Source organism: Saprospiraceae bacterium (assembly GCA_016716185.1).
GTDB lineage: Bacteria > Bacteroidota > Bacteroidia > Chitinophagales > Saprospiraceae > Vicinibacter.
In genome coordinates, this window is the sequence record JADJWV010000001.1 from 403,698 (window position 1) to 461,368 (window position 57,671).

A 57,671-nucleotide genomic window follows, 5' to 3' on the forward strand; every position below is an offset into this window, starting at 1 on the left:
CAAATATGCTTTTACTCGTAGAGGAGGTAGGAGAATTATCGCGATGGATCGCAAGAAAATATGGAGAACAATCCTTTAAGGAAGCGGAAGACGAAAAAAATGTCGATAATCATATTGAAGATGAAATGGCGGATGTTTTTTTTGTATTCTGCTGTCTGGCCAACCAAATGAACATAGATATCGACCGTATATTTGAAAGAAATCTCGATAAAAAAACAAATCGGGACAGCGACAGGCATCATTCAAATAAAAAACTTAAATCAGAACGCGATTGATCAAAAGAACTACACAGATTCTGGCTTTTTCCTTTCTGATCATTTGTTTGTTTTCGGCTGTATTTGCTTATGTGCTGATTTCAGATAAAACCAGACATGCAAACAATCAGATTCCCGATTGTGCATTATGGGAACCCATGCAGAAAGCCTGTATTCGATGCGATCTGGTTTTTGAACAAAAGGAAAACTGGATCAGCAGATATTTTACCGGATTGAATTCGACTTATAAATGCCAGCTATCAAACTCCGAAAACAACATCCAGGAAAATTGCTTTTATTATTTATTTGGTGCAGACAAATTTGGTCGCGATGTGTTCAGCCGGGTAGTTCTGGGTCTCCGGTATACGCTGCTTATCTCACTAAGTGCCGTACTCTTGTCATTAATCATTGGTTTGGTTCTAGGAGGCCTTGCAGGATATTTTGGTGGAAAAACCGACCAGATCATCAGCGTTTTTGTAAATGTTTTCTGGTCGTTACCAACGATACTTCTCGCATTTGCAGTGATTCTGAGTTTTGGAAGGAACATGTTTTCGATTTTTATAGCCATCAGTCTTACCATGTGGGGCGATGTAGCAAGATTGGTGCGGGGCCTGGTTCTTAAACACAAGGAATACCTGTACGTTCAGGCTGCCAAAACCCTGGGATACTCGAGAATAAAAATCATCTTCAAAGAAATTATTCCTAATCTTATGGGACCGGTCTGGGTCAATGCCGCAGGGAATTTTGCCCTGGCTGTCTTGCTGGAATCAGGACTTTCATTCTTAGGATTTGGCTTGCAGCCACCGGTGCCAACTTTGGGGAACATTTTACAAGAACAGTATGTATACGCGATTTCGGGAAAGCCTATGTTAGCGTTGATTCCTTCTATTATTGTAGTTTTGCTCATATTATCTTTTCAGGTTTTTACAAATTATTTAAGAGACCGTAACGACCTGAAAAAGAAGCATTGATTCAAAATGACCAGGGAACACGATTTACTTGTAAAAAAAGAAAATGAACTTAGTTTAAAGCAGCTTCAAATTACGTCGTTGCTCAACATTACTCAGGCGATCAATGGGAACCTGCCGCAGGAAGAATTGTTTGAGATGTATAAAAAATTCCTGACCTGGGAACTCAGTATTGAACGTCTGGTATTATTTTCAAAAGACGATAAAAACTGGATACCGGTGGTGAGTCACAATCTCGATCCTCAAACCCCGGTAGATGAGCTTCCCGGTCACTTTATCAAATACAGCAGACTGCACACGGTAAAAAATACGGATCCGGAGGCCATGCGTTTTTTTGAATTTATCATTCCGGTTTATCATAAATCAGACCCGATTGCTTACTCTCTGATCAGCGGGATTAAAAACGGAGATGACATTTATGCGAATATTCAATTCATCACGTCCATAACGAACATTGTGGCGGTTGCCATTGAAAACAAACGACTGGTCCGAAAACAAATTATCCAGGAAACAGAATGGGAGATGGCCAAAGAAGTAACGCAAATGCTCATCCCGGATCAAATGCCCGAAGGAAAAGAGTTTTCACTGGCCAATATTTACAAACCACACTACAAAGTGGGAGGAGACTACATCGATTATTTATGGTTCTCCGAGCACCAGCTTTGTTTTTGCATAGCAGATGTTTCAGGCAAAGGAATTGCTGCAGCCATGATCATGGCCAATTTTCAGGCATTGGTCCAGAATTTAGGTCAGCAATACAAAGATCTGGAAACACTCGTACTGGCGTTAAATCAGGCAGTATTGAGGATAACCAAAGGCGAAAAATACCTCACCTTTTTTATAGGAGAGGCCGATTTTAAACAAAAACGGCTTTATTATGTGAACGCAGGTCACATTCCACCTGTTTTGTATCAAAAAGGGGAGATTATTGAACTGAAAGCAAGCACAACGATAATAGGCCATTTTGATCCATTGCCCGATATAAAAGAATCTTATGTTCCGTTGGAGCCCGGTACCATACTCGTAGCCTATACGGATGGATTGACCGATGTAAAAAACCAGTCTGGCGTAAACTTTTCAATGAATAAACTAAAACAGTTTATATTAGACCATAAATCCGACAAGCCCGGAAAGCTTTGTCAGGACCTGATGGACGAGATTGTATTACATGGAGAAAATACAGAAATGCCAGACGATATAGCGATCATGACCTTTAAATACGAAGCACCATGAAAAAGAAACTCATAGCCGTGCTTTTGGCCATTTTTGCAGGAGCCTTTGGCGTGCATAAGTTTTATCTGCGGCAACCCGAAATGGGTATAGCCTACATCGCCCTTTATATCTGGTTAGGTCGTTTTTTCGGATTTCCTTTTTCTGCGATACTGGCCTGGTACGATGCCTACAAATTGATGATGATGGATGAGCAGGAATTCGACAGGAAATACAATAGTTATTATTTCAGGGATCGCTACGGAAGACGGAGAGACATTCCTAAAGAAAGGCCGTTTCAAAAAAGAGGAAAATATATTTTAATCGATGACGATCAGCCCAAAACGGAAAAGCAGCCATCAAATTATTTTAAAAACAAACGGAATAAGAAAATAGCAGAAACACATAAACAGGCAGGCATTCGAAAATTCAAAGCATACGACGCTAAAGGAGCGATAGAAGAATTTACCAAAGCACTAGAGAATAACCCCACAGATATTTCTACCCATTTTAACATTGCTTGTGCATATTCTGTAGAGGAAAAAGGAATGGAAGCGTTCCAACACCTCGAGCAAGCCGTATCACTTGGGTATCAGGACACCTATCATATTTTAAACAACGAAGCCCTGGCTTATATCCGTGTTTTTCCAGCATTCGAAATGTTCCAAATGAATGGATTCAAATTAAACCCACAGATCATTTCATCCATCAAAGAAACAGAAGAAAAACAAAGCAAGGAAAAATTTGACCTGTATCGTAAAGTGCCGGTCTTATTAAAAACAGAAGCGCAATGAAACCATTGGAAGAAATAGAAATTCAGAAACCGGTTTTGCATCCGGGAGACCTCGTTTCTAAAGCAAGACTATTGTTTAAGGAAGGCCAGTGTATGGAATTGCCGGTCGTTGATAACGGAAAATGTCTTGGCACATTTCACGAACTTGTACTTCACAACTATGAAGAAGATGTCATTTTGAATCCAATGGATTTTAAAAATGCGTCAATCGCATCAGCAGGAGACGAAATTCCGGTGCTGTGGAGAAAATTTATGGAGAACCAGTGTTCGACTTTAATTTACCAGGATGCAGAAGGAAAATTTCTGGGGTACATCACCGTTTGGGATGTTGTAAAAATTTACAAACAGGTTTTAGGAATTGGCGAATCGAACTGCTTGTTGGTTTTGAAATTGCGGAAAATGGATTATCGTCTTTCAAAACTGGCAACGATGGCAGAAGAAGCCGAATGTTACATTATCCACAGCTTTATTGTACAAGCAAGCGATCGGGAAGTAATTTATTTAAATCTCGATTTGGAAGGAGCAAATCCGGAAGGATTTATACAAACGCTGGAGCGCCATGAAATCGAAGTGGAACGATTTCTGTGCAGAACGGAAAAAGAAGATGTGTTGCAGGAGCGTTATGATATGCTTATGAGCTATCTGAATGTTTAAGACTTATTTTATTTCAAAATCGTTATTCTTTTCAATTGTATTCTCCTTGGTAAGCTTGTTGGCGAAAACACAAGCCGATAGTTTACTTCATCTTAAAGATATTCAGTTCAAAGACCTCGAAAAAACAAAAGCATGGTATTTGTTGCGCGAGATCCGTTATGAAACCGGAGATACCATGCGTTTAAAAGAGCTGGAAAGAATTATACTCAATATAGAAGCGGATCTTCGAAGGACAAACTTGTTTACTAAAATCAACATCATACCGGTATTGGATTTTTCCGAAAAAAACTATGTCAGTTTTATCGTAGAAGTGCATGAAAACTGGTTTATCTATCCGAGTCTCATCGCTGAACTTGCAGACCGAAATTTTAATGTGTGGTGGAATGAATACAACGGTTCTTTAAAGCGCATCAATCTGGGATTGGCCATTCAGCATATTAATCTCAGCGGAACCAACGACGACCTCCAGCTTAAATACCAATTTGGTTATACCAACCGATTTGTATTGCGCTATTTCAGGCCGGCCTTAGGCGCCTCATCGAAATGGGGATTTGGTTCGGCATATTATTATACCGAATTCAAAGAGACCCCTGTGCTCACTACGGGCAACAAACAAACCTTTATCAAAGACGGCTCGACACCCCTGTTTATTCGAAGAGAAGTTTCCGGGAGTGTCTTATTCAAATTCAATAAATTCTGGAATTTCGATCTGGCTATAGGCCACCACCACAATTCATTCCATTCCGAATTTTCTGCATCTTATCCCGATTTCTTTTTAGGCGGTGCCAACAGGCAGATCTTTACTCAATTTACCCTGACTACAATTTTTTCGAACCTGGACCACAAGCTAAGGCCCGCAAGAGGTTTCCAGTTTTCAACTTCTTTAAGACAAACGGGAATTCCGGGTTGGCAGACGTATGGATTTACCAGCCTGAACGCTGGTGTTAAAGCAGCCAGAAAACTGGGTAAACAATTTTACATTGAAACTGCCATTTCAGGGAAATGGGGAATCAACAGAGGCAAACGGCCGTACAATTTGTACAAGGGTTTGGGTTATTCTGACACGAACATTTCCGGATATGAACTTTACGTTATTGATGGCCTGGATTATTTTTATATGAATAATCAGATACGATCTCAACTCCTGAGCTTTAAATGGGATTTGTTCAGGATATTTAAAAGTGAACCCAAGTTGCGCCTGAAAACCGATATCGACATCAGTCTGCAAGGCAACATGGCTTATGTAAATGATCCTTTTTTCTATGAAGAAAATGATTTGGTCAACACAATGTTGTACAGCACCGGAATTGGGCTTAATTTTACTGTCAATGACCTGGTGGAATTCAATGTTTATTACAGCATCAGCCACCTGGGCGAAAAAGGACTGTATTTTCATACACGAAGAGCATTTTGATGAATGTATTTATTTATTGTCAACACCTTAGAAAAGAAGACATCGCCCATGTCAAGGCTTTGATTGCGCAGTTAAAAGATCAAAAACTTGATTTTTCATTTAATGAGGGCTACCCGGAGCAGGCGGGCATAGGCAATGTTCAAACCTGGAAAAATTCTGAGGACCTGCAATCAAAAAAACCGGATTTTTTAATAAGTCTGGGCGGAGATGGAACCATATTAAAAGCACTGACCTATGTGAGAAATTCAGGGATACCCATTTTGGGAATCAACCTTGGAAGACTTGGATTTTTGGCAAGCACTGAAAAAAAACTGATCGCAGATGTAGTTCATTATCTTGCCAATGGAATGTATGAAATCGATTACAGGAGCTTGATCCGTCTCGAATCAAGCCATGCCCTGTTTGGAGAAACGCCTTTTGCTTTAAACGATTTCACATTGTTAAAAAGAGATAATTCATCCATGATCACCATCCACACCTACATCAATGGTGATTATTTAAATTCCTATTACGCGGATGGATTGATTGTTGCAACGCCAACGGGGTCTACAGGGTATTCATTGTCCTGCGGAGGACCGATACTTTTTCCACAATCGCAAAATCTCATCATCACGCCGGTGGCGCCACACAATCTGAATGTAAGGCCTGTCGTGATCCCCGATGATGTGGTGCTGAGTTTTGAAGTTGAAGGAAGAGCAGAGAATTTTTTGTGCACGCTGGATTCAAGATACGAAGTCATCACAGCAGAGCACCAGCTCGCCATCAAAAAAGAATCCTTTGATATCGGTTTGATCAGATTGCATCCCTCGGGTTTTCTAAAAACATTAAGGGAAAAATTAAACTGGGGAATCGATAAAAGAAATTGAGATCATGCAAATACGCATTTATTGGAATGGAAAGGCTTATGTTGCAGACCTTCAATCCGGAATAGATATTTCTATTCCATTTAAGGAAGGTTACAATCAGGTGAATTGTTTTTATGCACCTTTTTTCAATTCGCAGGCAGTGAAAAGTGGCGATTTTATCGGAAGCGTTTCACAAGGTGGGCCCGTTAATTTTTTCAATACATTTATCAATATTCATGGCGGGGGAACACACACAGAGTGTTGCGGACATATTACCACAGAACGCGAACATGTAAATGGGGTGTGCAGGGATTTTTTTGGAATGGCATGTTTAATTTCAGTTTATCCTACCCAAATGGAGGATGGCGATCGCGTAATTACCAAAAAAAGTTTGCAGGCATTGATGGAAGAAACGATATCGACCGATTTTATAATCATCAGGACCCTGCCCAATGACCATGTTAAAACGAGCAGACATTATTCAGGAACCAATCCACCCTATGTGGAGGCTGAGGCCATGAGCTGGCTCGTAGAAAAAGCTTACCATCATTTGTTGATAGACTTGCCTTCGGTCGATAAAGAAATGGATGGAGGCTTGCTGGCCTGTCACCACATTTTCTGGAAAGGAGACCGTAAAAAAAATTGCACGATCACAGAACTGGTATACATACCCGATCAGGTAAAAGATGGTTATTATTTCCTCAACCTTCAAGTAGCACCGATTGAATCGGATGCATCTCCATCCAGACCTGTATTATACAGCATTCATCCGGAATAAAAAATTGCGAGATGAAGAAAACAGAAGTTTTGTATTCGAAGTATAAAAAGTTGCCACGCAATGCCTATCATGAATTCTGTTACTTCTACAAAACGAACAAGTCAACCATTGAGCAAATGGAATTTGGAGAATACATCGAAATCAGATATGACTACATACGCGCATTGTTTTATACAGACGAATACCCAAGTTTGCACAAGGAAGCCGACCGTTATCTGGTGGAAATTTTGAACGATCAGCATTTTGACGAGCAAAGCAGAGGGTTTTATATCAATACGATCTTGCTCAAAGCCAAAGCATTTCTCAACCATAACCAGCCGGCAAAAGCCATTGGTGCATATAAGGAACTGGTGAAACTGGCTCCCCACAATCGCATATTTAAAAGAACATTGTTTGGATTGTGTTATCAAAGACATTACCTGCAGGGAAAAAAAGCACTGGCTGTAGTTATCCTGATGGTGTTGGTATCCTTGTTTTGCAATGCCTTGCTGATCTTTTTTGTGCAACCCTTTTATCCGGATTCCGGCTTACTTTTGGAAGGGATCAGAAACAGCACATTTATCATCGGTTCTCTGTTGTTTTTAGCTTGTCATACGACGTATCTTTGCAGGGCAATCAGGGAAATCAGAAATTCCGCATAAACTGGCCGTTTTGGCGTTAAAAAGCCAGGATTACGAGCAGAACAGGCCCCTAAGCAAATTAAATCGGGTATCCCTGCCAATTTGGCACATAATTGCGGGCTGGAATGATTTATGAAGTAGGATATAATTTTTTATAATTTTTAGAAATGTTTGGGAATTTACTGAAGAAAATATTCGGAACAAAGCAAGACAAGGATGTCCAGTCTTATTCCGGACGTATTGAAGAGATTTACGAAGCGACAAAAGAATTGCAGGGATTAGACAACGACGCATTGAGAGGAAAGACACACGAATTCAGAGAACGCATTCAAAATTATCTTAGCGAAATTAATGAAGAAATTGCTGCGCTTCGAAAAGCAGCCGAAGAAAACGAAGATGTTTTTGCAAAAGAGGATATCTACAATGAGATCGATCAAAAAATAAAATCACGCGATCAGCAGATTGAGGAAGTGTTGAAGGAAATTTTACCTGAAGCATTTGCGGTAGTGAAAGAAACAGCAAAAAGATTTACAGAAAATACCACATTGCGTGTCAAAGCCACAGAACACGATCGAAATCTTGCAGTGACCAAACCGTATATTAAACTGGAAGGCGACACCGCAGTTTATGCAAACCAGTGGACTGCTGCAGGTGGACAGGTGGTCTGGAACATGGTGCACTACGATGTTCAGTTAATTGGAGGTATGGTTTTGCACGATGGAAAAATTGCGGAAATGGCTACCGGCGAAGGGAAAACACTGGTTGCTACATTGCCTGCTTATTTAAATGGTCTTACAGCAGAAGGAGTGCACATTGTAACAGTCAATGATTATCTGGCAAGAAGAGACAGCGAGTGGGTGGGTCCCATCTTTGAATTTTTAATGATGACGGTAGATTGCATTGACAAATACAAACCGCATTCACCGCAAAGAAAAAACGCATATAAATGCGACATTACTTATGGGACCAATAATGAATTTGGTTTTGACTATCTGAGAGACAACATGGTGCGCAGCGTGGACGAAAAAGTTCAGGGGAAGCACCACTATGCCATGGTCGATGAAGTTGATAGCGTATTGATTGACGATGCAAGGACCCCTTTGATCATATCAGGTCCTGTAGATGTCGATGAAGAAAGTCAGGAATACAATGTATTGAAACCAAAAGTTGAAAAACTGATCAACGAACAAAAAAGACTTTCCACTTTATATCTTACAGAAGCGCGAAAATTGATTTCCGAAGGCTCAACAGGTCATCAGGCTGGAGAAGGCGGGCTGGCATTGTTCAGATCTTATCGGGCCATGCCTAAATCCAGGCCGCTTATCAAATATTTAAGTGAAGATGGAATCCGTAATATTCTTCACAAGACCGAGAACTATTATATGCAGGAGCAATCCAAGAACATGAGGGTTGCCGATGAGCCTCTGCTGTTTACTATCGACGAAAAGAACAGACAGGTTGAACTTACAGCATTGGGTATAGATTTCCTTTCAAAAGGAGAATCAGATAATAACTTTTTTCTGATACCGGATCTTACCGATGAAATAAATTCAATTGAAAGCAATCATTCTTTGAACAGGGATGAACAGACTAAAGCCAAAGAAAAAGTACTGGATGATTTTTCGATTAAGTCTAAAAGGTTGCACTGTGTAAGCCAATTGCTAAAAGCATATGCTTTATTCGAAATTGATGAAGACTATGTCGTCATGGAAGGTCATGTGAAAATTGTGGATGAAGGCACCGGGCGATTGCTTGAAGGCAGAAGATATTCGGATGGACTACACCAGGCAATTGAAGCCAAGGAAAACGTGAAAGTTGGTGAATTAACGCAAACGTATGCAACGATCACGCTTCAAAATTATTTCCGGATGTATCACAAGCTTGCGGGCATGACGGGAACAGCAGAAACCGAGGCCGGTGAACTTTGGCAGATTTATAAACTGGACGTCGTAGTGATCCCTACCAACAAACAAATTATCAGAGATGACAGAGAGGATCTCGTTTATAAAACAGCAAGAGAAAAATTCAATGCGGTCATCGATGAAATTTCCGATTGCACTTCCAAAGGAAGGCCGGTTCTTGTGGGTACAACGTCCGTTGACATATCCGAAAAGCTGAGCAGAATGTTGCAATTGCGAGGAATTCCGCACAATGTACTCAATGCCAAACAACACCAGCGGGAAGCAGAGATCGTCGCAGAAGCGGGATTGCCGGGCAAGGTTACCATTGCAACAAACATGGCAGGCCGGGGCACCGATATTAAAATTTCTGAAGAAGTAAAAAAAGCAGGTGGACTTGCCATCATTGGAACAGAACGACATGAATCCAGGCGGGTTGACAGACAGCTGCGCGGACGCGCAGGACGTCAGGGAGATCCCGGATCCAGTCAGTTTTTTGTTTCTTTCGAAGACAATCTCATGCGTTTGTTCAATTCCGAAAGAATCACTTCCATCATGGATAAGCTGGGACACAAGGAAGGAGAAGTGCTCCAGCATCCTATGGTTACTAAATCCATTGAGCGCGCACAGAAGAAAGTGGAAGAGAATAATTTTGGTATCCGCAAAAGATTGCTGGAATACGACGACGTAATGAACATCCAGCGCGAAGCCATTTACAAGAAAAGGAATCACGCGTTATTCGGCGACCGTCTTACGGTAGATCTGAGTTATATGTTTCATTCTACCATCGAACAACTGTTAGCCAGACACAAAGCCAATCAGGATTACGAAGGATTTGAATACGACGTGATCAGCATTCTTGGCTTTGAACCTCAAATGGATAGTGCCTTTTTTAAGGAGTCCAGGGATCAGGAAATTATTAACGAAATCAACAAACAATTTTTTGAGTGGTATCACCGGAAGGAAGAACAATTTAAAGAAGTTTTATTGCCACTTATTAAAAACGTGAAACAAAACGAAGGAACTAAGTATCAGCGGGTGGCCATTCCGGTTTCAGATGGTCATTCCGAACCCATTCCGATTGGAGTGGAAATGGAAGAAGCACTGAGTCACAACGGACAAAGTATCATGAGAGATGTTGAAAAGACCATTGCGTTGATCAAACTGGACCACAACTGGAAAGAACATCTTCGCAACATGGATGAACTCAAAGAATCGGTTCAGGCTGCAAGTTTTGAGCAGAAGGACCCATTGGTTATTTATAAACTCGAAGCATTCAAATTGTTTGAACAACTGGTTTATAAAATGAATCAGGAGATCACGTCGTTTCTTGCCAAGAGCAGACTCGTATTTGCAATGGATCAACAAGTTTCGGAAGCGAAAGCACAACGAACAGATTACAGCAAGACAAAAACCAGCCGTGAAGAAGAAAATGTCAAACGAGCAGCTGAAGCGGCAGGTAGTGCAGGATCACAACCGCAGCAAACCATAAGAAATACAGGGCCCAAGGTCGGCCGAAATGATTTGTGTCCTTGTGGAAGCGGCAAAAAATTTAAAAACTGCCATGGAAATGCATAAATACCGTTTTGGAATGATTGCCGCAATAGGCTTGCTGTATTCCACTGGAATTTCCAGTCAAACAGAGGTCGTGATTCACGAAGAACCGGTTGTCAGCCAGGAAATGGAAAAGTACATCAAAAACAATAGTTTGGTGACCCATCTCAGCGGATGGAGGATTGCTGTAGTCACAACAACAGACAGGAGGCTGATGGAACAAACCAAAACGAAATTTCAACAGCAATTCGAGTATAAATTGAAATGGGATTACAACGAACCCTATTATTACCTGAAAGCAGGCGCATTTCTTACGCGAACCGAAGCCAATCAGGCTCTCGATGTAGTGAAGAAAAAATTTCCAGGGGCTTATCTTTCCATGGACAAAGTGACTTACGAAGAATTGTAGGCGCATGCTTCGCAATCGGATTACCGGATATTATGATTGGATAACTATAGGATTATACCTGAGTTTGCTGATCATCGGGTGGTTGGCCATTTATTCTGTAAGCGCTTCACAAATAGCGGGTATGGATTTTCTGAACATGGAAAATCCGGTGACGAAGCAAAGTTTCTATTTGCTGATGGCCCTTGTTGTTTTTGGTTTCATGCAAGTGATCAACGAAAAATTCTGGCATACGTTCTCCTATCTCATATATGCCATTTCACTTATTTTTCTTTTTCTGGTTTTAATCTTTGGTACCGAAGTGAAAGGCGCAAAAGCCTGGTTTAACATTTCCGGATTTTCATTTCAACCGGTCGAGTTGGCAAAATTTGGAACAGCGCTTGCACTAAGTTCCTTTATGGTATTTTACAAAACCAATTTAAAGCAATTCTATTTTCAGGCCATCGCATTTGGAATTATTTTGTTACCTGTCATCCTGATTCTCATGCAACCGGATGCGGGATCAGCACTGACTTTTTTTTCTTTTTTTATTTTGTTGTTTATCGAAGGCCTGAACCCACTATACTTTTTAAGCATTATACTTTTAATTCTTGTATTTATTTGTTCATTCCTTTTTCCCGGGAGTTGGGTATTGGCCGGGCTCCTCATTCTGGGATTGATGGTTGCATTATGGCTTTCTAAACCTTTTAAATATAAAGCGACACTCACCATAATTCTCATTTCGGCCCTGATCGGCATTGCTTATAATTTCGATATTCTTCAACTCGCCTGGGCGGCTTTGGTTCCATTGGCTGCAGTCTGTGTGTATTTATGGAAAACAAAAGAAGAAGCACTTTCGCTTGTGATCCCTGCTAGTATTGGCATCTTGTGGGCAGTTTCCTTGTTTTCTGTGAATGTTATCAATAAACTGGAACCACACCAGCAAGAACGTATCAAAGTATGGCTGAAGCCTGAAGAATGCGATCCGCGAGGGTCGTTATACAACGTACTTCAATCAAAAGTGGCCATCGGCGCCGGAGGATTTTCTGGAAAAGGATTTTTGGAAGGAAATATGACCCGTCTAAAATTTGTTCCGGAGCAGTCTACCGATTTTATTTTCAGTTCTATAGGAGAGGAACACGGCTTTATTGGAACCATAACCGTTGTTATCTTATTTGCGATATTGATCTTCCGCATATTTACGATCGGTGAGAAATCCGAGAATAAGTTTCTTTCCAGTTTCGCCGTATGCGTTGCCGGATTACTGTTGTTTCACGTGATCATCAATATCGGTATGACGGTTGGATTATTTCCAATCATAGGCATTCCGTTGCCCTTTATCAGCAAAGGAGGCTCGGCCCTGATCGGATTTTCTTTAATGTTGGGCGTGTTGTTTAAAATGCAAAACAAGTCCTGATGGGCATTCAATTCAGACTTGAGCATACCTGTGGAGGATCTTCTGCACGGACCGGAACATTGGAAACCGCACATGGCCCTATACAAACGCCCGTATTCATGCCTGTTGGTACTACAGGAACCGTGAAAGCAGTCCATCAAAAAGAATTAAAAACTAACATTCGTTCGGGACTGATCCTGGGAAACACCTATCATTTGTATTTGCGACCGGGATTGGATGTCTTGTCGAAAGCCGGGGGTTTGCACCGGTTTATAAACTGGGATGGTGCACTTTTGACCGACAGTGGCGGATATCAGGTTTTTTCATTAAGCGCCAGACGCAAACTTACTCAAGAAGGAGTCTGGTTTTATTCGCATATAGATGGATCCAAACATTTGTTTACGCCACAAAGTGTCGTGGATATTCAGAGGACATTGGGTTCCGACATTATGATGGCTCTGGACGAATGTCCCCCTTATCCATGTGAACGGAAATATGCGATGAAATCCATGGAGTTGACCCATGTGTGGCTGGATCAGGGATTTGAACATTTTGAAAAGACAAAACCGCTCTATGGGTTTGACCAAAGTCTGATCCCAATTGCACAAGGTTCGGTGTACGATGATTTGCGGGAAAAGTCATTGATATACATCAGGCAGTTCAATTGTCCGATATATGCTATTGGCGGACTATCTGTTGGAGAACCCGAAGCGGATCTACTCCGCCTGGTAAAGCTGTCCGGGATGATTCTTCCCGTCGATAAAGCCCGGTATCTGATGGGTGTAGGTACCCCAAAAAATTTACTGGACGCTATAGAGTCAGGAATCGATATGTTTGATTGTGTTTTACCTACCCGGAATGCAAGACATGGAATTCTTTATACGACACAGGGAATTATCAACATCAGAAATGCCAAATGGAAAGAAGACCTTAGTCCAATTGATGAAACATTGGGACTCGAAACATCGGCAAATCACAGCAAATCATATTTAAGGCATTTGTTTTATGCGGGAGAAATGCTAGCCGCACAATTGGCCAGTCTTCAAAATTTAAGATTTTATACCTGGTTGATGGAAGAAGCCAGGAAAAACATCAAAGCAAATACCTTTGTGAAGTGGAAATCAGAAATTCTCCAACGCATAGATAAAAGACTCTAGTTTGAACATACGAAATTGGTTCAGGATCATCGACAGATACATCATCAGGAAGTATGTGACTACTTTTTTATTTATCGTATTGTTGTTTTCCCTGGTATCCGTTGTATTTGACCTCAGCGAAAAAATAGAAAAATTTCTTTCTAAAGATTTGTCGGCCTGGTATATTATAAAAACTTATTATTTCAACTTCATACCCTGGATTCATTCCCTGCTTTTTCCACTGTACAGTCTGATCACCGTTACATTCTTTACTTCGAGAATGGCAAGTCAGACGGAGATCATTCCCATACTAAGCGCCGGGATCAGTTTCAACAGATTGTTGTGGCCCTTTTTATTTTCAGGAGCGCTGTTTACATCGATTCATCTGGCAGGAAATCATTATTTCATCCCACAATCGAATAAGGTTCTTCGCACATTTGACAACACCTATATCAAACCCGGAAATATTAAAAACCGCGACCGGAATGTACATCTGTTTGTTGCTCCGGAAGTGACCGCTTTTCTCAGACATTATCAAAATTCGGACAGCTCCGGAATAGATTTTCAAATGGAAAAATTCAATGGAGAAAAAATAGAAATGATTTTTAAAGCGAAGTCCATTAGATGGAAGGCGGAACCCAATATCTGGACGTTAAAAGATTACGAGATCCGGACGATTAGCGACAGCAGCGAGACCCTTGAAATTCAAACCGGAAAGCAGATTGACAGCGCCATTCATTTGTCGCCCGCTGATTTTGTCTTTATTTCAAACGAAAAAGACATGCTAACTACCCATGAAATTAAAGAATTTATTGACCGGGAAACGAAGAAAGGGTCAGGCATTACCAAAGCTTATGAAATAGAGTTATACCGACGAACAGCAGACCCGTTTACAACCCTGATCTTAAGTTTTATTGGAGCATGCATAGCAAGCAGGAAGGTACGTGGAGGCCTGGGGCTTCATTTGGCTGCCGGAGTTGTATTGGGCGTTATATTTATTTTTCTTTCGAAGATGTCGCTGACCTTTGCAAGCAATGAAGTGTTGCCTACGGTTGTGGCACTTTGGATACCCAATCTGATTTTCCTGGCTGTAGGATTTTTATTGCTCCGTAAGGCCCAGAAGTAATATTTTGGCTGAATTAATTGTATTCAATAATAATTGAACAAGGAGAGAAAGCAGCAAAGGTTATATTTTCCTGATTATCAAATAATTACTAATTAATATAGGAATTTATCATTTTTTTAACAGATTTTGTCTAAGTATTTCTTGGAATAAATTAAACAGAATAATACATTTGAGGAAAATAAACAGCATGTCAACGGTAGAATTTTACAATCTTTTGGACAAGCAGACTCAGACTCTTCAAAATTTTGCTTTCAGCCTTACACGTGACGAAGAGGATGCTAAGGATTTATGTCAGGAAACGGCATTCAGAGCTTTATCTAATAAGGAGAAGTTTCAGGCCGGTACCAATTTCAAAGCCTGGCTGATCACCATCATGAAAAATATTTTCATCAACAATTACCGCAGGAAGGTAAAAGGTGGGATTGTCAGTGATAATAGTGAGAATCAATACTACATCAACTCCATGAGTAATGCGGTTCAAAACCGCGCTGATTCTGACATCATGATGAAAGAGCTCAATGGAATGGTGGAAAGCCTTGACGATAGTTTGAGAATTCCATTTGTAAGATATTACCACGGATTTAAGTACCAGGAAATTGCCGACGAACTAAGACTTCCACTTGGTACAGTGAAAAGCCGTATCTTTTTTGCACGGAAAGCACTGAAGAATATGATTGGCCACAATTACGGCATTCAAGGAGAAATTGCTGTTCAGGATAATTGATTAAAGATTAAAGCTGAAAGCTTGAAGCTCAAAGAGAATCTATTTATAAAGAAAAGCAATTTTCAAAACTGAGATAAGAAGCACATCGAAGATTCTCGGCGCCCTCTGCGCCTTCTCATCCTCCTTAGCGGTTAAAAAATGTGCATTTTCATAATAGAGAGCTGAGTAGAAAATAGTGTCTCGTGTTTAACCGCAGAGAACGCAAAGATTTTCGCAAAGAGCGCAAAGAGTTTCTATAAACGAAAAGCTCAATATTCATAGAAGGGATATGAAGTTAACCGAAGATTCTCGGCGCCCTCTGCGCCTTCTCATCCTCCTTAGCGGTTAAAAAATGTACATTTTCATAATAGAGAGCTGAGTAGAAAATAGTGTCTCGAATTTAACCGCAAAGAACGCAAAGTTTTTCGCAAAGAGCGCAAAGAGATGCTGTTAACGCTACCATCTATTTTCATCATATGAACAAGAAGCTTGTAGGAAATGCACTGCACCTTTTTGGACTTTCCGGGAGAGTAAAAAGATTTACATTGTTCAAAAAAAAATCCACGTATATTATACCAGTATACAGAGTAATTTCAAAAAAAAAGCCTCGCATTTGCGAGGCCTTTTCTTTAATAATTAAACTTCCGTTATTATTTTATAACCATAACTTTTTGTAAACCCTCAGCATTTTGACCTACTACTTTAACATAGTAAAGCCCGGGTGTCCATTCACCAGCGTTTACAAACAATGATTTCAGTCCTGTTTTTTCTGCGTGAATGATATTGCCATTTTCATTTGCGATCATGATGCGGAGTTCGTCAGAACCTTCAAACGCACTCATGTCGAGGAAGAAATAATCGCTGGTTGTATTTGGGTATGCTTTTACTTCTTTTTGCGAAACCGGATTGTCGTTTGATACTACGTACTCCAGATCTCCAACATTCGATTGAAGTATGGATTTGTCAGATTCCTGCAACCAAGCAAAAACTTCCAGATCCGTAAATTCTTCAATGCTATGCTCGGTCGCCAGATTGATAATATTAGCAGCCTGAGCATCTAACGGCAATCTGTATGAGCCCGGTGCGGTCCACGTGAAATTAAACGTCTTCGATCCATTGGCATCGATTACACCAACAAGTGTACCGTTAACATCGGGGATCATTTTTTTCATGACATGTGGAAATTCTGTCTCTCCGTTGTTTTTAATGTTTTTGTATGTTACTTTCTCGGCAACAGCAACGTATAATCTCGTTGTAGGTGTTGTTGGAATTAAAGCTCCAACATCCACTTTGATGTCGATTTTTTGTCCGTTAACAGTACCAGATGGCATCACGGTATGAAATGCAGGAATGCCCTGCCATTCTTCAAAAATAGAAGTGGTGTAGCCGTTTGGATTTATGTTTGTTTTACCATCGAGCAGTGTAGCAGGAATTGCATTGATACCTCCGTAATAGGTGCTCCTTGAAGCGCACTCTGAGGTATAGTAAGGATCTCCAGTGCCCGGGAAATAAAAATGATAAGTCAATTCAGTGTATTTGCCTTCGTATTGAGAAACCACGGCATGAAGTGTTTCATTTCCGGGTTTGCATGGAGGACAAGTGGAAGAACTGAAGTTTTCGTGCATCAATTTGCGTAGAACTGCTGAATCATTTACAATGATCACAGATCGGATCGTGTCATCTGCGGTTGCAGTTGGATCACTATCGTTGATTTTACTCATCCAGGATTTAATGGTATACGTTCCTGGTCCGGGAACCATGACCGGAGTAGGATGTGTAAGATTAAATTTGCTCAGAGGTGCAATATTTAAATTGTCGATATCTGCATTTACGGAAGCTACAGAGCCATCATTGATGTTGTAAGAATAAGATACTTTAGTAATTGGCAATGCTCCGCTGTTTACAAAGGAACCCGTTAAAGAAACTGGAAACTCACTAGTCAAATAATATTTTTTGAAATCATGTTTTACACCCAGAATATCATTATCGGGCAAAGTTCCAGGAACAAATTCAAAATAACTATTGTCGTCAACCAAATAATTATTGGTGTTTACGCTTTGATAGTTGGGAGATCCCTGAACCTGAATGGCTGTAGTTTTATCCAATTGCAAACCAATGGTCAGGCTTGTTTTGTCCTGACAAACAGCGCCATTGTTTACACATTGTGTGCGTTGATCCACGATGTAAACTTTATTGGTTGTTTCTTCCAATACAATTGAAATGTAAATCCATCCGGCTTTTAGATTTTCTTCGCTGAATGAATTATAACTGATCCAATGTTGTCTGTTTGGTGCAGTTCCAAATGTTTTTGTAACCACATAATCACTTGCAGCACAACGCAAACCCCAAACAAGGATCGATCTGTTAGGAATTTTGTCGTTAGGTAAATCGGTATTGGCAGAATCGATCACGGTATTATCGCCGGTAGCAAAAGTGAGCACGCCGCTTGTGTTGACTTTGTACTGGGTTACATCAATTCCGTTGAATTTGAATGGAAAACCAATGTTCCGGATGGCTGACCAATCTCCGCTTTTGCGGGGACCTGTTAAAATAGTAGTCCATCCGGTGGGCAAACCACCTCCGGGAGGATATTCGTTGTCTTTGTTAAGACCACCAGGATTTTGGCCGGCGCCAATAAAAGGCAGGTAATAGTACTGGGCATTGCTGGCCGAAACACCCAGACAGAAAAGAAGAATTAGGTAGAATTGTTTCATGTTGGTACGATTTGGACACAAACTTAATATAATTCTAATACGAAAGTTTAAACAATGGGTACTTTTAACATATAATCTATTTTAACATACGCAACAGATAGTCTTTCATTTGGTTAACAGGGCTTTATACCAACAAATCAGCGGCTTGATGTGGTCTTGACGATTTGATTATGGACCGCTTCCATGCTTTTTTGCCAATCAAAGGATTGTCGGTGCAAGGAGCCCAGGGAGATCCGTTCAGATCTTTTTTCATCTCTTGTGGCAAAAACCAGTTGATCTGCAATTTCTTCTATGTTTTCGGGATCAAACAAATAAGCTCCTGGTCCGGCGACCTCGGGAAGAGAAAATGTCCGCGACACCATTACCGGAATGTTGCAATAAAGCGCTTCAAGCACAGGGACACCAAATCCTTCGAGGAAAGAAGGCAATACCAGCGCAAATGCTGATGCCGTAATTTTTGCCAATTGGTCCCCTGCGATATAATCCAAAACAATGATTTCTTTTTGATAGGGTGAATGTTGGAATGCTTGTTCGAAATTTTGGAAATCCCAGGCTTTCCTGCCCACAAGGACCAACTTAAAATCTGAATTCGTTTTTTCTTTAAACAAATTGAATGCCCGAATCAATCCGCTCACATTCTTTCTGGGGTGAATAGCACCTACAAATAAAAAGTAAGGACAACCATCGCTATACTCGTTGCGAACCTGTAATTGTTCTGCTTCTTCTAATGGTTTGAAATAATTTCTTACGCCATTGTAGGCAATACTGGTCTTGGATTCAGCATCGGGAAAATGTTGAATCATATCAAGTTTGGTGGCTTCTGAAACGGCAAAAAGATGATTTGCTTTAGACAATTGCCTGGGAACAAAATACTGATAATATTTTCTTACCAGCCAGGGCACTTGTTCGGGAAAATGCAAATAAGCAAGATCGTGGACAACCATCAACTGAGGAATATTTGAACGCAGCGAACAATAGCCATCTGCATGAAACAAGCAATCCAATTGGTACTTTTTTACAGCAGCGGGAATGGAATATTCGAACCACCAATACCACAATAAGGGATGTCTTGCTGGTGGAAACAGAACGACATTTTTTACAGATGGATGTGAAATGAGAAACGGCCTCATCGGCCTGTCGTAGAAAAAAATATACTCGTGTTCGGGATACTGATGCACCATTCTGTCCAGAATCTGGAAACTATACCAACCAATCCCTTCGAGTTTACCAGGCAATAAAAACCGTGCATTGACACCGATGCGCATTTAAACTAAATTAATCCTGGCAAAGGTAGACGATTCAACAAGTGAATCCTTATCTTTATCGGGGATTTGCGGGATTTGGTCGCAATTCTTTATAATTTCGGAACGCTTGATCGCAATCCGTATGTTTTTTAAATACAATCAAATTTTATGGCGCTAATCTCTATTGGTATAATCATGTTGCTTGTCGGGTTTTTGATTAAAAACCCGGATCTTGGAATGACAAAAGCTTTGCGCATCATTCGGGCAACCGGGGTGGTGATGATTCTCGTTGGATTTCTGATGTCGAGTGTTGTTGAAATCGATGCGGGTAAAATCGGGGTGAAAAAGTTATTCGGGAAAGTGCATCCCAACATTCTGGAAAGTGGATTGCACGTGGTCAATCCTCTGATGGAAATCATTCGTCTGGATGTAAAAACCCAGAATTATACCATGAGTGGTATCCACGATGAAAACAAGCAGGTTGGCGACGATGCCATCCGGGTGCTTACCAATGACGGATTGGAAGTAATTATCGATCTAACGGTACTTTTCCGTATGAATAAATCAGAGGCGCCGCGCATTGTCCAGGAAATTGGCACCAACTATGTCGATAAAATTGTGAGACCTATAGCCCGCACCAAAATCCGCGACAACGCCGTTTATTACCAGGCGATTGAATTATTTTCGACGAAAAGAGACGAATTTCAGCTCAAAATATTTAAAAGTATAGAATCCGATTTTAATTCCCGCGGACTGGTACTCGAACAGTTGTTAGTGAGGAACATCGTACTGCCACAATCTGTTAGTGCAGCCATCGAAGAAAAAATCCGCGCCGAGCAGGATGCCCAAAAGATGACCTATGTTTTGCAAAAGGAAAAACAGGAAGCCGAGCGAAAAAGAGTAGAGGCTCAGGGTATCGCAGATTACCAGAAGATCATCAATGCCACCCTCACCGACAAGCAGCTCCAATACGAATGGATCAAGACCTATCAGAATCTGGTCAGCTCGGGCAATTCAAAAGTGATCGTAATGGATAAAAACACACCGGTGATTATTGATGGGAAGAATTGAGGCGGAAAGACATTTAGAAGTTTAGACCTTTAGGCTTTTAGAAGGGAGATTTTTTAAAAATCTAACAATTGTTAGTTATTAAAATTGCTCCGTTTTTATTAAAAGGCGCTAAATTTTCGCTATACAAACCAATAGTGAAGCCTAAAGCCTAAAGCCTAAAGCCTAAAGCCTCCAAGCCTCCAAGCCTTACTTTCCTCCACCAGGCTTTTCCAGTTTCTTTTGTCGTTTGTCCTGAGTATTTGCAGGTGTTGGAGTTTGTGTTTTGGCAGGTGGTTTTTGAGAAGTGGAATCTTTGGGTAATGTTTTTGATTCAGTTGGTTTGACAGGCGCAATTTTAACTACCAGTTCTTTGATTTTTGCGTATTCCTTAGCATAGGTTTCTTTACCTGTACAGGCCAATTGTTTGTTTTTCGAATCGATGTTCTCGATTCTGTTTTTGGGATTGGGGTGTGTGCTTAACCAGGAGGGAGGTGCAGGTTGATTTTCCATTTTCTTAAAAAAGCCCGAAGCCCCAGCTGCATTGTAGTTGGTTGGACATAAATAAACCACGGACATGCTATCTGCCTGAGTTTCGTGTGCGCGGCTAAAACTCAAAGACAATAAAGCAGTGGCCACTTGTTTGATCATTTCCTGTTTACCCAAAGCTGCATCCGCAAGTATTTGAACTCCTAAACTTTTACTCAGTTGTTTGGTGCTATGTCGTTTTGCAGCATGTGCAATTTCATGTCCGATAACTCCTGCAAGCTGATCTTCTGAATCGAGAAAGCTAATAAGCCCGGTATAAATATAAATATAACCTCCGGGTGTGGCAAACGCATTCAACGTGTTGAGATCATTGATAAGAGTGACTTTCCATTCAAAATCATTTGCGTATTCGACTTTTCCTGCTTTGAGAATTTTTTGAACAATGGATTCTACATAATTATAAACAAGTTCATTTCCTTTTCTGGGCAGTTCAGGATATTCAGCCTGGTTTGAGGAAATTTCCAAATAAACTTTTTTCCCCAATTCAACGTCCTGTGATACCGGAAAAAGATTGAGATTGTCCCAACCCTCTTTTAAGGTTTTGCACGAACTCGTCAAAATAAAAACAAGCAAGGCGCTTCTCAATAAAAATTTCATGGTTGTAAAGATAAAAGGAAATGGGAAAAGAAGAACCGGAAATCGAATTCCCGTCTGAGGAAATTTAAAGCTGAAGACTTTTAGGCTATTGGACTTTTAGGAGGAAAGCAATTTTTGGGAAAAATAGAAATTAAACTTCGCAATTTCTGCCAACTTGAAGGGAAGTCGCAAAGTTGTACAAAATACTTTGTTGTAAAGTTGATCTGCAAGGATTATTCAAATAGACCAAATGAAACAGTTCGGGAAGAGAAGGGAACATGGACTTTTCGCTCTGATAAAATATAGTGAATTATTTATTTTCTAAAATATTAAGCATTTTATCGGGATTTTGACATTTAGGCAATTAACATTAGTTAAGATAGTTGAACATTGCATTGTTAAATTTCTACCGCGATGACACCAAGACGCAAAGGAACACTAAGAATTTTGTTGGTAAGAGAATCTACACGGATTATTAAAAAAGCTAAAATCCGAGGTTTACTAAAAAAACTAACAATCAATAGCAGAACATAAATATTGCCAGCTTCCCTCGTAAAAATCTGCAGGAACGTGGTCTTCTAAAATGATTGGAAACTGATGTAGATAATTTTTTACCAGTGTTTCTAATTTGGGATTAAGTTTTACATCCTTTCTAAAGTGCAGTGCTCTGCATGCAGTCATCCATTCCATGGTCAATACCATCGAGGTGTTTTTGACAATTTGTTGGTGCTTAAGTCCGGCATTGGCGGCCATGCTGACATGGTCCTCTTGTCCTTTGGAAGACACAATCGAATCGACAGAAGAAGGAGATGCCAGTTGTTTGTTCAAACTTACTGCGGCGGCGGCGGCATATTGAACGATCATGTAACCGGAGTTGAGTCCGGCATCAGTGGTTAGGAAATCGGGAAGTCCGCGGAAACCGCAAACCAGTTGATAAAGCCTTCTTTCGGAAATATTAGCCAATTCGCACATAGCCAGCGACAAATGGTCGGATGCAAAGGCGAGGACTTCGGCATGGAAATTTCCTCCTGAAACGATTTCTCCCGAACTCAGCAGAAGTGGGTTGTCCGTAACCGCATTGATCTCGTTTTCTGCAGTTTGCCGGATGTAATTGAGATTATCCAGGCAAGCGCCATGGACCTGGGGAGCGCAGCGGAAGCTGTAAGGGTCCTGTACCGATTTGTCTGGCCGGGAATTCAAGTTGCTGTTTTCAAGCCAGGACGAAATTTCAGCAGCAGCATTGATTTGTCCGGCTTGCTTGCGGAGCGCATGTATTTCGGGATGTAAAAAGCTTGTCGTGCAGTTGAATGCTTCACAAGACAGGGCTGAAATCAAGTTAGCCAGATGGTATAATTTTTCTGCCCGCATCAGATTGTCGAGCAATAAAGCCAGAGAAAATTGGGTGCCATTTAAAAGAGCCAGACCCTCTTTAGCTTTCAGCATGGGAGCTTTGAGGCCCTCGTTTTGTAATACCATCGAAGCAGGGATTTCCTTTCCGTTGAGGAGAAAACTCCCCTCTCCTATACAAGGAAGAAACAAATGAGCAAGCGGAGCCAGGTCGCCGGAAGCTCCCAGTGAACCGATTGTTGGAACTTTAGGATAAAGATTTCTATTGTAAAGTTCGATTAAAAAAGCGACCAGTTCCTGCCGGACTGCTGACACCCCTTTGGAAAGGCAGATGATTTTAAGCAACAGGCAGATTCGCACGATTTTCTCGGTGGCAGGTTCTCCAAATCCGCAAGCATGAGACCTGATCAGATTGGACTGCAGTTCGTCCAGCTGGTCGCCAGGAATAACAACATTGCAAAGTGCCCCAAAACCTGTATTGACCCCATAATAGGCTTTATCGCCATGTTGAATTAAAGCTTCCAGGACCGAACGCCGCTCCTGAATCATCGACAATTGATCGGGACTAAGTGAAATTTTCTGCTCCTTTGTCAGCAGGGATTTTAGTTGTTCGAAGCTTATTTCGTGGGGCCCTATTTCGGCAATCTTATGCATGCCCAAAGATAAAACAGCCCAGGCAAGTAGGCCTTTGATTTTCAATTCCAAAATAAAGCAATGCTTTTTTGCCGGAACTCCATACCGGCCAGATTTTTAATAGTCAATTTAAACAGGAGAATTAGGTTAAGGTGGGGTTAAATAAGCCGGGTCGGAAACCAGAACCAGACAATTTAAGTTTAATAGCAAAAGAAAGCAGCTAATTTTTCAAATTCTGTACTTTTGTGCACTTTTTGAAGAATTGAAACGTTTAACGAAATTCAATCTGATCAACATGAACTATTTAAAAATTCTATTCCTGGTTTTTGTCGGTATGACCGGCTTACATGCTCAAAAATTTGCACTGGTAGACGTCAATAAAGTTTTGGACAATCTAGAAGAATACAAGAGTGCTCAAGACGAGTTGGACCGTATTGCAGCCGGGTGGAAACAGGAAATTGCGGTGGAGTACGATAAAATCAAAGCGCTGTATAACAAATACCAGGCTGAGCAGGTATTGTTGACTGAAGAGCAGCGCAAGCTCAAAGAAGAAGAGATCACCAATCGCGAAAAGGAAGCCCGAAAAATGCAGAAAGATAAATTCGGTGAAGATGGCGAGTTGTTTAAAAGGAGGCAGGATCTGGTGAGGCCAATACAAGATAAAGTGTATACCGCTATTCAGGACTATGCCCTGGCGAACAGTTTGGATGCTATTTTCGATACGAGCGGAACGGCAGGAATTATGTATTACAACAAAGACCTCGATAAAACAGAAGCGATTCTCAAGAAACTAAAAACCAAATAAATAATTTCAAAAATGAACAAGATCTTTTCAATTCTTTTATTTCTGATTGCAACATTGATTGGAACAACGCATGCTCAAAAATTCGGTTATCTGAATTCGCAGTTGCTTATGTCTGAATTGCCCGAAGTCAAGCAGGCCGATGCCACGCTTCAGGCTTTGCAAACGCAATTGGAAAAAAAGGGGCAACTCATGGTTCAGGAATTGGAAACCAAATACAAAGACCTTCAGAAGAGAGAGCAATCCGGCGAAATCAGTCCGAAAGCATTGGACGAAGAAGCAAAAAAACTCAAGGAACAGGAAGGCGAATTGGGTAAATACGAGCAGGAAGTCCAAAAACAATTGTTGTCGAGAAGGCAGGAATTGTTGCAGCCGGTCATAGACAAATTAAACAATGCAATCAAGCAGGTGGCAGCAGAAGGGCAGTTTACCTATATTTTTGATTCCAGCGCGGGAATGCTTTTGTTTGCGCAGGAAAATCTGGATGTCACCGCCCTGGTTAAAACGAAGTTAGGTATTTAACCAGTGGATGCCGGTCGGCCCATAGGTATTTTTGATTCCGGAATCGGGGGACTGACCATTGCATCGGCTATTCATAAATTGCTTCCCGAGGAAAGCATCATTTATTTTGGGGATACTGCGCATTTGCCGTATGGCGAAAAGTCGCACGACGCCATTCGATATTTTTCACTGAGGATTTGCAATTTTTTACTCGAGAATAAATGCAAGGCGATTGTAGTTGCATGTAATTCAGCATCGACAGCCGCATACGAAGTATTGCTTGAATTTTTCAGAGAAAAGGCGGTATTTGTCAATGTAGTTGATCCTTTGATACAAGCCGCTTGTCGATTGAACATAAAACACGTAGGATTAATTGCCACACACGCCACTGTTCAATCGGGAGTCTATCAGAAAATATTTAAGGCAACGAATCCGGATATAGAGGTTGGAGCTTTGGCGACGCCATTACTGGCACCGATGATCGAAGAAGGATTTGTCAATAACAACATTAGCCACAGCGTCATTGAAAATTATTTATCGGATCCGGCTCTTTCTCATATAGATGCTTTGCTGCTGGCTTGCACCCATTATCCTTTGATCAAAAATGAGATCGAGAATTATTATCAAAAAAAGATCGCAGTTATGGATTCGACCGAAGTCACTGCGAAGCAGTTGCAAGAAAAACTTCGAGTAAAAAATTTACTCAGTAGTAAAAAAACGTTACAGGACCATTTTTATGTATCGGATTATTCAGAGAATTTTGCGAATGCGACCAGGTTGTTTTATCCGGAAAATATAAATCTGGAATTGAAGAATATTTGGGTCTGAGGTTCAACTTTTAGAAGTTTCGGCCTTTGGGCCTTTCGAAGTTTCGACATTCGAACATTCATATCAAAAGCCTGAGTTAACGTTTCGATTTTCTTCTATAAAGCCACGAAGTGTTCAAATGACATAAAGAAAATGGATGGTATGCTAATATGGATTTTAACTGTTTAACCCGTATGGTCCAAGCTCAATGATCGCCGAATCACCATTAATTTTATATAACTAGTTGGAATAAGGAATTTAAAGGAAGAAACTCATGTTGTAATTTTAAATAAAAATAAAATATGAATCCCATTCATTTGCATTTGTTGGTCAATCACGTACCCATTTTTGCCGTGTTGTTTGGCCTGGCTTTAATGGTTTATGGATTGTTTTTTAAAAATCGCGTAGTTCAGATGACTGCGCTGTTCTTTTTTGTTTTTGGCGCATTGTCTGCATTGCCTGCCAATCAATCAGGCGAATCAGCCGAAGATGCCATAGAAAATATTGCCGGTATCGATCACCAGATCGTAGAGGAGCATGAAGAATCGACAAAGCCTTTTTTTATTGGTACGGTATTGTTGGGAGTGGTTTCGTTGATTACGTTGTTCTTACACAAGAAACAAAAGGCCTTTGCTTCAAAACTACATATTCCATTAGCCATCATGGCGATGGTTTTGGGCGTTTTTGCTTATCAGGCGGGAGTGAGTGGGGGTAAGATACGCAGGCCGGATTTAAGGGATGGAGCTGGCAGCATTCAGATGCAGCCGGCGAGGGAGCATGGGGAGGATTGAATTTGAATGGGTTAAAACCCATTCTTATTCAATAAATTCATCGCATTCATCCCGGAACGTGCTTTTGCTGTGATGCTCTTCCTGATTTTTTATGTATTCTCTGACTCGATCCAACAAGGATTCAGAAACAGAAGCTGCATAATATTCATCCTGCCATTCAAATTTTTCTTGGGTTAATTTATTTTTGTTTATCCAATAGGAAGATTCCCCTTTAATTAATTTCATTACATTTTGTAGGCTGTGATCTCCACTCATTGAAACTAGACAATGACAATGATCGGTATAGCCATTGATGAAATCAATGTAAATGCCTTTTTCCCGGGCATTTTCTCGGATGTGATTCCATACATTTAATCTTAATTCTTTGGAATGAAGATATGGGTATCTGTTTTTGGTACACCAGACAAAATGAATATAGACTTTTAAAAAGGATCAAATCAAAAATATGGGGAGAAATCAACTTTGACGTCAATTTTTAAATAAATTCACGGATTCAAAAAGCCCAAAATTATCCAATTGACTTTCACTTATTCCTAAGATTCATTGTTCTTTTTTGTCTTGATACAAAAAAGAACCAAAAAAAATCAAGGCTGTTTTCATTTCTTAACGCTAAAACTGACTTAAAAAGCTAAACAAAATAAACTCGCCTTGATCTGCCGTGTTGGCCCATTGCTTATATGTCATAAAGGATTTATTATAGCTTTAAGCGAGCTCAAACAGTATTTTGTTCTTAACGCTTTTTAAATCAGTTTTAGCTAAAATGAAAAAGGCCGATCTGAATTTCTGATCTGTTTACTAATTGGACATACTGATTTTATTTATTTCAGATACCAAAATTGCTTCATTTCAACTTAATCCCCATATATTTTACCTGACCCTTTAAAAAGGACATAGGGAGTTAGCAATAAAAAATTCGTTCTCGCGTCCCAAGTAAGGGCTGGATTCAAAGCTACAAAATTATCAAACAACAAGAAATTTTGATTTCATTTGCGATGAATAAGATTTTTTTAATAGATTCAATAGATTTTTTTAATGTCCGGATTTACCATCCACCTCCCCCATTTTCTATTGTAAACATGTATGTTATTTGTATTGGATCCGGTAACATCTACAACCGGATATCCCCGATTGACCCATTCGAAAATGCTGCCGTAAAGGTTGTACACATTTTGATATCCTGATTTGATGAGTTGTTCGCAAATTTTTTCACTTCGATAGCCTACTGAACAATAACAAACGATGCGGGCAGATTTGGGAATGTCTTTGACGGATTGCAAGTCGAAGGAATTGTAGCCAACCCATCGTGAATTTTTTAAGTGTGATACCTCGTACTCTTTGTATTCGCGGGTGTCGAGTATATAATATTGGTCTGCATGGTTGTATAAGTCAGCACAATCCAATTCAGGGACCAAGTGATCCAGCAAGGACTGAAGTTTCTTTTCGAAAGCAGGGTTGTGAACAATAACTTTTGTCTGTGCAGAAAGCGACAAAGAACAAGCGAACACACAAAAGGGAATTATAATTTTCATGACAGACAAACTGGTCCCGTTCCAACGAGATCCCTGATCAGTTTTCCCTCTGCAAGATATTCGGGCAGGCTTGATTCTATCCAGGATTCAATTTCTTCCTGATAACGCTGCGGAAAAAGTAGGTGGATGTTGGGTCCTGCATCTATTGTAAAGGCCAGCGGAATTTTTGTTTCGTTTCTGAAATTGCGGATGGCGTGGATGATACGTAAGGAATCGGGTTGCAACAACAGATAATATGGGTTTGAACTCATCATCAAGCCGTGCAGGGTCATGGCTTCTGTTTCACAGATCTGAATAAATTTTTCAAGATCGCCGGTTTTTAAAGCGGGCAATAATTCTTTCAAATGATGAAAAGCCTGTTCGATGCGGCCTTCTCTGAAAAAATGACGATTCATGAGATCGTGACCGGCCGATGAAGACACGGATTTTACTCCGCCACTCACGATGAAAATGTAATCGCAATAATTTTTAAATTCCACATGCACCTCGTCAGCCATTCCAATTCCAAATTCATCAGAACTGTCGTGCTGTTGCAAAAAATTTCCCCAAAGGCTGGCAACCGGAAACACAGATCTGCTTGCCGAGCCGGAACCCAGGCGTGCAAACCATGAACCCCGGCGAAAAAATTGAGAATCAGATATAAATGAATCAGGAAATAAGTGTTGTTCAAATGAAACAATGCATAAAGCAAGCGCACTCATCGCAGAAGCCGAGGAGGCAATACCCGAAGAATGCGGGAACGTATTCGCACTGTTGATTTCCAGGTGCCAATCCTTCAGCCATGGGAGGTAAATGTCCAGTTTATCTAAAAAAGATAGAATTTTTGGTTCGAATCCGGGTTTCGGTTTTCCTTCAAACAAAAATTGAAAACGCTTTTGCTCGTCCGGAGTTCTTTTTAACCAATGTACAGAGGTATTGGTATGACTTTCGGATAGTGTTAAACTTAAAGATGGATTCATGGGGATCTGGTCGGGCAGCTTTCCCCAATATTTGACGATGGCAATATTTGACGGACTGATCCACTGTGTTTTAATTGACATGGCTGTTGAGGTCTTTTTTCATATCGAATTCATCGAGAACGGCATCCATAACGGGATCCACCCCGTCTTTGTATTTTTCTTTGATCTTGTAACCGTTGAATTTTCCAATTTGATTGTAATAGAAAGCTGTAAATCCGCCGCGCAGTTCTTTTACGATTGAATGAAAGGATTTATCCAGTTCGCGTTCGACCATTTTGATCAGGATCAAACCCTGAGTTCGCGTCAGATTTTTTAAGGTGTTTTCGAACTGTTGCTCCAAGGCCTGATCGATTTGGTCGACAAATTTACGTTTTTCTTTATCAGTCATACCCGCCGTGGCTTCCTGTACCTGCTGGTATAGGCGCACAGAATGGGCTGCATAGGGGTAAACGACAAAAGCATAGCGGCGGTATTTTAAGTAGCGTTCCTGATCGGCAATCGAATCAAATTGTCTTAAGGGAAGTATGCCGGTTAAATCCAATAACGTGGTGAGTAAAGTATCGCCATCATCGATGCGCACTTCCGTTTCCATGCCGTTAATCCATGTATTGTACACAATGACGCTGTCTTTTTGCGCAAGGCAGCAGTTGAGGATTGAAAAACAAAACAATAGCAAACGAATCTGCATGTTTATAAAACGAAATTGTTGTGATTTGAGTTTATGGCATTTATGGATTTCAGGAATGGAGTCAAAGGTAGCTCTATAATGCACAGATCTGTCTTGAAATTTATACGAATCCAAACTCCGGTGAAAGGAATTGGGAGCAGAAATAGCCGGACTCCTTTTTGAACTTCGCCGAAATGAAAAATGCGCGGGGCTCTAATAAAGGAATGCAATAAGCGCACTTAAATTCTCTTAAAAAACGGAATTTGGCTACCAATCGCCCGTTTCCCTAAAATCTGTTCAAATAAGGGACACCCTGGATTGAACTCTTCCAAAATAACCGGGTTCGTCAATTATTTTGAGGCTTTTACATAATATTAAGCCAGATTCGCCCTCATATTAAACAAGGCTTTTATATATCATGGATGAAGTACACAAAGGCACTCTAAATTTGGACTTCGTAACAGATTTTTTAACAAAGACTTGAATTTTATGATGCATTCCAAAGCCCCGGCGATAGTCTCCAGGCTATCCCTGAAACTGATTTATTTTCTATTTCTCTTGTTGTGTTCAGAACTGATCTCGGCACAACAATTGCGGCTGGTCGGCCGTGTTATCGATGCCAGCAACAACACCGGATTGGAGGGCGTTGTGGTAAACCTAAAAAACAGTCTGGAAGGAACAACGACCAATACTTTAGGTGAATTTTCCTTATTGATCCGCGATAGTTTTCCTGCCATTTTACAGATCAGGTATACTGGTTATGAAGAGAAAGAGGTAGAACTTAGGTCTGCTGAATTTTTGCAGATTTCGCTGGAAGCAAAGAGAAATGAATTGGAAGAAGTGCTGGTTGTGAGTGGCTATACGGTTCAAAAGAAAAGTGAATTTTCAGGCGCCGTTGCAAACATCGACGTACAGAAAATTCAAAACAGACCTGCTGTGAGTTTTGATCAGTTACTGGGAGGACAGGCACCCGGTATCGATGTGTTGCAGCAAACGGGTGTACTCAACAACACGCCCGTGATGCGCATACGCGGGATCAACTCCATTACTTCGGGAATCTTTCCATTGGTCGTGGTGGATGGAGTAGCCATGTTTGTAGGTTCTATTGGCGGATTGATCGGCAACAATCCTTTGTCTGATTTAAATCCCAATGACATTCAATCTATAGACGTACTAAAAGACGCTTCAGCTGCCGCAATTTATGGATCCCGTGCAGCCAATGGAGTCATGGTTATCACTACTAAAAAAGGAAAGAAAGGACGGGTTCGCGTTCATTACGACAGCTGGTTAAGCAGAAGCACCCCTTACAATTTGCCAAAACTGTTAGGTGCAGAAGATTATGTGATGATCAAAAATGAAGCGATGAAAAATGCCGGCTTACAACCCGGATATGCCTTGATGTACAATCCAGATAGCAGCATTGTAAATACCAGTTGGTACGATGTAGCATACAGGCCGGGAATTTCACACAGTCATAACCTGAGTGTTTCGGGAGCCAATAATACGACTCAGTATTTTTTCTCGTTTGGATACACCAATCAAAACAGCTTTATCAGGTATAATGAATACGAACGGTATTCAGCCAGATTGAATATCGAAAATAAACTCAATGAGTACCTCAGCGTGGGAGCCTTTGCAACGTATGCAAATGGATTCAACAAAGGGCCCAATACCGGAGCCATCTCGAGTTATTCTCTGGGTACTTCTTCCTATAATTCAGAATATATTACCAACGAGCCTCTGGGTAGGATGACCTATGTATTACCGCCAAATGTTCCGGTATATCGCAGCGATGGTTCGTACAGTTACCAAAACAAGATCAGCGTAGGTTATGGTGCCAACAATCCCAGCACTATTGGAACCATCAATGCATACAATTTGGCCATGGTCCAAAAACTCGATGTCAGCACATCAGAGAACAACACCCTGATCGGAAATTTTTACTGCGAATGGAGACTGTTGAAAAATCTAAAACTTAAATCGAGTTATGGAATCAATAATTTGCAGACAGAAAATATTTCTTTTCTGAATCCGGTGCATGGAGGCGGTGCATCTTCTAATGGTGTGGCAACCAACGTATTTACCACACATTATCGCACCGATTGGGTCAATACTTTAAATTACGAATTTGATTTGAATGATGCCCATCACCTTACGGTACTTGCCGGATACGAGCAATTGAAAACCAAAATTAACTCCTGGGGGGCACAACGCAGCAATATTACCGATCCTTACTATGAGAACTACCAGGGTGGATTTGTAAATATTTCACCCTATGGAAATTTATTTGCGGAAAACAGATTGTTGTCCTATTTCTCCAACATGACGTATGACTTTGATAAAAAATATTTTTTCACATTTAATTTCCGGAGAGACGGTTTGTCTGCTTTAGCGGAAGGAAATGAGTTTGGAAACTTTATGGGCGGGTCCATTGGATGGAATGTGGCCAAAGAAAACTTTTTTCAAAACAGTTCGATCAGGAATGTTTTAGATCAATTCAGAATTCGTGCAAGCTATGGTGTTGTTGGAAACAGCGAAATCGGCAATTATCCTGCAGTCGGTTTATACGGATCCAATACTTACGGAGGACAGCCCACTTTGATTTATTCGCAAACAGCCAATCCGAACTTAAAGTGGGAGGCCAGCACCAAACTCGATTTGGGCTTCAATGCAAGTTTGTGGGGAGGGAAACTGCAACTCGAATTTGATTATTACAGAAATGACATCAGCGATCTGATCCTCAAAGCTCCACAGGCATTGTCGGCAGGAATTCCCGGAAACTTTATCAATACGAATGTGGGAAATATGTACAATACCGGGATCGAATTGTCATTGGGAACCAATCTTCTGAATAAAGGAAGTTTTCATTGGGATGTAGATTTGAATTTTTCTACCCTCACCAACAAGGTGACGAAATTAATCAGTGATATTTATGTTCCCAGCATTTTTGGAGTGCAAAATATGACCCGTGAAGGATATTCCGTAGGATCGATTTTTGCGGTTCCCTGGAAGGGAGTAAATCCCGATAACGGTTTAATGATGTTTCAAAACCGCGAAGGAAAGACAGTTCAGTACAATCACATCGGTTCGCCAAAATGGACTTATCTGGATGGAACTCCTGCGCCGGCCATCGACAATTATCTGGACGGGGTCATCCAGGGACCTTCTTTGCCCAAATACTTTGGAGGATTTAACAACACGTTCCGATACAAGCAATTTGAACTGCTGGTCAATCTGACCTATGCATTTGGTCACCTGTTATACAATGGAACCCGGGCTACCAATTCAGATCAGCGTTATTTTAACAACGGTGAATTTATCAAAGAGCGATGGACGACCCCGGGTCAGCAAACAGAAATTCAAAAACTGTATTACGGCGATAATGTTTCTGCGGGATTTTCTTTTTCAGCGGCATCGAAAGTAGAAAAAGGCGATTATGTCAAACTAAAAAACATCACACTGGCTTATGAACTGCCCTTGAAAAAATTAGGACTGGAAAATAAAATCAGTTCAGCCCGTGCTTTTGTGCAGGCTGTAAATTTATATACCATAACGGGATACCGGGGTTCGGATCCCGAGATCAGTATCAATGGCAACTCCATTCATTCGGGAAAGGATCAAAATGTGTCTCCCAATGCTCAGGTGTTTTCTATTGGATTGAATGTTGGATTTTAAATACTAACAATTGTTTGTTTTATTAATATAAGAATTTCAAAAAAAAATGAAAATTACTACCATTGCGATCATACTTGTTTCGGGTTTGTTTTTGTGGTCATCCTGTGAAAAAGATTTTCTGGATGTCGATCCCAAAACCAACATACCAGATGCGGAAGCGTTCAGTACGCCATCTAAAATTCTGGCTCAAGTCAATAATTTATACGGACAAATTCAAAATCCCAATTTTTATGGCGGGAGGTTTATCGTGTTCAACGAACAACGCGCAGATGAGTTCGGACAAAACGATGGAAACGCTGCAACGGGTTCTGCCATCTGGAATCAAAATGCAGCATCGACCAGCGAATACATTAACAACGTATGGTCAGCTGCTTATACAGCCATCAATGCCGCCAACATCCTGATGGCGCAATTGGAAAACACGAGTGTAATTCCCGATAGTCTTGCTCAATTATATATTGGAGAGGCCAAATATATCAGGGCTTTTTGTTTTCTGAATCTGGTTCAAACCTATGCCAAGCCATACAATCAGGATAAAACAGCGCTGGGAGTTCCTTTGCGATTGACTCCTATTACTTCATCCGGGCACAATGACCTGGTGAGAAGTCCTGTAGAAGAGGTTTACCTGCAAGTCATCAAAGATCTGGACGAAGCAGAAGCGGCACTTCCGGTTGCTTATGCCACTTCCGTATTGAATGCTTCAAGAGCGCATAAAGCCACCGCAATTGCCTTGAAAACCAGAGTTTTTCTCAACATGGCTGAGTTTACCAAAGTAATAGCAGAGGCACAAAAGCTGGTCCCATTGAATCCTCCTTTCTTATATCAATCCGGGAACATAACCCATCAGCTGGAAAGTTCAATTGCAAATGTTTTTACTTCCAATTATACCGGACCGGAGACCTTGTTTTCCATCATATTTGCAAACAGCACCACGGAAACACCTCCGGCTCAGTTTGCATTAGCTTTTAATTACATCACGCAACCCATTATATTTCTTGCCAAAGAAGGCATTGGTTATCATCCCGTGATGAGTGATCCGGAGGATGCCAGGTCTTTGCTGACATCAATAAATGTGGCCAAGCATAAAATCCTGACTAAATTCAGAACAACGACGGCTCCATTCAGCGATTATATTCCGGTGATCCGGTATGCGGAAGTTATGTTGAATTATGCAGAAGCTGCAGCGCAAACAGGAGATCTGGATCAGGCTAAAAAACTACTAACAAGTGTTAGGCAACGTTCGAATCCTAATTATCAGTTTGCTGATGCGGACGTCGATACAAAAGATAAATTGTTGCAGACAATAATAACTGAGCGACGTATAGAATTTCTGGGAGAAGGGATAAGATTGCAGGATTTGCAGCGCAATGTAATGGCTTTAGCTGCCAAGACAGGAAGTATTGGCAAAGCTCCCGAAGTGCTTCCTACTGCAAAAAATTACATTTGGCCGATTCCAAGCGGAGAGTTGAGCACGAATAAATTGTGCGTTCCGAATTGAACGGGAATTGATATTTGGTTGTAAGGTATATTGCTTTGTTTAGTTCAAGAAAAGGAATGTGATTCATGCTGCTCTAAAATCCGAATGTACATTTTTTGTTTCCCGTACCTGCCTGAATTAAATGATCCAACTTAATTTTTAAAATCCGGTCGTTCAGGCGGGAAAGGTGCAGAGAATTTTTGATGTGCTTCTTATCTCCGTTTTGAAAATTTTGCGCTCTTTGCGGTTAAACACGGGACATCATATTTTGCTCAACTCACTTTTAGGAAAATGTAGCTTTTCTCAAATTAAACCCGGAATTCCAATAAGAATTGTTTTATATACTCGTCGAACAATTCCTGCTGGTAAAATTCAACTTCGATGGGAATGGCATATACATCGATGTTATGTTTTTCAAAAAAGTCCTCAAACAATTTAAGCCGGGTGGCATCTTTTTCAGTAGTCAAAACCATTTTGTTTGAATGGCTGATCCTGTTGTATTTCTCGACCAGGCCATTCAGTTCGGTTTCCGTAAAAAAGTGATGGTCTTCGAAGAGGATGCTATTCAATCCTGCAACCCGCTCATTGAGATAGGATTCGAGGTATTCAGATTGGGCTATGGCACTGATGAGGGTAACTTCTAAACCAGGATTGAGTTTGTATTTAATTTCGGGTTTGAAAATGTGGTAGGGTTCTCCGTATTTTATTTTTGAGAAAAAGAGTTTTTGGTTATTGTTTAAACGCAGGTCTGATCTGAATTTTTCAAAATCCTGTTCAGTTAAATGATCTGGGCATTTGCTTGCAATGACCACGTCGGCGCGTGCTGCACCATAACTCCACTCTCTCAGTCTTCCACTTGGCATAAGATGATCGCGCGTATATGGTCGTGAAAATTCAGTGAGTAAAATATTCAGTGAACATTTCACTTCGAGATGTTGAAATGCATCGTCCAATACAATCAATTGAAGATCCGGAATTTCCCGGATCATTCGCGGTATCCCTAGTGCGCGATTTTCGGCAACGGCAACGGCTACGTCCGGAAATTTACTTTTGATCTGTGCAGGTTCATCGCCTACTTCCAGGGCATTACTGCCTGCCTCCACCCAATAGAATCCCATGGTTTTTCGTTTGTATCCCCGGCTCAGCACGCCCACTTCCAGATAATCTTTCAACAGCCGGACCAGATATTCAACATGAGGAGATTTTCCGGTGCCGCCCACGCTGAGATTACCTATACAAACGACGGGAAAACTGAATTTGACGGATTTAAGAATGCCGGAAAAATAGAGTGCCTGATAGATGCTGACCCCCAATCCATAAAGGAATGAAAAGGGAAGCAACAGGAATTTTAGTAGCTTGATCAATGTCTGTATTATTAAAACGCATACAGGTAACTCAGCATGGGCAATGCAATGGTCGCATTGCTCGACACGCTTCGTAAACCTGGTTTTTTCTCTGTTTTCTCAATATCTGACAAACCATAATCGGCCTGTAACATGAACCTGAAAGCGTGTGATCCGGTTTGATATTCGGCTCCCAATCCGGCAACAAATTCGATACCTGTGGACACATAATAATTTTTTGCATCCTTCAAAACAGAACTGTAAATACCAAAAAAATTCTCTCTTGAACTTTTCGCGTCTGAAAGTAATGAAATTTGTAAGCCACCCTGAACGATCCATCCGATTTTGGAATCAGGCTTAGGCCGGAAACTCAATAGAAGCGGAATCTTCAGATAATTCAATTCTGTTTCATAGTCTGCATCTTCGTTTCCTGCGGTTTCGTAATTCTGGCCCTGCAACGAATAGCTGATACCGGTTTGTAAATTCAACTTCGAGTTTAATTTATAGCCAAGAATCAGTCCGATGGCCGGCTTAAAAGTTGCAACATAATCGAGTTCGCCACCTTGATCAAAATCGTCGCTGTTTAAAATCCAGGTGTTTTGGTAAGCCACCCGGGCTCCGGCAAACCAGTTTGAATTTTGTGACTGCAGACAAGTCAAACTACCATAAATTAAAATCAGGCAAAGAGCACATCTCATAGTTAAAAATTTTGAAAATTAATAAATGACTTGATCTGAATTTGCTGAATTACCACTTTTTAGAATGGTGCTGCCAATCATGCAGTTTGTACATCTCTTAGGAACACAATAATTCTGGTAAAGTTGTATACCGGCCTGACTGTGTCCTGCATGATTTAGTGCAAAGTTATAACTTTTCCACAATTGGGTGATCCGGTTGGATTCTGCTTTTAGTTCTTCCATAAAACGCAAGGCTTTCAGTTTGAACTTTTCCTCAGCATGTATTTGTCCATATGCAAACAGAACCGGACATGCTGCATTGATAAAAATACTGTGCAAAGTGTGGATGCCCAAATCTTGGTTTGGTATCCTCTTGTATTTTTTACCGGGATGGTAATGTGTTTTCCAATAACCATCTAATTCAACGCTAAAAAACTGGCAAAACCGACGAAGGCTTTCGAAGTTCAGTAGCTGTGAAAACCAGTGGTCCCTATTGTGTAACAAAGCTGCAAGTTGGGCCAAGCGCAATCCGGGAAAATGCGCGGGGCGCATCCTAAGAAATTTCCATTCAACCGGATTTATAATATGCAACTGATGTTTTTTTAGCATAAAATCAAATTCAGTTTTAAGTCCCGCAGTATAATTATCGGGGGCTTGCCCGTTTAAAAAACCAGCAACACCAAACAGCAGTGCTTCAGTCAGAAATTTATCGTGTTTGTATTTAGAGAGCAATGCATAAGGAATATGCTGCATCAACGATTCCATGGCTTTTCTGTTTACGGGAGAGACGAGATAATAAGCAAATTTCCGGAAGAACAAAGCTTCCCAATCGTATTGAATGTTGTTCAATTCATTCATAGTAACTGTAGTTTTGTTTTCAAACCGTTCGATCATGAGTTTTTCCAGCATGATATTTTTAATTTCCTGAGGAATGTTGTGTAAATGTTCGTGACAGGGAACAGGTAATACCGAATTCATCAGCCTTTCGTATTGGGTACACATTTCAGTTGGCAGATAATTTTTAATTTCAAGGCATGCCATCTGAGACCCGTTTATAAATATTTCTTTATCTGCTTCCCAAACAACATGCAGTATCACATTTTTATAATGTGGATCATCTTCGTGCCCATGTGCATTCCAATCGGAAGAACGAATGTGGATTTCGACATGCCCGATCCATATAATTCCGCCGATTTCCACTTTTGCATAAAGAAAATCAGGACCCTGATTCAGGTTATGCTGACCTGCGGCCAGTATCTTCAATGGTTCTCTACGGGTGGTGTGAAGTTGGTAGGTTGTGAGTATTTTCAAACCCCAGAAATAATGGAGCAGGTCTTCTTTCATAGTGCTTCTATTTAGGGAAGCACGTTTATCAAGAAGAACTTTTATATTTTTTGGTAAATGTCGAATTGATGCCCGAGTTGATTTTTCGCATCGACCATTCCTTTTTCGTGGGAAACGAGCTTCCAGTTCTCAAGCTCAATTTCGGGAAAATACGTGTCTCCGGGTCCTGTATAATCGACTAAAGTGATGTACAATTTATTCCACAGGCCTTTTGATTGATTGTAGATCTCGCCACCACCGATGATGAACAATTCTTTTTCTCCATTTTTTTTTGCCAGCAGGATTCCTTCTTCAATAGAATGTGCGATCAGACAGTTGGAGACTATGTAAAAGGGATCTCGGGTTATGATGATATTGGTCCGGTTGGGTAATGGGTTCCCAATGCTTTCGAAACATTTTCTTCCCATCAGAACGTGATGACCTGTAGTGATTTTTTTAAAAAACTTAAGATCAGCAGGCAGGTACCAGGGTATTTGGTTGTTTAAGCCGATGATTTGGTCCCGGTTCATGGCTACTATGGAAGAGATGATCATGTTTTCTTTTTTTTGGTGATCAAATCTTTTTTGACCATTTGATCGTGCAGATCTCTTCGTTTGACTTCGCGATTCAAATATTTTTCAATCATCAAACTGGCCATCGGAGCAGCTACTTCACCACCCCAGCCGGCATTTTCAACGTAAACGGCTATGGCGATTTTAGGTTGATCCTTGGGTGCAAATGCAAAAAAGACAGAGTGATCTTCGCCATGAGGATTTTGCGAAGTACCTGTTTTCCCGCAGATGCTGATCTCCGGATAATAGGCTTTGAAAGCTGTACCTGATCTAACGGCGAGTTCCATTCCGTTGATAACCGGATTAAAATGCTTTTCATCGACGGGCACTTTATTTTTGATCCGGAATTTTTCGGGAATCGGATAGGCTCCGTGATCAAAAGTTTTGATGAGATGTGGTGTCATGTAATATCCTTTATTCGCGATAATGGCAGCCAGGTTAGCCATTTGCAAGGTTGTTAGTTCGAGTTCGCCCTGTCCAATACCAACCGAAACAAAATAAGTGGATCGCCATTGATCGGTTTTATATAATCGCGTATAATATTCTGATGTTGGAATGCTCCCACTGCTTTCTGTAGCTACATCGCTGTATAGCGGCCGCCCCAATCCAAAAGCAGTCAGATACTTTCCCAATAAATCGAGACCGTACTGGGGTTTCGAAAATCCTTTAATCTCGATGAGATCCCGAAACGTTTGTATAAAATAAGCATTGCACGAATGTTGAAGTGCAATTTGCAAATTGCCCGGAGATGGATGTGTATGGCAACCGTAGCTCACCGTTTTATAATAATAAGCGCCTGTACAAGTATGGCCGGTGTTTTCATTCAATACACCTTCCTGCATGGCAATAAGCGATAGAACAGGTTTAAAAATGGATCCCGGAGGATATTTCGCATTTGCAGATCTGTCAAACAAAGGTTTTAATGAATCCCGAAGCAAATACGAATACGCCAATCCGCGATTGTTGTGAACCGACATCAGATTTGGATCGAAAGTTGGCGAAGTTATTTGACATAAGATTTCACCGGTAGCGGGTTCAATGGCCACGATACCACCAACTTTATGCAGCATCAGACTATCGCCATAGCGTTGCAACTCCAGGTCGATACTGAGCTGTATGTCTTTGCCCGAAATCGCTTTCCTGTTTAAACGTCCGGATTCATAATTGCCAACTTCCCTGCCGAGATTGTCTTTGAGAATAAATTCAACTCCATTGATGCCTCGAATATCGTCTTCGTAATATTTTTCCAAACCTGCGCAACCCACATAATCACCGGGCCTGTATAGTCCGTTGCTGTGTTCGATATCTTCCGGTGTGGCTTCGCTGATGTATCCTAAAAAATTCGCACCATGGGGTTCCGGATATCCCCGTATTGAACGGAGTTCACTGGAGAAACCCGGGAAGCGGAATAAATTTTCTTTGAATGGAAGAAAAATTTCGGGAGGAATACTTTTCAAAAAAATAAAAGGAACTGATTTGCTGTATTTTCCCGATTTCCAATCCTTTTGAAGTCCGGAAATAAATCTTTCCCGGTCGATCTGAAGCAGTTTACAGAACAAAGCCGTATCCATGTCGGGAGATATGGCTTTATAAGTAACCAGCAGATCGTAGGTCGGATAATTGATGACGAGTATTTTTCCATTCCGGTCATATAGCAAACCCCGCGATGGATAAATTAAATTTTGATTGAGGGTTATCGAACTGGCTTTTGATGAATAAGATGGATTAAACAACTGAATTTTAGCAAGCGCAATGATGAGTATGGCTGAGAACAACAGCAAAATCCCCTTGACAATTTGATACCTTAAAAATTTCTCTTCCTGTATCATATATTAAGAAGATCTGAAACTAAAAAAAAGTTGCAATAAAAGGATCACAATACCCGAAACAAAATAACTTAAAATCGTTTTTAATAAAATCTCGCCCGCATATACAAAAGTAAAGACCTGCAAAATAAAATAAGAAAGGAAGAAAACAAATAACAATATACCAGCATATTGCGAGAACCATAGGATGCCCATTTCGCCAATGGTGGGTTCGCCATCCAGTGGATACCCGTTTTTAGGTTCAAAAAATCTAAGCACCAGCGGTCTGAACACCATCATCCAGAGACAAGCTCCTGAATGGACACCGGGAGAACCATAAAACATGTCGACGGTAATGCCAACAGCAAATGCTAATAGGAGAATAAAAAACTGAGGAATTTTAAGAGGCAAGGTAAGTAAGACAACAGGATACACCAGAATAAAAATTAAATTCTGATTGCTGTCGCCGAGGTTTATTTCTTTAAGCATCAGCACCTGTAACAGCACGTACAGGATGACTTTCAAGCTATGGCTCAACCATACTTTATTCATACCTGCTTATTTTTTGTTCGAGATCCAATTTTTCCTGTTTGTTTTCATTGACAATCACATAGACCTGGTCGATATTGGTCATGGGTTGACTGAGTTTTACATCGATCTCGTAAGTGAAAGAGCCCTGATCGATGCGATATAATGCTACGGTTCCGATGAGCATATTTTTTGGAAAGATGACAGAATAACCACTGGTCACCACGGTATCTCCCAGACGCACGTCTGCATATTTTTGGATGGCCTGTAATTGCATCATCGAAGGATCGCGACCTTCCCATACCAAAGGTCCAAAAAAGCCACAACGTTTTAACCTTGAACTGATGCTGGTTCCTTCGTGTAAGACAGACAATACCAAACTGTAATTAGAACTGGTATCGGATACAATGCCTACAATTCCTTTGGTGGTGATAACCCCCATGCCAGGAGTGATTCCGTGTTTACCTCCCTTATCTAAAGTGATGGTGTTGTTTCTTTTATCAAGTGAATTGTTGATTACTCTTGCAGCAATGATATGAAATTCGGGCGATGACTTTCCGGATCGGCTTAGTGTGTCCTCATCATTGTTATTTTTTATTGCGTTGTTAGCAAGCTTAACAAGGAGGTTTGCATTTTCATGGGCCAGACTGTCATAACGGCTTTTCAAAGAAAAATAGTCGATCGTGGAATTTACTTTGGCCTGGAAGGATGTGGCTAACAACTGGTAGGAATGTAAATAAATTTTTCGCTGAGGCTGATTGTATCTGACTATCCAGATGAGGCAGATGCTTTGCAGGATAACAAACAACACCAAACTTCCATTTTGAACTATGACTTTGGCAAATTTCCACATCTGTTCATAGTTTAATTGCGGGGAAATGAATTGAATTCAAACCCGCAATAAAATCAGATACTTTTTCTGTCAATTAAAAAGGAGAACCTGTCCGTATTAGCCAAAGCCAATCCCGTGCCCCTCACCACGGCTCTCAAAGGATCGTCTGCCACAATAACGGGCAGTTTGGTTTTAAGTGAAAGGCGTTTATCCAATCCTTTAAGCAAGGCACCACCACCGGTCAAATACAATCCCGTTCTGTAAATATCTGAAGACAATTCCGGAGGAGTGAGTTCGAGTGCTTTCAAAACCGCTTCTTCAATTTTCATGATCGATTTGTCAAGTGCCTCTGCTGTTTCTTCATACCGAACCAGGATCTGTCTTGGAATTCCGGTCATCAGGTCCCGGCCATTGATTGCATAGGGTTGGGGAGGATTCTCTAGTTTTTTTAATGCAGATCCGATATTTATTTTCATTTGCTCAGCCGTGCGCTCGCCAATCAGCATGTTGTGTTCGCGACGCATGTAATCGATGATGTCGTTGGTGAATTCGTCGCCGGCGACCCGGATAGACTGATCGCAAACGATTCCCGATAAAGCGATGACTGCAATTTCCGTAGTACCCCCACCGATATCAATAACCATATTACCAATGGGCTCTTCGACATCCAGTCCTATACCCAGTGCAGCAGCCATGGGTTCATGGATGAGGTAGGTTTCTTTCGAATCCACGTGGTCGGCCGAATCGAAAACCGCTCTTTTTTCGACCTCAGTGATCCCAGATGGAATGCATATGACCATGCGGAGATGGGTAAAAAACCGTCGTTTATTTCCAATCATATTGATCAGGCCCTGGATCATTGCTTCAGCGGCCTGGAAATCGGCAATAACCCCGTCTTTAAGTGGCCGGATGGTTTCAATATTCTTGTGGGTCTTTTCGTGCATTTGCATGGCTTTGTTGCCAACGGCAATAATTTCACCCGATTTTTTGTCAATAGCCACAATGGAAGGTTCGTCGACCACCACTTTCCCATCCTGAATGATCAGGGTGTTTGCCGTGCCCAGATCGACTGCTAATTCCTGTATAAAAAGATTAAAAAGTTTCATTTATATAGTGCGTTCATTCTTTGATCAATACGAATAAAATAAATTCTCAGTTTAAGAATCCGGATATGAATTCAGGGAAGGGACTGCAAAAGTAAAAAAATAAAGCGTTCAGGCACCTGCCGTCACTATGATCATTTTATCTGGATCCAGATATTTTCTTGCAAGTTCCTGTAATTTTTCGGCATTCGTATTTAGAATTTCACTTTTTAAAAGCGGGAATGCATTGGCAGACCCATATTCGGTCACCAGTATTTTTAAAAAGGAAATTGTTTGGAAGGGGCCGTCCATAAGCCGGAGCATGTTACCACACAAATAGTTTCTGACCATTTCCAATTCGCTGTCCGGGATCGGTTCGTTGTGCAGTTTTGTGAGTTCGCCGGAAATCAGGGCTAAAGAGGCATCCAGTTGATCGGGATTCAGTTCGGCACTGATGTAAAAGCAACCCGCATATTTTTGAGCATCCAGACTCGAATGGATGTCGTACGTGTAGCCTTTGTCTTCCCGAATGTTTTTCATAAGTCTCGAACCAAAATAATCTCCCAGGATGGTATTCAGCAGATAAAGACCAAAAAAATCGGGATGTTGTCTGGCGAATGTGCGCACTCCCATTTTTAAACTTGTCTGGGTGCTGTGGCTGATGGGGATGTGCAATTTTTCCAATTGGGGAAAAGGAAGCAGGTGAACCGGCACATTGTTGTGTTCCGGCTCCGGGAACTGCCGGAGAAAACGGGATATGGATTCTCTGTAAACCGGATCATTGGATCCGCAATAAAAAGCATTCAGGCAATGAGCATGGTAGTTTTCCCGATGGTATCTCAGAAGGTCTTCGGTTTCAATCCCGGCAATTCGCTCTGCCGTGGTGTTGTAACCATAAACCGAATCAGGCCCATAGATCAGGGACGTGAATTCGCGGTAAGAAACGTAATCGGGTTCAGCAAGTTGGTGTTGCAATTGAGAATGGAGAAAAATTTTTGCTTTTTGTAAATCGGATTCGCGGTAAGCGGGTCGAAGTACCAGCTCCGAAATAAAATCAAGCAACTCGGTGAAATGTTTTTGAAGACAGCTCAGGGAAACCGTAGTAAAATCCAGATCGGCATGAACCGAAAAATGGGCACCATAAAAATCAATTTTATCGGCTACCATTTCTGCAGTATAATTTGCAGTGCCTTCCATGATGAGGTTGGCTGCAAATCTGGCGGCCAGTTTTTTATGTTCGCTCCACCTTCCATTCTGGAACACCAATTCGAAGAAACATAATCCCGGTTTGGAAGATTCAAGACTGTACAATACACTCCCGTTCGCCAAATTCTCTTGTTCGTAGGCCGGAAAGGAAAGCTGGTTCCAATCCTGGATTACCGGGTTCATGTTCAGGTATTTAAGCTTCATAGACCAAGGAAATGGTAAAACGCCAGAATGATGTATTTTTGTCCTTCATTTCACTGTAAACATAAATAATACATGGCAATCGCGCCTTTACATATCAAAAATCAAGCAAAACGATTATGAAATTCAACGTATCCTCCGGAGGTTTTCTGGAAAAGCTCAATATTGCAGCCTCAGCGCTGGCTTCTAACCCCGTCCTTCCTATTTTGGAAGATTTTTTGATCCGATCAGATAAAAATAAACTGTTTATCACTGCTTCCAATTTAGAATTGACCATCAGCACCAGTTTGGATGCCGAAGTAACAAATGCGGGCAGTATAGCAATTCCCGGGAAAACCCTGCTTGAAACTTTAAAAGCCATGCCCGAGCAGCCTTTATCGATCGAAATCAACGACGATACGAGAGGGGTTACCATTACCTCACTTTCCGGGGTCTACAAATTGGTGGGAGAAAAGGCCGAAGACTACCCCAAGATCGCGGAACCTGTTGACGAACCCGGTTTCGGAATATCCAGTGAAAAATTACAATTGGCTATCGACCGGACCTCTTTTGCAACCAGCAATGATGAAATGCGCCCGGCTATGAAGGGGATCTGTCTCAATATCGATTTCAACCAACTGACCTTCGCAGCAACGGATGCACATAAACTAGTGAAATACAGTTTCCAGGACATCAGCAGCGACACATCGGCTACGATCGTGCTTACCAAAAAATCGATGCTGGCTTTAAAAACCATTTTGCCGAAAGAAGATAAAGTGATGATGCATTTCAACAGGGAGCGGGCTTTTTTCAGTTTTGGCGATACACAATTGTCGATGCGGCTGATTGAAGCGAAATATCCGGATTACAACGCTGTCATCCCGGTCAACAATCCCTATCTGCTGCAGGTGAGTCGTTATGAACTTTTATCTGCATTGAAAAGGATCATCGTTTATGCCAACAAATCGACGAATCAGGTGATGTTGAATATTCAGGACAAGAGTCTGACCATTTCTTCTCAGGATGTCGACTTGTCGAATGAAGCAACCGAACAAATGAGTTGCACCTATCAAGGGGAACCGATGACGATTGGATTCAGTGCAAAATACCTCATCGAAATGCTTTCCAATATCGGAGGGGAAGTGCTTACTATTGAATTGTCGAGCCCCAGTAAGCCAGGTATTTTTCTTCCAGCCGAGCAAGCCGCAAGCGAAAATTTACTGATGCTGATCATGCCTGTCATGAGCAACTATTAAGAGCAATGCAAATTGCCTTGTATTTCGGATCCTTTAACCCAATCCACACAGGGCACCTCATCATTGCACAGCACATTGCCAATTTAGGGGAAGTCGATCAGGTCTGGCTGGTGGTTAGTCCGCACAATCCGTTCAAAGCAAAAGCCAGTCTCGCTAACGATTACGATCGACTGCACCTGGTCAATTTATCGGTGGAAGACAATCCGAAAATCAGAAGTTGTTCGATTGAATTCAGTTTGCCCCAACCCAGTTATACCATTGACACCCTGACTCATTTGGAAGAAAAATATCCGCAACATCGTTTTTCGCTGATCCTGGGAAGCGACAATTTACCGACGCTGCATAAATGGAAAAACGGCGATTTAATTTTAGAGAAATATAAAATTTACGTTTATAAACGGGTAGGAACGGATGTGCCCAAAGCCTATGAGGGACAACCCTCCTTGCATTTTTGCGATGCACCCCTGCTGGACATCAGTGCCAGTTATATTCGGGAATGCATACAAAATGGAAAATCCGTCAGATATATGGTGGCCGACCGCGTATTTGAATATCTCGATGGAAGCAACATGTACAAATCGAAATAATTGATTTGCGGAAAAGATGCAAAAAGAGTTCGAAAAAACGGCAATACGAGTTAGTTTAATCAGTATTGTTTCCAACTCCCTGCTTGCCGTAATAAAATGGATAACAGGTTATTTCGGAAATTCATATGCCCTGATCGCAGATGCCATTGAATCGACAACAGATGTCTTTGCATCCTTGCTTACTTTGTTCGGATTAAAATATTCTCACAGACCGGCCGACAAAAATCATCCCTACGGACACGGTCGGGTGGAACCGCTGCTCACTTTTGTGACGGTTGCATTTTTGGTGACCTCTGCAACGGTGATTGCCTACGAAAGCATTCAGAACATACAGACCCCGCATGAGCCGCCGAAATATTTTACATTGATCGTTCTGGGAGTAATTATCATCTGGAAAGAGATATCTTTTCAATTGGTGCTGAGAAAAAGTAAGGCAACACACAGCAGTGCATTGAAGGCCGAAGCCTGGCACCACCGAAGTGATGCCATTACATCTGTTGCAGCATTTATTGGAATTTCGATTGCCTTGTATTTCGGGCGGGGATTTGAAGTTGCCGATGACTGGGCGGCACTAATTGCTTCGATATTTATTTTGTACAACAGTTACCAGATATTCCGCCCTGCGCTTGGAGAAATTATGGATGAGCATTTTTATGAAGAACTCGAAAATGAGATTCGAAAGCATGCGTTTGAAGTGGAAGGCGTTCGCGGTACGGAAAAATGTTTCATCCGAAAATCGGGAATGATGTATCTGGTGGAATTGCATGTAATGGTCCCGGCGGAGATCACGGTACATGAAGGACATTTAATTGCACATCGGGTTATCGATGTATTGAAAGATAAAATTCCACAGATCAGACAGGTGCATGTGCACATTGAGCCTTATGAGCAATATTCGGAGAGCTAAAAGCTGGAAGCGGAAGCTAAAGGCTTAAGGCGGAAGGCCCAAGGCCCAAGTCTTAAGGCCTAAGGCTTAAGGCGGAAGGCCTAAGGCTTAAGGGTGAAATAAGTGTAAAGAGCATAGATCAACGTGAAAAGAGCAAGGATAAAGCTTAATTACTAACAATTGTTAGCATTCTAACAACTAACAACTAACAACAAACTTCCGACTGTTTGCCAGAATAACACGAAGACGCAAAGGGGCACAAAGAATTATTTTTAGCTGTTCATCTTTCCTACTGATCATTTTTCTTTTTTGCCTTGATGCATGACTGAGTGATTAAACTGATAGGCGGATGTATATCGCCAGTGGGCGGATGGTAAGTACACATAACATTTAGACATTTAGACTGTTCGGAGAATAAGCTTTCTTAAAAAAGTAGAATTATCATTTCGCAGTTTCTGCCATGAGGATAGTTAAAGTCAGAGTTGCAAGGACAATTTTGTTGGTGAGATGATCAGCATGGACCTTTAAAAAATCTAAAATGAAAAGGGGCGGGTTGAATGCAGAATTTGAATCTTTTTCATAATCTTAGTGAGGGGCTTTTATTTTACCAACTGTTTTTTCAAAGCGACCTGAACCAATTGATTTAAACTTATTCCTTCTTTCGTAGCTTCAATATATGCGAGTTCATGAAGTTTGGGATCTATTCTAACATTAAATGAACCTTTGAATGATTTACTAATATTCTTACCGGTTTGTTCGCATAATTTTTTATAGTCCTTAACCGCTTCTATAAATGACTTCTTTAATTCTTTTACAGAAGAACCTTCAAAAGTTACTAGATCATTAACGCCTTCCAGTTTTCCAAAAAAAATATCGTCGGAAGATGAATAATGCACTGACCCTATAACGTCTTCAAAAACCAATTTATCAATCATATTAAATTATTCTGTTCTAAATGTGTCTTTAAAAGTTTAATTTGGTAATCCTTTAGTTCATTGCCAGGATGAGGTTTATGAAGCCTAATCAATAAATTTTTAGTCTTATTGTAAAAAGCTACACGTGAACCACTTGTTTTAACAGTTTTAACTTCCAAATATCCCAATCTTGATAAGACATAAGATAATTCGGCGTAAGTTACTGTACCGGAATTATTTATAATCCGATCTGTAATTTTTTGTAATTTACTCACCTGTAAATGTTCACAAAATTAGCATTTGCAACTGAATATTAGTTCCAAAATCCTTTTTCTTTAACATATTGCAAAAAAAAACCGGATGAAATCATCCGGCCTTTTCATACCTTTTCACATTGAGAATTTACGGCGTCCAATTCTTTTCATGTGATCATTGGACTTAAAAGTTTGCTCTGCAGAATTTATAAAATCTATTTATGAATTGCAAAAAGAGCGAGGTAAAGGTAATGGCGTTTTGGAATGCGTAACAAATTTTTGATAAAGAAATTCATATAGTGTAAAAAGCGCATATAAAATCGCTACATTTATAGAGAGTCATGAACATAAAAGAAAATATCTGATTTGCTTTGATGTGTAAAAGTCTGAACTGCGATGGCCATGCAGATCGGCAGGAATGCTTATCTTTCGGCAGAATCAATCTTTTATTTATGGCAGAAAAATGGTCGCGCAGAGAGCTGATTAAAAATGTTGGCCTCGCAACAGGTGCAGGTAGTTTTATCTTACCGGAAATGAGTAGATTTATCATGGATGAAGTCCACCCTTTGTATATAAAACCCGAAAGACCCATTACTGCCATTACGCTGGGTGCGGGAGCACGGGGGAATGTCTATGGAAATTATGCAGCCAAATATCCCGATGAAATTCAAATTGTTGGTGTCGCTGAGCCCATCCCGATCCGGAATGACCGGTATGCCAAAAAGCATAATATCAAAGATGAACACCGGTTTGTAACCTGGGAGCATGTATTCGGGAAACCTAAATTTGCGGATGCCATCATTATCACCACTCCTGATCACCTGCATTACGGACCCTGCATGAAAGCACTCGATATGGGTTATGATGTTTTGCTGGAAAAGCCCATGGCGCAGACGGAAAAGGAGTGCAGGGATATTTTAGCAAAAACCAAAAAGACAGGACGCATTGTGGGATTGTGTCATGTGCTTCGTTATGCTCCTTATTTTGTTAAACTCCGCGAACTCATCCACAACGGTTCGATAGGAACACTTGTTAGTCTGCAACATTTTGAACCCATCCAGCATGTGCATATGGCGCATTCTTTTGTACGCGGCAACTGGCACAACAGCAAAGCGACCACGCCAATCATCATTGCCAAATCCTGTCACGATCTGGACATGATGCGCTGGCTGGTAGACAAACCCTGCAAACGCGTATCGGCCTTTGGAGATTTGAGTTGGTTCAGGCGTAATAATGCACCACAAGGAAGCACGGCACGTTGCAACGAAGGCTGTGCCATTGAATCGCAATGCCCGTATTCGGCCATGAAAATTTACCTGCGCGACCGCACGTATCTGTATGTTTTTGATTTGCCCGAGCAAAAGGAATTGCATCCCGATGCCATCATGAACTATTTAAAAACCACAAATTACGGTCGATGTGTTTACCGCATGGAGAACGACCAGTGCGATCATTACGTCATGAGTCTTGAATTTGACGGAGGCATCACGGCCAGTTTTAACATGGAAGCATTTACGTCTTATCACGGCCGCAGAACCCGCGTGATGGGCAGCCTTGGCGATTTGCACGGAGATATGGAAAGCTTTGTACATACCGATTTCAGGACGGGGAAAGTCACAAACTGGGATTCTCAATCGTTTGATGACGGAATTTACAGCAAACACGGACATGGGGGTGGTGACGCGCGATTGATGCGTAATTGGGTGCAAGCCGTTTCCCAACAAAATGCCGGACTGCTGACATCCACCATTGATGCTTCCATTGAAAGCCACATCATGGGATTTGCGGCGGAGCGAAGCAGAAAAACCGGTAAAACGATGAAGGTAAAATTATGACACTAAAAAAGCAATTGACTTTTCAATTTTTGGACAGAACACCCATAAATCTATTTCAACTACTAACAATTGTTAGTATTGTATTTTATTTTTCCTGCAAGGGAGATAAGGAAGGGCATTCAGGGACCTTTGTTGATCAATCTCCTATACAACAAATCAGTGCTTTGATATCGGAAGATTCAGAAAACGACAGTTTGTATATACTTCGTGCAAATCTGTTGATGGAAAGTGAATCGTATGATTCGGCAATTGCGGATTTTTTGAAAGCCATATCCATAGATTCATCAAGTCGACCGGATTATTATTTCGGACTTTCACAAGCATACCTGATGACTGCACAATCCAAAATGGCTTCGGATGTGCTCGATAAAGCCCTGGATCAATTTCCGGAGAACAAGGCTGTTTTGTTGAAAGTTGCGGAGTTGAAATTATTGCTCAAGCAGTACATGCCTGCATTGGCCGTGATCAACAAAATTTTTGAAAGAGACCCTCAAAATACCGAAGCCTGGTATTTGTCGGGACATGTGTTGTACGAAATGGGAGATACGGGAAGAGCGGTAAATGCTTATCAGAAATGCGTCGATTTAGATCCCGAAATGCGAAAGGCCTGGATTCAATTGGGCGACGTGCTTACAGAATTAAAGATCGAACGCGCGTTGGATTATTACGACAATGCGATCCGTTTAGATAGTACAGATCCCGAAGTGTATCACAGTAAAGCGTATGCGGTGCATCGGTTTGGAAACAGAAACAAGGCAATCGCTTTGTTCAGACAGTTGGCAGCGCGTTTTCCATCTTATGAAGCTGGTATCTACAATCTGGGTGTTCTTTACATGGAAGCCGATTCCATAGAAAAAGCGGCCGATCATTTTTCTATTTGCATTCAACTCAAGCCAACCGAAGCAAGTTCCTATTATCAAAGGGCCTTAGCTTTTATAAAACTTGGCAAAAAGGAACAAGCCAAAGCGGATCTTGAAAATGTATTGAGTTTGAATGCTGATTTTGAAGAAGCGAGGGAAGCATTGAAGGGATTGAAGTGAGAATTGAAATTCATTTTCATTCTATTGGGGAGACACAATTTTTACTGCTACTCCATGTGTGGAAACTTTTAAAATTGTGCCGCACTTAAAAACTTCGTTTAATACCTTATGAACAGGCCTTTGTTTAAAATTTATAATGTTTTCCTTGATTGTGATTTGATCTCAAACGGGGTTACGTTCTTAACGTTTTTTAAATTAGTTTTAGTTAAAATGAAAAAGGCCGGACTGAAACTTTTGAACTGGCACTATTTTATACATCTTCATTTTTAACATTAAAAAGAAAAGGCCTTTATAATTTCTTTTATTGATTTAAAAATAAATTTGTTCATTCCGGCCAAGGACCGCTTTGTTTCACCTGAAAAAAACGCGTTCCATCAAAACGGTACAGACCGGAACCGGCACCCCACCACATATTCCCTGACTTGTCCTGATACATGCTTTGTACGCAACAATTAAGTCCGTCTTCGGGTGTAAATACTCTGAATGCACCGGGATCTCCTTTATTCAGAGAAGGATCAAACCTTGTGGTGCTGCCTCTGGCTGTAATCCAAATAATTCCCGAATCTTCTATACATATTCCCCAAAACTCTTTTCCTCCCAAGCCATCTTTGTTTGTATACTCTGTAAAAGTTTTGCCATCGTATTTGCATATTCCGTTTTTCATGGTAAACCAGATATGGCCAGCATTATCTTCTGCGATACCACTTGCATAATTTTCACCTAACCCTTCTTTTTCGTTGAAATTGACCAGCGTGCTGCCATCGAAACGATAGACTCCCTGTCCTGTAGTTGCGATCCAAATATTTCCATGTTTGTCTTCCATGAGATCTGCAACATTTGCCGACGCAAGCCAAGAAAATAAAGAAAAACAAGGAGTTCCAGCAGCATCCGCTACGGAATTGTATTGGTAAACACCTCCGTGTGTGCCTACCCAGATGGTTCCTGATCTATCAACGAGTATGCCTTTACGGGTAATGTCTGTATGGATGAGTCCGTCTTTTTGATTGTAATTTCTGAACGTTAAACCATTGTATTTATAAATACCCTGATCTGTTCCAAACCACATGTTGCCATTTTTATCTTCGTTGATGGCATATACAGTTTTATTGTAAAAACCATCGGGATCTGAAAAATATCTTAAAGTTTTTTTGTCATACCTTACCACACCTTCTCCAAGTGTACCAAACCATAAATTTCCTTTTGAATCCTGGAAAATACTCCGGATGTATTGACTCACGAGGGTGGTGTCAAAATCAGGAGCCAATCCAACGGCGTTAAAAACTCTTATAACCGTTGGGCCTTTTCCGGAAGTATTTGCAGCATGGTTGTTGTTTTGTCTGTTGCAGCAAACAAAAAGGGTCAAACAGAAAAGTAAGAAAGCGTGGTTCAATGCTTTAAAGTTAAACTAAACTTTCTAAAAAACGATACTTTAAAATATTTCTTATTCTGACAGAAAAAATGCCGCAGCCAAAATATTCTGTTTTAAAAACAATATAATTGTTTTCTCTCAATAACGGATAGCGCATTAACTATTTTTGGGATTTAAAGTTTCTAAATAAGGCTTGTTTGAGACCATATGAAATTTGCAATATTTGTAATACACGATTGGCATGCAAAGAAATTTTATGAATGATGTTATCCTAAAGTCCATATTATTTTGGTTCAAGCCCCAGCACATAGCTATAACTTTCCTTCAGTAGTGTGGATAGTTTGTTCATGTCATTCCACATTTTTTCGGGGATCAGAATATATCCTTTCATTACGGCACCATAAGCCTTAAAAGGGCTGGTCTTCAGTTGCTGCATGTACTTTGCCTTTACTTCTTCTGAAAACCTGATTCCCAATTCACCGTCTTTGTTTAATTGAGAAAACATATGGCCATTTACAGAAGTGTACGGCATCGTTTTTCCCTTTCGTTCAATTTCAGGACATTTTGATATTAATTGATCATAAAGGGCTAATTTTTCTTCCCACATAATCTCATTTTTTTTCTGCAAATTCCTTAAATTGTCTGATCCATTTTTCACCTTGCTTTCTGAACATGCCCGGAAACAGCAAGAACATCAGTTTTGGCATGAGCCAACTCACACGAGTGTATTCAAATTCGTAAACATACCGGCATGAATTTTCATCAAGCGGGATGAATTTGCATTTCATGGTATTGTCCATATGCGGATGGTGATAAAATGCTTCAAATGATTCAGGAAGCCGGTTTGCAATGATTGTTTCTGTCAATTCCATTTCCCGTTTTCCAAATTGGTAATACATTTTTGATATGGCACCATCCATACCTTGTGTGCCGCTGATGAGTTCTTTTCTCAGAAAACCATCCTGGTATTCTTTATTGTTTTCCGGATTGGCGAAGAGCGTTGCGACTTCGATTTGCGGTTTATAGATTGTAATTTGACCACTATATTTCATTTTATTTTCTTTTGGAAACTTTCTTCTTTTTGGGTTTAGGCTCGGGCAATTCCTTTAAGGAAATTTTGACTAATTTGCTTAACCAAATACCATCTTCAATTTTTTCTTCAATTAAAAAACTTGGTTTGGCTCCCGGATAAGCAGGTGCTTCTGTTACTTCGCCAATAAATTCCCGCCCGGATTTTGTGGGCTTTATATAAAGTTTGTTATCGCAAATAAGCCCAAATATTTTTCCGTCGGCGTAAATTCCATAATCACCAAACATTTTTTTGGCGACTATTTCCCCTGAACCTTTGATCTGATCGGTAACGAAATCTACAAATTGCTGATGAGATGCCATTGGATTTTATTAAATGTTTTTAAAATTTCTATTCTCAGAGAATTTATCTGTTCGATCGCCGGACAACAGGAATACTTTAATATCAATGAACTTCTCATACCCCAATTTTTTAAAAGTAAAGTGAAAAACCCAAAAATCAATTCTAAAGTTAATACATTCCTAAAATTATTACAAACCACTTTTTTATTCAGCTTGTTTTCCAGGCAAAGTTTAAAGATACAAGAGGTATACTATGTCCAGGCTGGAAGAAGCAGACTGGTTGGAAAAATGACGCTCAACATAAAGCTTGAATTGTCTTAGGATTCGTCATTTTCATTTGAACGTTATTTGTTTTTATTTTTTGCGGGATTAAATTCAAGTATTTCGTCTCTTTTTGGCGATGTTATATAAGGTTTTTTATGGTTGCCGTTTTTATCCATGATCCAAATATCAGAATTCTGGGCGACACGGGTATATGCAATGTATCTACCGTCAGGAGTCCAACGTGGCCATCTGTTGTCCAGGCTGTCGCTGGTTAATTGTTTGATGTTGCTGCCGTCGATGTTCATAACATAGATGTCTGCTTTGTTATTTAAAAAATAGTGGCATGCAATCGATTTTCCATCAGGCGAAATATCCAGGGCTCCATCGTTTCCGATTCTGTTGGTCAGCCTGGTGTGGTAGCTGCCCATCGTATCTGTAATAAATATCTCACTATTGGTAATTTTGTTGGCAGTGTCTCTATCCATAAATGAGGTATAGAAAATTCTGACTCCATCCGGATGAAATGTTGGTGAACCGTCTAATCTGTCGTTTTGTGTAATGCGAGATATTTTTTTTGTGGCCAGATTCATAAAATAAATTTCATTTTGTTTATGGTCGGCATTAGAAACATATAAAATGCTTTTTCCATCCGGAGAAAAAGAGGGTCCGTATTGATTGAGTGTGTCGTGGGTTAGCTGCTCAGTTGTTTTTAATGCTATGTTATAGAGATAAAGGTCATATTGTTTTTTCACCAGTTTAGCGAATAAAATATTTTTTCCATCCGGGCTCCACTTGATTCCGTAGTCCGTGTATTTATCGTTGGTAATGTTCAGAAGTTGGTCGTTTTTGGATGAAATATATAGGTCCAAATATTCATCCCTGTCCGAAATAAAAGCATATTCGTATTTGGTCGTTTTACAGGCAACAAATACCAGAAGTCCCAATAATATCAAGTATAATTTAGCCATAGTCGTTTTTCTTAGGAATACAATTTAACTGATATGTCAAAGTCTTTGAATTTTTATTAAAATTATTCCGATTGCTCCATATGTATTGTAGGGAAACTTATATGAAAGTTCATTTTGTAATACGCCATAAACAATAATCAGAATTCCATGATGTAAAAATTCTATTTCAAATATATTGGCAATTAGAGTCTATTAAATTTTGATAAGTTTTTTAAAAACAATTTTATTATTTTTTAATACCTTGATGAAATTAATTCCATTAGGTATATCAGATATGTCGAAAATTTTTCTTAGATTATCACTCGATTGAATTATTTTTAATAATTGTCCATTGATATTGAATATTTCTAATTGCGAGAGGTTAGTACTTGAAATTTCAATAAAATTACTAGAAGGGTTGGGAAATATTAAAATATCATCTGATTGCTCCACCAAATCAACATCGACCGTAAAATCGGACAATAACCGCTTCCAGACTCCATTTTGTTGAGTACCAGCGATTAAATAATTACCTGAAATTTCCAAATTAGTAACCCCTAAATCTTTCAATCCTTCGTTTATAGGAATCCAATTAACACCTTTATTATTTGAATAAAAGACGCCATTACATTCAGTCGCAATAAAAATTCTATTTTCAAAAATTTCAAAATCCTTTATAGAACAGAGGTTGCTAAGACCGAGTTTGGATCCAAACCAATTTAGACCTTTATCTCTTGAAATAAATACTCCATTACCAAAAGTAGAGGTTCCTGCATAGATGTTCTCGCTATCAATTAATAATGAAATTATATTATAATTACGAAGAACCGGTCCTGTCAATGTATCCCAGTTAGAAAAAGTATCGTCGCTTACATATAGTGAGCCGCTACCTCCCGCATAAATTTTATTCCCATCTAATTCCAAGGCAGTTACTGCTGTGGAAGTAGGATATGGTCTGACATCCTTCCAAGTTACTCCTTTATCTGGTGAAAAATACAAACCTCCAACTCCATAGCCTGCATAATATATATTGGTTCCTTTTAATTTGAGAATGGGAATGCCAAGCCAAGCGGGAATATTTAATTTCCTCCAATTAATTCCAGTATCTTCTGAAAGAAAAATTCCACCAATTCCTGCAGCGTAGATATTGTTACCATCAGATTCTATGGCTTCAATATCTGGGGGATCAATGTTATTGTTTTGATTTTTCTCAATATTGATTTCTTTGCAAGAATTTCCATCATTTGTAATTATATAAACCCTCCCATCGTAAGAACCTGCGAAAATTTTATCGCCTTCTGATGATAAGGAATTTACATAAGTGTCAGCAATTCCAATATTAGATGCGGCCCAATTTTCTCCTTTATTATCTGATATATTTATTCCTCCATCAGAGCCGGTTATTATCAGATTTCCTTTAATTATGATTGAATTTACATGGGTTCCTGTATGACCGGAACTCTTCCTTTCCCATTGAAATTCGTTTGATTTTAAAAGATATACACCGTCATTTGTGCCTGCATAAATATTATTTAAGTCTGCAGACAAGGAAAGAACAAACTTGTTAAACAATCCGTTATTGATAGGGGCCCAAGTGACTCCATTATTTTGTGAATAAAAAATACCACCGTCATTGACTCCGGCGGCATACAAATTACTTCCTCTATAGGTCAAGGCCTTTACGCCACTTACCGTTAAACCTGAATTCATAGCATTCCAACTAGCTCCATTATTTGTAGAAAGGAATACTCCACCCCAAGTACCTGCGAATAGACTACTATTTCTTTTAATAATTGAATTGACGTTTAAATTATTTAATCCGTTATTCAGACTATTCCAGTTACTACCATTGTTATTTGAAAAAAGGATTCCTTTTCCATTAGTTCCTGCATAAATTTGATTTCCATCAATCAAAATGGAATTTACACCTTCAATATTTTGCCCCAAATCCAGTTTAACCCAATTATCACCGCCATCTGATGATTTGAAAATTCCGTTAGATAAAGTTCCTGCATAAATATTTGAACCCTTAATTGCTATGGAGTTTATTCTTTTATTGGTTAAACCGTTATTTTTTTCTACCCACGTAATTCCTAAATCATTCGAAACAAAAACACCATTACTTATTGATCCAATGACAATAATATTTGCTTCCGAAGCAATGCAACGTATATCCTGTCCATATGGTCCATTGACCTGTTGCCATTGACTGAATAGCCAAAGTGATTGAAAACTAATTACTAAGATAAATAAATGTCGTGCTATCATTTTCATTTTGTTTAGAAGCAAAATTATCAGAAAATTACGAAATTAATAGATTTGGATTTCCAGACTATTTAATCTTTTTTA

Annotated in this window: 51 protein-coding genes (1 of these 51 only partly in view); 27 read left to right on the top strand and 24 right to left on the bottom strand. The window is 40.4% G+C overall.

Translation table 11 applies throughout. The features are described from left to right. From IPM34_01520 to IPM34_01590, 15 genes are all read left to right on the top strand, one after another. On the top strand, window positions 1-275 hold the 3' portion of the coding sequence (locus IPM34_01520; GenBank protein MBK8954223.1) for a nucleotide pyrophosphohydrolase. 70 nt of this gene lie to the left of the window's left edge; the window shows 275 of its 345 coding nt (coding positions 71-345); its start codon lies beyond the left edge, outside the window; it ends in the stop codon at window positions 273-275. Continuing rightward, complete coding sequence (locus tag IPM34_01525) at window positions 272-1,225, top strand: ABC transporter permease (GenBank protein MBK8954224.1); 954 nt, start codon at window positions 272-274, stop codon at window positions 1,223-1,225. Before IPM34_01520 ends, IPM34_01525 begins: the two co-directional genes overlap by 4 nt. Window positions 1,226-1,231: 6 nt before the next feature. Continuing rightward, entirely contained in the window at window positions 1,232-2,455 is a 1,224-nt protein-coding gene (locus IPM34_01530) for a PP2C family protein-serine/threonine phosphatase (GenBank protein ID MBK8954225.1), read from the top strand. Beyond that, the gene (locus IPM34_01535; GenBank protein ID MBK8954226.1) at window positions 2,452-3,225 is read left to right on the top strand and encodes an NINE protein; all 774 of its coding nucleotides are present in this window, start codon (window positions 2,452-2,454) and stop codon (window positions 3,223-3,225) included. The genes IPM34_01530 and IPM34_01535 overlap by 4 nt, the downstream gene beginning before the upstream one ends. Continuing rightward, window positions 3,222-3,878: a hypothetical protein gene (locus tag IPM34_01540; protein ID MBK8954227.1), complete on the top strand. Its 657-nt coding sequence runs from the start codon at window positions 3,222-3,224 to the stop codon at window positions 3,876-3,878. The genes IPM34_01535 and IPM34_01540 overlap by 4 nt, the downstream gene beginning before the upstream one ends. A gap of 46 nt (window positions 3,879-3,924) precedes the next feature. Continuing rightward, window positions 3,925-5,292, top strand: coding sequence for a hypothetical protein (locus IPM34_01545; GenBank protein MBK8954228.1), 1,368 nt, complete (start codon window positions 3,925-3,927; stop codon window positions 5,290-5,292). Next, window positions 5,292-6,158, top strand: a complete 867-nt coding sequence (locus tag IPM34_01550) for an NAD kinase (protein MBK8954229.1) — start codon at window positions 5,292-5,294, stop codon at window positions 6,156-6,158. The genes IPM34_01545 and IPM34_01550 overlap by 1 nt, the downstream gene beginning before the upstream one ends. Before the next feature lie 4 nt (window positions 6,159-6,162). Continuing rightward, the gene (locus tag IPM34_01555; protein MBK8954230.1) at window positions 6,163-6,915 is read left to right on the top strand and encodes a cyclase family protein; all 753 of its coding nucleotides are present in this window, start codon (window positions 6,163-6,165) and stop codon (window positions 6,913-6,915) included. Between the two features lie 11 nt (window positions 6,916-6,926). Further along, window positions 6,927-7,556, top strand: coding sequence for a hypothetical protein (locus IPM34_01560; GenBank protein ID MBK8954231.1), 630 nt, complete (start codon window positions 6,927-6,929; stop codon window positions 7,554-7,556). Window positions 7,557-7,702: 146 nt separating this feature from the next. Beyond that, the gene (gene secA, locus IPM34_01565) at window positions 7,703-11,011 is read left to right on the top strand and encodes a preprotein translocase subunit SecA (protein ID MBK8954232.1); all 3,309 of its coding nucleotides are present in this window, start codon (window positions 7,703-7,705) and stop codon (window positions 11,009-11,011) included. 13 nt (window positions 11,012-11,024) lie between these two features. After that, window positions 11,025-11,396 carry a hypothetical protein gene (locus tag IPM34_01570; GenBank protein MBK8954233.1) on the top strand — a complete coding sequence of 124 codons (372 nt, stop codon included), beginning with the start codon at window positions 11,025-11,027 and terminating at the stop codon, window positions 11,394-11,396. 4 nt (window positions 11,397-11,400) lie between these two features. Continuing rightward, entirely contained in the window at window positions 11,401-12,789 is a 1,389-nt protein-coding gene (rodA, locus tag IPM34_01575) for a rod shape-determining protein RodA (protein MBK8954234.1), read from the top strand. Continuing rightward, entirely contained in the window at window positions 12,789-13,925 is a 1,137-nt protein-coding gene (gene tgt, locus IPM34_01580; protein MBK8954235.1) for a tRNA guanosine(34) transglycosylase Tgt, read from the top strand. The genes rodA and tgt overlap by 1 nt, the downstream gene beginning before the upstream one ends. Before the next feature lies 1 nt (window position 13,926). Further along, window positions 13,927-15,030 carry an LptF/LptG family permease gene (locus IPM34_01585; protein ID MBK8954236.1) on the top strand — a complete coding sequence of 368 codons (1,104 nt, stop codon included), beginning with the start codon at window positions 13,927-13,929 and terminating at the stop codon, window positions 15,028-15,030. A 187-nt stretch (window positions 15,031-15,217) separates the two neighbouring features. Continuing rightward, complete coding sequence (locus IPM34_01590) at window positions 15,218-15,754, top strand: RNA polymerase sigma factor (protein ID MBK8954237.1); 537 nt, start codon at window positions 15,218-15,220, stop codon at window positions 15,752-15,754. A gap of 629 nt (window positions 15,755-16,383) precedes the next feature. Here the strand turns inward: IPM34_01590 and IPM34_01595 are convergent. Together IPM34_01595 and IPM34_01600 are read right to left on the bottom strand one after the other, a co-directional pair. Further along, window positions 16,384-18,447, bottom strand: a complete 2,064-nt coding sequence (locus IPM34_01595) for a hypothetical protein (GenBank protein ID MBK8954238.1) — start codon at window positions 18,445-18,447, stop codon at window positions 16,384-16,386. A gap of 137 nt (window positions 18,448-18,584) precedes the next feature. Beyond that, window positions 18,585-19,712: a glycosyltransferase family 4 protein gene (locus tag IPM34_01600; GenBank protein MBK8954239.1), complete on the bottom strand. Its 1,128-nt coding sequence runs from the start codon at window positions 19,710-19,712 to the stop codon at window positions 18,585-18,587. Between the two features lie 147 nt (window positions 19,713-19,859). On the opposite strand from IPM34_01600, the gene IPM34_01605 reads away from it, so the two are divergent. Then, a complete protein-coding gene (locus IPM34_01605; GenBank protein MBK8954240.1) occupies window positions 19,860-20,762 on the top strand; it encodes a prohibitin family protein in 903 nt (300 codons plus the stop codon). Window positions 20,763-20,948: 186 nt separating this feature from the next. On the opposite strand, the gene IPM34_01610 is transcribed toward IPM34_01605, so the two are convergent. Then, window positions 20,949-21,884: a M48 family metalloprotease gene (locus IPM34_01610; GenBank protein MBK8954241.1), complete on the bottom strand. Its 936-nt coding sequence runs from the start codon at window positions 21,882-21,884 to the stop codon at window positions 20,949-20,951. Window positions 21,885-22,373: 489 nt separating this feature from the next. Then, the gene (gene hutH / locus IPM34_01615) at window positions 22,374-23,864 is read right to left on the bottom strand and encodes a histidine ammonia-lyase (protein MBK8954242.1); all 1,491 of its coding nucleotides are present in this window, start codon (window positions 23,862-23,864) and stop codon (window positions 22,374-22,376) included. Window positions 23,865-24,138: 274 nt separating this feature from the next. Here hutH and IPM34_01620 point away from each other — a divergent pair, with 274 nt between their 5' ends. The 4 genes from IPM34_01620 to IPM34_01635 all read left to right on the top strand — a co-directional run bounded on the left by IPM34_01620 (window position 24,139) and on the right by IPM34_01635 (window position 26,744). Beyond that, on the top strand, window positions 24,139-24,648 hold the full coding sequence (locus IPM34_01620) for an OmpH family outer membrane protein (protein ID MBK8954243.1): 510 nt from the start codon (window positions 24,139-24,141) through the stop codon (window positions 24,646-24,648). A gap of 12 nt (window positions 24,649-24,660) precedes the next feature. Continuing rightward, entirely contained in the window at window positions 24,661-25,167 is a 507-nt protein-coding gene (locus tag IPM34_01625; GenBank protein ID MBK8954244.1) for an OmpH family outer membrane protein, read from the top strand. A 3-nt stretch (window positions 25,168-25,170) separates the two neighbouring features. Beyond that, entirely contained in the window at window positions 25,171-25,974 is an 804-nt protein-coding gene (gene murI / locus IPM34_01630) for a glutamate racemase (GenBank protein MBK8954245.1), read from the top strand. 281 nt (window positions 25,975-26,255) lie between these two features. Then, window positions 26,256-26,744: a hypothetical protein gene (locus IPM34_01635; protein ID MBK8954246.1), complete on the top strand. Its 489-nt coding sequence runs from the start codon at window positions 26,256-26,258 to the stop codon at window positions 26,742-26,744. A 24-nt stretch (window positions 26,745-26,768) separates the two neighbouring features. On the opposite strand, the gene tnpA is transcribed toward IPM34_01635, so the two are convergent. From tnpA to IPM34_01655, 4 genes are all read right to left on the bottom strand, one after another. Next, window positions 26,769-27,158, bottom strand: a complete 390-nt coding sequence (gene tnpA, locus IPM34_01640) for an IS200/IS605 family transposase (protein ID MBK8954247.1) — start codon at window positions 27,156-27,158, stop codon at window positions 26,769-26,771. A 602-nt stretch (window positions 27,159-27,760) separates the two neighbouring features. Continuing rightward, window positions 27,761-28,273 carry a rhodanese-like domain-containing protein gene (locus tag IPM34_01645; GenBank protein MBK8954248.1) on the bottom strand — a complete coding sequence of 171 codons (513 nt, stop codon included), beginning with the start codon at window positions 28,271-28,273 and terminating at the stop codon, window positions 27,761-27,763. After that, window positions 28,270-29,313: a diphosphomevalonate decarboxylase gene (locus tag IPM34_01650; protein ID MBK8954249.1), complete on the bottom strand. Its 1,044-nt coding sequence runs from the start codon at window positions 29,311-29,313 to the stop codon at window positions 28,270-28,272. Before IPM34_01650 ends, IPM34_01645 begins: the two co-directional genes overlap by 4 nt. Next, window positions 29,303-30,004 carry a DUF4294 domain-containing protein gene (locus IPM34_01655; GenBank protein ID MBK8954250.1) on the bottom strand — a complete coding sequence of 234 codons (702 nt, stop codon included), beginning with the start codon at window positions 30,002-30,004 and terminating at the stop codon, window positions 29,303-29,305. Before IPM34_01655 ends, IPM34_01650 begins: the two co-directional genes overlap by 11 nt. A gap of 384 nt (window positions 30,005-30,388) precedes the next feature. Between IPM34_01655 and IPM34_01660 the strand changes: the two genes are divergently transcribed. Then, window positions 30,389-33,574 (top strand): SusC/RagA family TonB-linked outer membrane protein, encoded by a 3,186-nt coding sequence (locus tag IPM34_01660; GenBank protein ID MBK8954251.1) that lies wholly within the window; start codon window positions 30,389-30,391, stop codon window positions 33,572-33,574. Window positions 33,575-33,620: 46 nt separating this feature from the next. Continuing rightward, a complete protein-coding gene (locus IPM34_01665; protein ID MBK8954252.1) occupies window positions 33,621-35,072 on the top strand; it encodes a RagB/SusD family nutrient uptake outer membrane protein in 1,452 nt (483 codons plus the stop codon). Window positions 35,073-35,359: 287 nt separating this feature from the next. On the opposite strand, the gene lpxK is transcribed toward IPM34_01665, so the two are convergent. The 9 genes from lpxK to IPM34_01710 all read right to left on the bottom strand — a co-directional run bounded on the left by lpxK (window position 35,360) and on the right by IPM34_01710 (window position 44,602). Then, window positions 35,360-36,415 (bottom strand): tetraacyldisaccharide 4'-kinase, encoded by a 1,056-nt coding sequence (gene lpxK, locus IPM34_01670; GenBank protein ID MBK8954253.1) that lies wholly within the window; start codon window positions 36,413-36,415, stop codon window positions 35,360-35,362. 11 nt (window positions 36,416-36,426) lie between these two features. Continuing rightward, window positions 36,427-37,092, bottom strand: a complete 666-nt coding sequence (locus IPM34_01675; protein MBK8954254.1) for a PorT family protein — start codon at window positions 37,090-37,092, stop codon at window positions 36,427-36,429. An 18-nt stretch (window positions 37,093-37,110) separates the two neighbouring features. Continuing rightward, a complete protein-coding gene (locus IPM34_01680) occupies window positions 37,111-38,415 on the bottom strand; it encodes a DUF2851 family protein (GenBank protein ID MBK8954255.1) in 1,305 nt (434 codons plus the stop codon). A 41-nt stretch (window positions 38,416-38,456) separates the two neighbouring features. Further along, entirely contained in the window at window positions 38,457-38,948 is a 492-nt protein-coding gene (locus tag IPM34_01685; protein ID MBK8954256.1) for a dihydrofolate reductase, read from the bottom strand. Further along, the gene (locus IPM34_01690; GenBank protein MBK8954257.1) at window positions 38,945-40,795 is read right to left on the bottom strand and encodes a penicillin-binding protein 2; all 1,851 of its coding nucleotides are present in this window, start codon (window positions 40,793-40,795) and stop codon (window positions 38,945-38,947) included. Before IPM34_01690 ends, IPM34_01685 begins: the two co-directional genes overlap by 4 nt. Window positions 40,796-40,798: 3 nt before the next feature. Further along, window positions 40,799-41,323, bottom strand: coding sequence for a hypothetical protein (locus tag IPM34_01695; protein MBK8954258.1), 525 nt, complete (start codon window positions 41,321-41,323; stop codon window positions 40,799-40,801). Continuing rightward, window positions 41,316-42,152, bottom strand: a complete 837-nt coding sequence (mreC, locus tag IPM34_01700) for a rod shape-determining protein MreC (protein MBK8954259.1) — start codon at window positions 42,150-42,152, stop codon at window positions 41,316-41,318. The genes IPM34_01695 and mreC overlap by 8 nt, the downstream gene beginning before the upstream one ends. A gap of 53 nt (window positions 42,153-42,205) precedes the next feature. Then, window positions 42,206-43,237 (bottom strand): rod shape-determining protein, encoded by a 1,032-nt coding sequence (locus IPM34_01705; GenBank protein ID MBK8954260.1) that lies wholly within the window; start codon window positions 43,235-43,237, stop codon window positions 42,206-42,208. A gap of 108 nt (window positions 43,238-43,345) precedes the next feature. Further along, complete coding sequence (locus IPM34_01710; protein MBK8954261.1) at window positions 43,346-44,602, bottom strand: insulinase family protein; 1,257 nt, start codon at window positions 44,600-44,602, stop codon at window positions 43,346-43,348. A 137-nt stretch (window positions 44,603-44,739) separates the two neighbouring features. On the opposite strand from IPM34_01710, the gene dnaN reads away from it, so the two are divergent. Genes dnaN through IPM34_01725 form a run of 3 tightly spaced genes read left to right on the top strand, consistent with a single transcriptional unit; the run spans window position 44,740 to window position 47,349 of the window. Then, window positions 44,740-45,855, top strand: a complete 1,116-nt coding sequence (gene dnaN / locus IPM34_01715) for a DNA polymerase III subunit beta (protein ID MBK8954262.1) — start codon at window positions 44,740-44,742, stop codon at window positions 45,853-45,855. Window positions 45,856-45,860: 5 nt separating this feature from the next. Next, window positions 45,861-46,442, top strand: coding sequence for a nicotinate-nucleotide adenylyltransferase (locus IPM34_01720; GenBank protein ID MBK8954263.1), 582 nt, complete (start codon window positions 45,861-45,863; stop codon window positions 46,440-46,442). Window positions 46,443-46,458: 16 nt separating this feature from the next. Continuing rightward, window positions 46,459-47,349: a cation transporter gene (locus tag IPM34_01725; GenBank protein ID MBK8954264.1), complete on the top strand. Its 891-nt coding sequence runs from the start codon at window positions 46,459-46,461 to the stop codon at window positions 47,347-47,349. 578 nt (window positions 47,350-47,927) lie between these two features. Here IPM34_01725 and IPM34_01730 read toward each other — a convergent pair. Further along, a complete protein-coding gene (locus IPM34_01730) occupies window positions 47,928-48,263 on the bottom strand; it encodes a type II toxin-antitoxin system HicB family antitoxin (protein ID MBK8954265.1) in 336 nt (111 codons plus the stop codon). A gap of 685 nt (window positions 48,264-48,948) precedes the next feature. Between IPM34_01730 and IPM34_01735 the strand changes: the two genes are divergently transcribed. Both IPM34_01735 and IPM34_01740 read left to right on the top strand, forming a co-directional pair. After that, window positions 48,949-50,331, top strand: a complete 1,383-nt coding sequence (locus IPM34_01735; GenBank protein MBK8954266.1) for a Gfo/Idh/MocA family oxidoreductase — start codon at window positions 48,949-48,951, stop codon at window positions 50,329-50,331. Beyond that, complete coding sequence (locus tag IPM34_01740; protein ID MBK8954267.1) at window positions 50,328-51,371, top strand: tetratricopeptide repeat protein; 1,044 nt, start codon at window positions 50,328-50,330, stop codon at window positions 51,369-51,371. Before IPM34_01735 ends, IPM34_01740 begins: the two co-directional genes overlap by 4 nt. Before the next feature lie 325 nt (window positions 51,372-51,696). Here the strand turns inward: IPM34_01740 and IPM34_01745 are convergent, their stop codons facing one another. The 6 genes from IPM34_01745 to IPM34_01770 form a co-directional block, all read right to left on the bottom strand. Beyond that, entirely contained in the window at window positions 51,697-52,761 is a 1,065-nt protein-coding gene (locus IPM34_01745) for a regulator (GenBank protein ID MBK8954268.1), read from the bottom strand. A 262-nt stretch (window positions 52,762-53,023) separates the two neighbouring features. Continuing rightward, the gene (locus tag IPM34_01750; GenBank protein MBK8954269.1) at window positions 53,024-53,347 is read right to left on the bottom strand and encodes a hypothetical protein; all 324 of its coding nucleotides are present in this window, start codon (window positions 53,345-53,347) and stop codon (window positions 53,024-53,026) included. A gap of 4 nt (window positions 53,348-53,351) precedes the next feature. Continuing rightward, window positions 53,352-53,792 carry an SRPBCC family protein gene (locus tag IPM34_01755; protein MBK8954270.1) on the bottom strand — a complete coding sequence of 147 codons (441 nt, stop codon included), beginning with the start codon at window positions 53,790-53,792 and terminating at the stop codon, window positions 53,352-53,354. 1 nt (window position 53,793) lies between these two features. After that, window positions 53,794-54,132, bottom strand: coding sequence for a TfoX/Sxy family protein (locus tag IPM34_01760; GenBank protein MBK8954271.1), 339 nt, complete (start codon window positions 54,130-54,132; stop codon window positions 53,794-53,796). A gap of 323 nt (window positions 54,133-54,455) precedes the next feature. Continuing rightward, window positions 54,456-55,343, bottom strand: a complete 888-nt coding sequence (locus IPM34_01765) for a PD40 domain-containing protein (protein MBK8954272.1) — start codon at window positions 55,341-55,343, stop codon at window positions 54,456-54,458. 192 nt (window positions 55,344-55,535) lie between these two features. Further along, on the bottom strand, window positions 55,536-57,596 hold the full coding sequence (locus IPM34_01770) for a T9SS type A sorting domain-containing protein (protein ID MBK8954273.1): 2,061 nt from the start codon (window positions 57,594-57,596) through the stop codon (window positions 55,536-55,538). Window positions 57,597-57,671 lie beyond the last annotated feature (75 nt).

What these genes read in the sequence shown, in the direction of transcription:
- IPM34_01530 (MBK8954225.1), top strand. Translation starts at nt 1,232, where the DNA reads ATGACCAGGGAACACGATTTACTTGTAAAAAAAGAAAATGAACTTAGT.
- IPM34_01535 (MBK8954226.1), top strand. Translation starts at nt 2,452, where the DNA reads ATGAAAAAGAAACTCATAGCCGTGCTTTTGGCCATTTTTGCAGGAGCC.
- IPM34_01540 (MBK8954227.1), top strand. Translation starts at nt 3,222, where the DNA reads ATGAAACCATTGGAAGAAATAGAAATTCAGAAACCGGTTTTGCATCCG.
- IPM34_01550 (MBK8954229.1), top strand. Translation starts at nt 5,292, where the DNA reads ATGAATGTATTTATTTATTGTCAACACCTTAGAAAAGAAGACATCGCC.
- IPM34_01555 (MBK8954230.1), top strand. Translation starts at nt 6,163, where the DNA reads ATGCAAATACGCATTTATTGGAATGGAAAGGCTTATGTTGCAGACCTT.
- IPM34_01560 (MBK8954231.1), top strand. Translation starts at nt 6,927, where the DNA reads ATGAAGAAAACAGAAGTTTTGTATTCGAAGTATAAAAAGTTGCCACGC.
- secA (MBK8954232.1), top strand. Translation starts at nt 7,703, where the DNA reads ATGTTTGGGAATTTACTGAAGAAAATATTCGGAACAAAGCAAGACAAG.
- IPM34_01570 (MBK8954233.1), top strand. Translation starts at nt 11,025, where the DNA reads ATGATTGCCGCAATAGGCTTGCTGTATTCCACTGGAATTTCCAGTCAA.
- rodA (MBK8954234.1), top strand. Translation starts at nt 11,401, where the DNA reads ATGCTTCGCAATCGGATTACCGGATATTATGATTGGATAACTATAGGA.
- tgt (MBK8954235.1), top strand. Translation starts at nt 12,789, where the DNA reads ATGGGCATTCAATTCAGACTTGAGCATACCTGTGGAGGATCTTCTGCA.
- IPM34_01590 (MBK8954237.1), top strand. Translation starts at nt 15,218, where the DNA reads ATGTCAACGGTAGAATTTTACAATCTTTTGGACAAGCAGACTCAGACT.
- IPM34_01595 (MBK8954238.1), bottom strand. Translation starts at nt 18,447, where the DNA reads ATGAAACAATTCTACCTAATTCTTCTTTTCTGTCTGGGTGTTTCGGCC.
- IPM34_01600 (MBK8954239.1), bottom strand. Translation starts at nt 19,712, where the DNA reads ATGCGCATCGGTGTCAATGCACGGTTTTTATTGCCTGGTAAACTCGAA.
- IPM34_01605 (MBK8954240.1), top strand. Translation starts at nt 19,860, where the DNA reads ATGGCGCTAATCTCTATTGGTATAATCATGTTGCTTGTCGGGTTTTTG.
- IPM34_01610 (MBK8954241.1), bottom strand. Translation starts at nt 21,884, where the DNA reads ATGAAATTTTTATTGAGAAGCGCCTTGCTTGTTTTTATTTTGACGAGT.
- hutH (MBK8954242.1), bottom strand. Translation starts at nt 23,864, where the DNA reads ATGCATAAGATTGCCGAAATAGGGCCCCACGAAATAAGCTTCGAACAA.
- IPM34_01620 (MBK8954243.1), top strand. Translation starts at nt 24,139, where the DNA reads ATGAACTATTTAAAAATTCTATTCCTGGTTTTTGTCGGTATGACCGGC.
- IPM34_01625 (MBK8954244.1), top strand. Translation starts at nt 24,661, where the DNA reads ATGAACAAGATCTTTTCAATTCTTTTATTTCTGATTGCAACATTGATT.
- IPM34_01635 (MBK8954246.1), top strand. Translation starts at nt 26,256, where the DNA reads ATGAATCCCATTCATTTGCATTTGTTGGTCAATCACGTACCCATTTTT.
- IPM34_01645 (MBK8954248.1), bottom strand. Translation starts at nt 28,273, where the DNA reads ATGAAAATTATAATTCCCTTTTGTGTGTTCGCTTGTTCTTTGTCGCTT.
- IPM34_01650 (MBK8954249.1), bottom strand. Translation starts at nt 29,313, where the DNA reads ATGTCAATTAAAACACAGTGGATCAGTCCGTCAAATATTGCCATCGTC.
- IPM34_01660 (MBK8954251.1), top strand. Translation starts at nt 30,389, where the DNA reads ATGATGCATTCCAAAGCCCCGGCGATAGTCTCCAGGCTATCCCTGAAA.
- IPM34_01665 (MBK8954252.1), top strand. Translation starts at nt 33,621, where the DNA reads ATGAAAATTACTACCATTGCGATCATACTTGTTTCGGGTTTGTTTTTG.
- IPM34_01675 (MBK8954254.1), bottom strand. Translation starts at nt 37,092, where the DNA reads ATGAGATGTGCTCTTTGCCTGATTTTAATTTATGGTAGTTTGACTTGT.
- IPM34_01680 (MBK8954255.1), bottom strand. Translation starts at nt 38,415, where the DNA reads ATGAAAGAAGACCTGCTCCATTATTTCTGGGGTTTGAAAATACTCACA.
- IPM34_01685 (MBK8954256.1), bottom strand. Translation starts at nt 38,948, where the DNA reads ATGATCATCTCTTCCATAGTAGCCATGAACCGGGACCAAATCATCGGC.
- IPM34_01690 (MBK8954257.1), bottom strand. Translation starts at nt 40,795, where the DNA reads ATGATACAGGAAGAGAAATTTTTAAGGTATCAAATTGTCAAGGGGATT.
- IPM34_01695 (MBK8954258.1), bottom strand. Translation starts at nt 41,323, where the DNA reads ATGAATAAAGTATGGTTGAGCCATAGCTTGAAAGTCATCCTGTACGTG.
- mreC (MBK8954259.1), bottom strand. Translation starts at nt 42,152, where the DNA reads ATGTGGAAATTTGCCAAAGTCATAGTTCAAAATGGAAGTTTGGTGTTG.
- IPM34_01705 (MBK8954260.1), bottom strand. Translation starts at nt 43,237, where the DNA reads ATGAAACTTTTTAATCTTTTTATACAGGAATTAGCAGTCGATCTGGGC.
- IPM34_01710 (MBK8954261.1), bottom strand. Translation starts at nt 44,602, where the DNA reads ATGAACCCGGTAATCCAGGATTGGAACCAGCTTTCCTTTCCGGCCTAC.
- dnaN (MBK8954262.1), top strand. Translation starts at nt 44,740, where the DNA reads ATGAAATTCAACGTATCCTCCGGAGGTTTTCTGGAAAAGCTCAATATT.
- IPM34_01720 (MBK8954263.1), top strand. Translation starts at nt 45,861, where the DNA reads ATGCAAATTGCCTTGTATTTCGGATCCTTTAACCCAATCCACACAGGG.
- IPM34_01725 (MBK8954264.1), top strand. Translation starts at nt 46,459, where the DNA reads ATGCAAAAAGAGTTCGAAAAAACGGCAATACGAGTTAGTTTAATCAGT.
- IPM34_01730 (MBK8954265.1), bottom strand. Translation starts at nt 48,263, where the DNA reads ATGATTGATAAATTGGTTTTTGAAGACGTTATAGGGTCAGTGCATTAT.
- IPM34_01735 (MBK8954266.1), top strand. Translation starts at nt 48,949, where the DNA reads ATGGCAGAAAAATGGTCGCGCAGAGAGCTGATTAAAAATGTTGGCCTC.
- IPM34_01740 (MBK8954267.1), top strand. Translation starts at nt 50,328, where the DNA reads ATGACACTAAAAAAGCAATTGACTTTTCAATTTTTGGACAGAACACCC.
- IPM34_01750 (MBK8954269.1), bottom strand. Translation starts at nt 53,347, where the DNA reads ATGTGGGAAGAAAAATTAGCCCTTTATGATCAATTAATATCAAAATGT.
- IPM34_01755 (MBK8954270.1), bottom strand. Translation starts at nt 53,792, where the DNA reads ATGAAATATAGTGGTCAAATTACAATCTATAAACCGCAAATCGAAGTC.
- IPM34_01760 (MBK8954271.1), bottom strand. Translation starts at nt 54,132, where the DNA reads ATGGCATCTCATCAGCAATTTGTAGATTTCGTTACCGATCAGATCAAA.
- IPM34_01765 (MBK8954272.1), bottom strand. Translation starts at nt 55,343, where the DNA reads ATGGCTAAATTATACTTGATATTATTGGGACTTCTGGTATTTGTTGCC.
- IPM34_01770 (MBK8954273.1), bottom strand. Translation starts at nt 57,596, where the DNA reads ATGAAAATGATAGCACGACATTTATTTATCTTAGTAATTAGTTTTCAA.